Below are 56364 nucleotides of genomic sequence, written 5' to 3'. Positions count from 1 at the left end.
ATGGGCGACATCCGCGCTGGCCAGGTGATGTCACGCGACCTGGTCTGCGCCACGCCGGGCACCAGCATCAAACAGGGCCTGCACCTGCTGCGCCACCATCATCTCAAGGCGCTGCCAATCCTTGACCACAACCAGCAACTGGTCGGCATCGTCAGCCTCAGCGACCTGATCGCGCCTCTGCATCACCGCCCGGCGAGGCGCTTGGGCCTGTTCAAGCGGCGCCCTCGCCCGCGCCTGGGCGAGCTGATGAGCAGCCCGGTACGCTGCACCGATGTCGATACGCACGTCGTCGACCTGATCGGCGTATTGTCCGACCGCGGCCTGCATTGCCTACCGGTACTGGAGAACGAAAAGCTGGTGGGGATCATCACCCAGACCGACGTGATAGCGGCGCTGCAACGAGACCTGTTGGCCCACTTCGATTGAGGTTTCGACCCTCTGCGATTGCAGCTCAGGATGCCGTAACGGTGCTGCTCATCGAAAAGTGCCGTAGCAGCCCTTACACTGCCTGCCTGCCCTTGCTGAGCCCGCCACGACATGGACATCGATCTGACCCGCACCTTTCTGGAAATCGTTCGCAGCGGCAGCTTCATCGCCGCCGCCGAACGCCTGCACGTCACCCAGACGGCCGTCACGGCGCGTATCCAGAAGCTCGAAGGTCACCTCAACTGCACGCTGTTCGTACGCAACCGAGCCGGGGCCAAGCTGACGGCAGACGGTGAAGCCTTCGTCGCCTATGCCAACCAGATACTGCAAACCTGGGAGGCGGCGCAGCGCGACCTGCCCCTGCCGGACGGCTACCACAACGTCATCCACGTCGGCGGCGAGGTCAGCCTGTGCAACCCACTGATGCTGCGCTGGGTCAGCCGCATCCGCGCCCGCATCGACCACTACGCCGTGCACACCCATATCGGCGACGGCCAGGAGTTGCTGCGTCAACTGGAACTGGGGGTGCTGGACGCCGCCCTGGTGTATCAGCCCAACTACTGGCCGGGCATGCAGGTGGAGCAATTGCTGGAAGAAAAGCTGATTCTGGTGCGCGCGAAGAATCCCGAACCCTACGTGTACGTCGACTGGGGCGAGGCCTTTCGCCTGCAGCACGACAGCGCGCTACCGGATCGGGCCAAGGCGCCGGTGTCGTTCAACCTCGGGCCGCTGGCCCTGCAGTACATCCTCGAACACGGCGGCTCCGGCTACTTCCGCACGCGGGTGGTACAGAGCTACCTGGACAAGAAGGTGCTCAAACGCGTGCCGCGCGCGCCGGAGTTCAGCTACCCGACCTACCTGGTGTATTCCCGCGAGCGCGACTCGGCAGTGCTGCAGCAGTCGTTCGATCTGCTGCGCGAGATCATTGCCGAGGACACCGACTGGTCGCAGCGCTGGGACCCGATGATCTGAGCCGCGAGCGAAACGAAACCGCCCCTCATATAGAGGGGCGGTTTGGTTGTAACACTGTCGCTGGAGGCTTAGAAGCTCATGCGGTAATGCACGGTGTAGGCTTCGGCGCCATCGTTGGGCTTCTTGATACCCGCGTTGGAATAGTGGATCGCACGCAGGCCGATTTCCTGGCCGGCGAAACGCAGACCTACGCCGATGCGGTCTTCGAACTGGAAGGAAGAGCCCAGCTCGTTGCTTTCCAGCTCGGTGCTGGAGAACGCAGCAACGCCGATACCGGCTTCGATATAGGGGCGCACGTTCTGCCCGGCGAACTCGTAAACGAACACCGGAGCGAAGGAAAGGCTGTGGTTGCTCGCCGTGTCGTCACCGTCCCAGTAGGTGTAGCCCAGGTCCCAGTAACCGGTCAGACGGCCGTAGCTGCTTTCCAGCCAGCTATGGTTCCAGTCCCACTGCGCGCCCAAGCGGTAAACCATGGTGGAATCGCCACTCTGACCAATAGCCGCGGTTACATCCGCAGCCTGCGCAGCACCGAGGATCCCGAACGAGAAAGCCGTAGCTGCGGCAAAGGCACACAACTTCTTCATGAGTCATTCCTTTTGTTAGCGAGAGGTTTTTATCAGGCCGTGACAAAAATATAGAAGTATCCGATAGGAGGGATAGCCCAATCGAAAAAAAATTCACTATATCGAAAGAACTTCGGCTTTTTCACCTAACAAAATCGGCAATACTCGGCAAAGTTGCGAAATTTCACCGCTACTCCAATATCGAGTCGCCTGGGCCGGCGCGGTCGCCAGCAGATCATGCCGAGCGAGCAGACGCTGCAACTGACGCGCTACTGCCGCACCGGTATCGATCAAGGTCACCGACGCCGGCACCAGCTCACCCAGCAGCGGGCGCAGGAAGGGATAGTGGGTGCAGCCGAGAATCAGCGTGTCGCAGCCCTCGGCCAGCAGCGGCGCCACGTATACCTGCAGCAATTCACGCGTGGCCGGCGCCTGCAGCTCGCCGGCCTCGATGCATTCCACCAGCCCCGGGCAAGGCTGGGTGATCACCCGCAAGTCATTGGCGAAACGATCGAGCAGCGCAGCGAACCGTGCGCTCTTGAGCGTACCGGTGGTCGCCAGCACGCCGACCACGCCACTGCGGGTCGCTGCTGCCGCCGGTTTCACCGCAGGCTCCATACCGACGATGGGCAAATCAGGATAACGTTCGCGCAGTTCTCCAGCGGCTGCCGCCGTCGCCGTATTGCACGCCAGCACCAGGGCCTTGGCACCCTGCGCCAGCAGATGCTCGGTGATCACTACGCAGCGCTCGCGAATGTACTCCGGGCTTTTTTCGCCATAGGGCACGTGGCCGCTGTCGGCAACGTAGAGCAGCGTCTCGTTGGGCAGCAGCTGGCGAATTTCGCGCAGCACCGACAGGCCGCCAACACCCGAGTCGAAAACGCCGATCGGCGCGTTACTGGGCATCGCCGCAAACACCGCAGGCGGGGTCACGCCTGACCCGCAACTCGCGAAAACGCGTACCCAGCGCATCGATCAGCAGCAGGCGACCCACCAGCGGTTCACCGAAACCGGCCAGCAGCTTGAGCGCCTCCAGCGCCTGCAGGCTGCCGACCAGGCCGACCAGCGGGCCGACTACACCGGCCTCGCTGCAGGTCAGCTCGGCCTCGCTGCCGTGGCCGTACAGGCAGTGATAGCAGGGGCTGGCCGCATTGCGCGGATCGAACACCGACAACTGGCCTTCCAGGCGGATCGCCGCACCGGACACCAGCGGCTTGCCGGCTGCAACGCAAGCGGCATTGACCGCCTCGCGCGTAGTGAAATTGTCCGAGCAGTCCAGCACCACGTCGACGGCGCTTACGGCAGCGGCCAAGGAATCGGCATCCAGCGCCTGGCGATGCGGCACCAGGCTGATCTGCGGGTTGAGCGCGGCCAGGCGCGCCATGGCCGAGTCGACCTTGGCCTGGCCAATGCTGGCGGTGTCGTGGGCGATCTGCCGTTGCAGGTTGGTCAGGTCCACCGTGTCGAAGTCGGCCAGGTGCAATTCACCGACCCCGGCGGCGGCCAGGTACAGCGCGACCGGCGAGCCAAGCCCGCCCATGCCGACGATCAGCACGCGGCCCTGTTTCAAGCGCAGCTGGCCTTCCACATCGATCTGTTTCAGCAGAATCTGCCGGCTATAGCGCAGCAGCTCGTCATCGCTCAGCATCTGATCACTCACGGTCGAAACGTCCCAAACTGATGCGCTCGAGGCCTGCCAGGTCACGCCGGCTGTGTACCTCGACGAAACCGCCATCGGCGAGCAGGCCGCGCACGTCCTCGGCCTGGTCGAAACCGTGCTCCAGCAACAACCAGCCGCCCGCTAGCAGGTACTCGGGCGCGGCCTGGATGATCGCACGAATATCGTCCAGCCCATCGCGACCGGCCACCAGCGCGCTACTTGGCTCGAAGCGCACGTCGCCCTGCGCGAGGTGCTGGTCGTCGGCGCGGATATAGGGCGGGTTGCTCAGGATCAGACCATAACGCCGCCCGGCCAGCGCGGAAAACCAGTGGCTGAGCAGGAAACCGGCATTGCCCAGCCCGAGGCGCTGACGATTGCGTTCGGCCAGCGCCACGGCCTCCTCGATGCGATCCACGCCGGTCACCTGCCAGGCCGGACGCTCGCGGGCCAGGGCCAGAGCAATGGCGCCGGTGCCGGTGCCGAGGTCCAGCACCAGCAGTGGCGTGGCCGGCAGCAGATCGAGCGCGGTTTCCACCAGCAGCTCGGTGTCCGGGCGTGGGATCAGGGTGTGCGGCGCCACTTCCAGGTCCAGGCTCCAGAAGCCCTGATGACCGAGAATATAGGCCACCGGCTCGCCCTGGCGACGGCGCTGCAGATTCGCGTGGAACAGCGCCAGTTGATCGGCCTCCAGCTCGCGCTCCGGCCAGGTACGCAGGTAGCTGCGCGGCTTGTTTAGCGCGGCGGCCAGCAGCAGCTCGGCGTCCAGCCGCGGCGTGGGCGAGTCGGGCAGGTCAGCGGTGTCGAGCAGGGTTTCGATGGTGGCCATCACTTTTAAGCCTCAAGCTGCCAGCTTCAAGCTACAAGATGGCCCGCATTCAACTTGCGGCTTGTGGCTTGCAGCTTGCCGCTGTGGTTAGTCGCCCAGCGCCGCCAGCTGGTCAGCCTGGTACTCGGCCAGCAAGGGCTCGATCACCGCCTCCACGCCGCCGGCGATCACCTCGTTCAGCGAATACAGGGTCAGGTTGATGCGGTGGTCGGTCACCCGTCCCTGCGGGAAGTTGTAGGTGCGGATGCGCTCGGAGCGATCGCCCGAGCCGACCAGCAGCTTGCGCGTCTCGGAGATTTCCTTGTGCGCCGCCGCTTCCTGCTGGTCCTGCAGCTTGGCCGCCAGCCAGGCCATAGCCTTGGCGCGGTTCTTGTGCTGCGAGCGCTCCTCCTGGCATTCGACCACAGTGCCGGTGGGAATGTGGGTGATGCGGATCGCCGAGTCGGTGGTGTTGACGTGCTGACCACCGGCACCGGAACTGCGGTAGGTATCCACGCGCAGGTCGGCCGGGTTGATCTCGATGGCGGCCTGCTCATCCGGCTCCGGCAGCACCGCCACGGTGCAGGCGGAGGTATGGATGCGGCCCTGCGATTCGGTTTCCGGCACGCGCTGCACGCGATGGGCGCCGGACTCGAACTTGAGCTTGGCGTAGACATTCTCGCCCTCGACGCGGGCGATCACTTCCTTGAAGCCACCGTGCTCGCCCTCGTTGGCCGACAGCACCTCGACGCGCCAGCCCTGCTTCTCGGCGTAGCGCGAGTACATGCGGAACAGATCGCCGGAGAAGATCGCCGCCTCGTCGCCGCCAGTGCCGGCGCGCACCTCCAGGTAGACGTTGCGGCTGTCGTTGGGGTCCTTGGGCAGCAGCATGCGCTGCAGCTTGTCTTCCAGGCCGACCAGCGCCTCCTTGGCCTGATCCACTTCCAGCTCAGCCATCTCACGCAGATCCGGATCGCTGTCCTTGAGCAGCGCCTGGGCGCCTTCGAGGTCGCTCTGCACTTTGCGCAGCTCGCGGAAGGTGGCGATCACCGGCTCGATCTCTGCGTATTCCTTGGAATAGGCGCGAAATTGCGTTTGCTTGGAAATCACCTCGGCATCGCCGAGCAGCGCCGTCAGTTCCTCGAAGCGGTCGCTGAGGTTGTCCAGCTTGTTCAACAGTGACGCTTTCATTGCAGACCTTTGTCCTGCGGCGCGCTCTCGTCGAGGGCGAACAATTCCTGAGCCAGGCTGAGCGCGTCGACGCGCCCCTCGGCGGTAAGTTTCTTCATGCGCACGCTGGGCGCGTGCAGCAGCTTGTTGGTCAGGCCGCGCGCCAGTTGCGCCAGCACGTCCTCGGGATTGCTGCCGTTGACCAGCATGCGCTGGGCCTTGGCCAGTTCCTCGTCACGCAGGCGCTCGGCCTGCTGACGGTAGGCCTTGAGCACGTCGACCGCGGCCAGTTCACGCAGGCGCTGCATGAAATCGTCGGTGCCGGCAGCGACCAGTTCCTCGGCGGCCTGGGCCGCGCCCTGGCGGCTCTTGAGGTTTTCCTCGATGACCTCGTGCAGGTCATCGACGGTATAGAGGTAGACGTCATCCAGCTCGCCCACCTGCGGTTCGATATCGCGCGGCACGGCGATGTCGACCATGAAGATCGGCTTGTGCTTGCGCTTTTTCAGCGCACTTTCCACCGCGCCCTTGCCGAGGATCGGCAACTGGCTGGCCGTGGAACTGATGACGATGTCGCTGTGCGCCAATTCGTCGGGAATGTCCGAGAGCAGCACGGCGTGGGCGCCGAACTGCTCGGCCAACTGGCTGGCACGTTCCAGGGTGCGGTTGGCGACGACGATACGCTTGATGCCCTGATCGTGCAGGTGGCGCGCGACCAGGCTGATGGTCTCGCCAGCGCCGATCAGCAGCGCCTGGCTTCGGTGCAGGTCGGCGAAGATCTGCTTGGCCAGGCTCACCGCAGCGAAGGCCACGGAAACCGGGTTCTCGCCGATGGCGGTGTCGGTGCGTACGGTCTTGGCGGTGCTGAAGGTGGCCTGGAACAGACGCCCGAGCAGCGGGCCGACGGTGCCGGCCTCGCGCGCTACGGCGTAGGCCGACTTGAGCTGGCCGAGAATCTGCGGCTCGCCGAGCACCATCGAGTCCAGCCCGCAGGCCACGCGCATCATGTGGCGCACTGCGTCGTCATCGCTGTGCACATAGGCGCAGGCGCGAAGTTCGTCGATGCTCAGACGGTGGTAATCGGCCAGCCACTGCAGCACTTCGTCGCCGCTGAGCTGGTCCTGCTCCAGGTACAGCTCGCTGCGGTTGCAGGTAGAGAGGATCGCCGCCTCGCGGCTGGGCGTCAGCCGGCACAGCTGCTGCAGCGCCTCGACCAGTTGCTCAGGGGTGAAGGCAACGCGCTCGCGCACCTCTACCGAGGCGGTCTTGTGGTTGATACCGAGGGCGATAAAGGCCATGCAGGGTCGCTGAGGGGCAATACGGGAGCCGGCAATTGTCCTACTTCGCCCCCGAGAGAACAACTCCTGCGACCTATTGTCCCAATAGACGGTTCGCCGCATCGTCCTGGCCAGTGGGCTTGCTCCAAGGCTTGTGTCATGATGCCCCGAACGTCGCAGGGCACGAGCCGGTACGGCCCTCGCCCCGGAATAACGCACGACAAGGCACTATGAACAGACCCCTCGCGTTGCTCACCGCATTCGCCTTCCTCAGCGGCTGCCAAACCTTCGCCCCCAGCGAGCCGGACGGCACGCCACCGGTGCAGGAAGCCGACCAGGCCACCCAACTGGAACCCAGCGAGTACGGCTCGTTCAGCCAGGAAAGCCTGCTCGCCCTGCTCACCGCCGAGCTGGCCGGGCAGCGCAACCGCTTCGACATCGCCCTTGGCAACTACGTGCAGCAGGCGCAGATCACCGGCGATGCCGGCGTTGCCGAGCGCGCCTTCCGCATCGCCGAATACCTCGGCGCCGAACAAGCCGCGCTGGACAGCGCGCTGATCTGGGCCGGCAACGCACCAGGCAACATCGATGCGCAGCGCGCCGCCGCCGTGCAGCTGGCCCGCGCCGGCCGCTACGACGAATCCATGACCTATATGGAGCAGGTGCTGCAGCGCCAGGGCGATACCCATTTCGACTTCCTCGCGCTGTCCGCCGCAGAAACCGACCCGGATACCCGCGCCGGCCTGCTGCAAGGCTTCGACCGCCTGCTGAGCAAGAACCCGGACAACAGCCAGCTGCTGTTCGGCAAGGCCATCCTCCTGCAACAGGACGGCCGCGCCGAAGAAGCTCTGGAGCTGCTCGAGGACAGCGCAGCGAGCACCAATGAGGTCTCGCCGATCCTGCTGCGCGCACGCCTGCTGCAAAGCCTCGGCCGGGGCGACGAAGCCCTGCCGCTGCTGCAAAAAGGCATTCGCAAGAACCCCGACGACAAGCGCCTGCGCCTGACCTACGCGCGCCTGCTGGTCGAACAGGACCGCCTCGATGACGCCAAGGGCGAGTTCGCCAAACTGGTGCAGGAAAATCCCAACGACGACGACCTGCGCTTCTCCATGGCACTGGTGTGCCTGGAGGCCGAAGCCTGGGAAGAGGCCATCGTCTACCTGGAAGAGCTGGTCGAGCGCCGCAGCCATGTCGATGCCGCGCACTACAACCTCGGCCGCGCCTACGAGGCGCTGGACGACGCCGACAGCGCGCTGCAGGAATACAGCCTGGTCGGCCCGAGCAATGACTACCTGCCGGCCCAGCAACGCCAGGCCGAGCTGCTGTTCACCCAACAGCGCGGCGAAGAAGCCAGCGCACGTCTGGCCCAGGCCCGCGATGCCCAGCCGGACTACGCCATTCAGCTGTACCTGATCGAGGCCGAAGGCCTGAGCAACAGCGGCCAGGTCGAGCCGGCCTGGAAGGTCATCAACGATGGGCTGGAGCAATACCCCAACGACCTCAACCTGCTTTACACCCGCGCCATGCTGGCGGAAAAACGCGATGACCTAGGCCAGCTGGAAACCGATCTGCGCTACATCATCCAGCGCGAGCCGGAGCATGCCATGGCCCTCAACGCCCTTGGCTACACCCTGGCCGACCGCACCACGCGCTACGAAGAAGCGCGCGAGCTGATCGCCAAGGCCCACCAGCTCAACCCGGACGACCCGGCGATTCTCGACAGCCTCGGCTGGGTCAACTATCGCCTGGGCAATCTCGACGAGGCCGAACGTCTGCTGCGCCAGGCCCTGGAGAAATTCCCCGACCACGAAGTCGCTGCCCACCTCGGCGAAGTCCTCTGGGCCCAGGGCAAGCAGCGTGAAGCCCGCAGCGTCTGGCGCGATGCACTGAGTGCAGCGCCGGACAGTCCCATCCTGCGTGACACCCTGTTGCGCCTGACCGGCTCCGAGACTCTTTGATGATTCGTCACCTACTCGTATTCAGCCTCCTCGCCCTGCTCGCCGGTTGCGCCGGCCTCACCTCGCACGAAGCGCTGCAAGGCCAGGGCGACCCGGCCCAGTGGAAGGCTCACAAGCAGCAGATCGCCCAGCTCGATGGCTGGCAGATCAACGGCAAGATCGGCATCCGCGCCCCGCAGGATTCCGGCAGCGCCACGCTGTTCTGGTTGCAGCGCCAGGATTACTACGACATTCGCCTGTCCGGCCCGCTGGGCGGTGGCGCCGCGCGCCTGACCGGGCGCCCGGGCGACATCCTGCTGGAAGTGTCCAACCGTGGCCGCTTCCGCGCCGAATCGCCGGAAGCTCTGCTGCGCGAGCAACTGCGTCTGGATCTGCCAGTGTCCAACCTGCTCTGGTGGATTCGCGGCCTGCCCGCCCCGGAGAGCCGCAGCCGCATCACCCTCGATGGCGCAAGCCACCTGGCGCAACTGGAGCAGGACGGCTGGCGTGTGGAATACCAGCGCTATACCGAGCAGAACGGCTACGCCCTGCCGGAGCGCATGAAACTCTACGGCCAGGACCTGGAAGTGACTCTGGTGATCAAGGATTGGCAGCCGCGCCAGCTCGGCCAGTAAGCCAGCGGTACATACTGTGGGAGGGGCTTCAGCCGCGACGGCTTGTCCAGCGCCTCCCATAGCACGCAGCCGGTGGATAGGCCACGCGGCCAACTACTTCCGCGGACCACTCCCTCTCCCATTTATGGGAGAGCGCCGGGGAGAGGGTGATTTGCCGCCCCTCTCCCCCGGCCCCTCTCCCGCAAGCGGGATAGGGGAGACAAGCACCTAAGACGACTCTTCAGCGCACCCCATGACCAGCACCTCCATCCCCACCCACGCCGAACTGATCCTGCCCGCCCCGGCCAAGCTCAACCTGATGCTGCACATCCTCGGCCGCCGCGCCGACGGCTATCACGAGCTGCAGACCCTGTTCCAGTTTCTCGACCACGGCGACGAGCTCGGCTTCAGCGTGCGCCAGGATGGCGAAATCCACCTGCACACCCCCATCGAAGGCGTGCCGCATGACAGCAACCTGATCGTGCGTGCCGCCAGGCGCCTGCAGGAAGCTTCAGGCACCGCACTCGGCGCCGATATCTGGCTGGACAAGCGCCTGCCCCTGGGCGGCGGTATCGGCGGCGGCAGTTCGGATGCCGCGACCACCCTGGTCGGCCTCGACTACCTGTGGCGCACCGAACTGGGCGAAGATCGCCTGGCCGAAATCGGCCTGGCGCTGGGCGCCGACGTACCGGTTTTCGTGCGCGGCCGCGCCGCCTTCGCCGAAGGCGTTGGCGAACGTCTGACGCCAGTGGAACTCGAGGAACCCTGGTTCCTCGTCGCCGCGCCGCAAGTCTTTGTAAGCACAGCAGAAGTTTTCGGCTCGCCCGAGTTGACACGGGATACGCCGCCCATTAAAGTTCGCAGCCTTCTTGCGGGGGGTGGTCGAAACGACTGCCAGCCGGTTGTAGAGAAGCGTTACCCTGAAGTTCGTAACGCTTTGATCTTGTTGAACAAATTTGTTTCAGCTAGATTGACCGGCACTGGAGCTTGCGTATTTGGGAGCTTCCCAAATCGGGACGATGCTGATAAAGTCGCCCGCCAACTTCCAGGCACTCTGCCGAGCTTTGTCGCTCAAGGTCGCAACATCTCGATGTTGCACCGCAAGCTCCAAGCATTGGCCAAGAAGTGAATGCTCAGCATTCGGTTATACGATACAGGGGCGTCGCCAAGCGGTAAGGCACCAGGTTTTGATCCTGGCATGCGTTGGTTCGAATCCAGCCGCCCCTGCCATAACCTCCCTCGGGAGGCATCGCAAACCGATTCAAGCAGCATTCGACACAGAATATAGGGGCGTCGCCAAGCGGTAAGGCACCAGGTTTTGATCCTGGCATGCGTTGGTTCGAATCCAGCCGCCCCTGCCATTTTCCATACCCATCCAGGTATACCCCAGCCGGCAGGTACTGCGCGTGTCCAAGATGATGGTCTTCACGGGGAACGCAAACCCCGATCTGGCGCGACGGATCGTTCGTCAGCTGCACATTCCCCTCGGCGATGCTTCGGTCGGTAAATTCTCCGACGGCGAAGTCATGATCGAAATCAACGAGAACGTCCGCGGTAAGGACGTCTTCCTGATTCAGCCGACCTGTGCACCCACCAACGATAACCTGATGGAACTGGTAGTGATGGCCGACGCCTTCCGTCGTTCCTCGGCCACCCGCATCACTGCGGTTATCCCCTACTTCGGTTACGCCCGCCAGGATCGCCGTCCGCGTTCCGCTCGCGTGGCGATCAGCGCCAAAGTGGTTGCCGACATGCTCACCGTGGTCGGTATCGACCGCGTGCTGACCGTCGACCTGCACGCTGACCAGATCCAGGGCTTCTTCGACATTCCGGTAGACAACATCTACGGTTCCCCGGTCCTGGTCGACGACATTGAAGACCAGCGCTTCGACAACCTGATGATCGTCTCCCCCGATATCGGCGGCGTCGTTCGTGCCCGCGCCGTGGCCAAGAGCCTGGGCGTCGACCTGGCGATCATCGACAAGCGTCGCGAGAAGGCCAACCAGTCCGAAGTGATGCACATCATCGGTGACGTCGACGGCCGTACCTGCATCCTGGTCGACGACATGGTCGACACCGCCGGTACCCTGTGCCATGCCGCCAAGGCGCTGAAAGAGCGCGGCGCCGCCAAGGTCTACGCCTACTGCACCCACCCGGTGCTGTCCGGCCGCGCCATCGAGAACATCGAGAATTCCGTCCTGGACGAGCTGGTGGTCACCAACACCATTCCGCTGTCCGCTGCGGCGCAGTCCTGCTCGCGTATTCGCCAGCTCGACATCGCCCCGGTCGTCGCCGAAGCGGTCCGCCGCATCAGCAACGAAGAATCGATCAGCGCCATGTTCCGCTAAGCGGAACTGGCCAGATCACACTGCCCCGCCTCGTGCGGGGCTTTTTGCCCTACCGCCCGAGGCTGGTCGCAAGCCACAAGGCGGTTTGGTTATTTTGGAGAAGTGAAATGACTGTTGAATTTGCCCTGAATGCCGAAGTGCGTTCCGACCTGGGGAAAGGTGCGAGCCGCCGCCTGCGTCGTAACGTGTCCATGGTGCCTGCCGTGATCTACGGCGGCGACAAAGCCCCCGCCTCCATCAGCCTGCTGGCCAAAGACCTGGCCAAGCTGCTGGAAAACGAAGCTGCCTTCAGCCACGTTCTGACCCTGGACGTTGCCGGCACCAAAGAAAGCGTCCTGATCAAAGCCCTGCAGCGCCACCCGGCCAAAGGCTTCGTTCTGCACGCTGACTTCGTTCGCGTGGTTGCCGGCCAGAAACTGACCGCCCACGTACCGCTGCACTTCATCAACGAAGCCACCTCCGTTGGCGTCAAGCAAGGCGGCGGCGAAGTCCTGCACGCCCTGAACGAAGTCGAAGTTTCCTGCCTGCCGAAAGACCTGCCGGAATTTATCGAAGTCGACATGGCCAAGGTCGCTGTTGACCAGACCGTTCACCTGTCCGACATCAAGCTGCCGAAAGGCGTTGAGCTGGTTGCTCTGGCCCACGGCAGCGACCTGCCGGTAGCCAGCATCCACCTGCCGCGCGTTCGTGAAGAAGCTGCCGGCGAAGGCGCTGCCGAGTAATCGTCAGTAGCTGGCCCGGCATGCGATCACGCCGGGCCATGTTCTCGAAAGGGCTCCTGTATGACTGCCGTACAACTGATCGTTGGCCTGGGTAACCCCGGCCCCGAATACGACCAGACCCGGCACAATGCAGGGGCCCTTTTCGTTGAGCGCGTGGCCGAGAGCCAGCGCGTCAACCTCTCCGTAGATCGCAAATATTTCGGCCTGGTGGGCAAATTCAATCACCAGGGGCGCGAAGTTCGTCTGCTCATCCCCACCACCTACATGAACCGCAGCGGCCAGTCCGTGGCGGCATTGGCCAATTTCTTCAAGCTCAAGCCCGAAGAGATCCTGGTGGCCCACGACGAACTCGACATGCCACCCGGCGTCGCCAAGCTCAAACAGGGCGGCGGCCACGGCGGGCACAACGGGTTGCGCGACATCATCGCCCAGCTCGGCAACCAGAATAACTTCCATCGCCTGCGGCTCGGCATCGGCCACCCGGGGCACGCCAGCCTGGTTTCCGGCTACGTGCTCGGACGCGCCCCACGCAGCGAACAGGAACTGCTCGACAAGAGCATCGACTTCGCCTTGGACGTCCTGCCGGAAATACTCGCCGGCGACTGGACCGTGGCCATGCGCAAACTGCATAGCCAGAAGGCCACTAAGTAACCACCTTTCCCCGAGGGACACACCATGGGATTCAATTGCGGCATCGTCGGCCTGCCCAACGTCGGCAAGTCCACCCTGTTCAACGCCCTCACCAAATCCGGCATCGCCGCAGAGAACTTCCCCTTCTGCACCATCGAGCCGAACAGCGGCATCGTGCCGATGCCCGACCCGCGCCTGGATGCCCTGGCCGAGATCGTCAAGCCCGAGAAGGTCATCCCCACCACCATGGAATTCGTCGACATCGCCGGCCTGGTTGCGGGCGCGTCGAAAGGTGAAGGCCTGGGCAACAAGTTCCTCGCCAACATCCGCGAGACCGACGCCATCGCCCACGTCGTGCGCTGCTTCGAAGACGAGAACGTCATTCACGTCGCCAACAGCGTCGACCCTAAACGCGATATCGAGATCATCGACCTCGAACTGATCATGGCCGACCTCGACAGCTGCGAGAAGCAACTGCAGCGCGTTGCCCGTACCGCCAAGGGTGGCGACAAGGAATCCGTGGCGCAGAAAGCCCTGCTGGAAAAGCTCATCCCCCACCTCACCGAAGGCAAGCCGGCGCGCAGCCTGCTGAAAGACCTGGGTGACGACGAGAAGCGCCTGGCCAGGACCTTCCACCTGCTCACCACCAAGCCGGTGATGTACATCGCCAACGTCGCCGAAGACGGCTTCGAGAACAACCCGCACCTCGACGTGGTCAACGCCATCGCCAAGGAAGAAGGCGCCATCGTCGTGCCGGTGTGCAACAAGATCGAAGCCGAGATCGCCGAGCTGGACGATCTGGAAGAGATGCAGATGTTCCTCGAAACCATGGGCATGGAAGAACCGGGCCTGAACCGCGTGATCCGCGCCGGTTACTCGCTGCTCAACCTGCAGACCTACTTCACCGCTGGCGTGAAGGAAGTACGCGCCTGGACCGTGCGCATAGGCGCCACCGCCCCGCAGGCTGCCGCCGTGATCCACACCGACTTCGAGAAAGGCTTTATCCGCGCCGAAGTGGTCGCCTACGACGACTTCATCGCCTACAAGGGCGAAGCCGGCGCCAAGGAAGCCGGCAAATGGCGCCTGGAAGGCAAGGACTACATCGTCAAGGACGGCGACGTGATGCACTTCCGCTTTAACGTTTGATCGTTGTAGGTAGCGCATAAACAGAACCCCGCGAAAGCGGGGTTTTGTTGTTTTTGGGGTGGGGAATTATCGGATTACTTCGCTATCACACTCTGGTTTTGCTTGAGACGTCTTGAGACTGTTGAACCAGTTCGTAACGATCTTCTCCGCTTTTTTCCATGGGCGGATTCTTGCGGTTAGTCGGAAAGCACGACAGAGTTAAGCCTTCTTTGAACTGCAATGTTGATTACGTCATGACTGAACGCTCCACCAGCTCGTCTGGTCAGCCGGAGGAGAATTTCGCTAATAGTGAAGGCTGGATTTCATGGCGAAACCTCACCACTGAAGCCATGGAGCGCTTTTACGAGCAGCTTATTGCGAATGTTTCCTGGTTCCCGAGCTTGGTGGGCTACGAGGCAGCGGAGCGTGCAAGGGCAGCTAATGGGAACCTTGCCTGGTCTTGGGGGGCAGCTGCTGAGATTCAGGAAACTATCAATACGGTAAATTCGTGGGGGATGCATCTGCATGATTGGTGCGCTTGGAATGCCGTTGTGGAGTCATATGAGACAGATGAAGATAGAGGGCAGCTGCTGCATCACTTCGTTGAGCCACTAGCTTTCTTCTGCATGCATCAACCTAGCGCAGTCAGTGATCGCCTGATGCTTCTTACCGAGACACTGTTACATCAGGCCAACCGTCTTGTAGAGCCAGGCTATGTTGATCGCCTTGACCAAGATCGCTTGAGGCCCGGACAAGGGCTTCGGCGCTCTGATCGTAGAAAACAGGTCATTCACCTTGGTCAGCGCTGGACACGATTTAATGTGTTTCTGGCTGCTCTGGATACGATGAATGATTCGGCTTATCGAAAGCTTAGTCGCAATTTCCGCGACCTATCTGTTCACTCATTTGCGCCTAGACTTATGGTCGGGCAAATCATGCGTGCAGTTCGTTCAATTGAGCCCTGGCAAGAGACCGTGAAACAACCGTGCGGCGGGTACCTACTTGTAGATCATCCGACCAAGAAAGGTGTGAGCTATACGATGGGGGTGCTGGAACCGTTTCCTCTCAGCGATGCATGCTCAGCTAGCCTTTCTGAGTACCAAAAAGTGGTGACCGCTATGAGTGCATTCTCTGAGCTTCTTGAGGAGATATGCGACAGCATGGATGCAATACCAGATCGCTTATCAGGACAGTCGTAGGCTGGGACAAGAAAGGGACAGTTCGGGGACACCGGCCCAAATAAAAAGGGGCTAGCTTGCGCTAACCCCTTGAAATATATGGTGGCTACACCGGGACTTGAACCTGGGACATCAGCATTATGAATGCTGCGCTCTAACCGACTGAGCTATGTAGCCAACGGCGCGCATTGTCCGCGTCTCGCCCACTGCTGTCAACCCCAGATCAACGATAAATTTACGTTTTATCAAGCGGTTAGGCTTCGCCGCTGGCGACGCGCCCAATCACTCGCTTCCGAGCCTGCGGTTCACCGCTCAATCGCTCGGACGGTGCTTGCGGGGCTGTCGAACGATCCCGGAAAATCCACCTCCAGCAGGCTGCAGCGCCGCCGCGCGCTGGCCCATGAACCAGGAGAAGACCTTGAGAGCGAGAGACGACTTCGACGATCTGCGGGCGGAGCGTGATATGCCGACGCATTATCGCAACGAACCCAACCGCTTCGCCGGGCTGTGGAAGCAGATCGCGATAGGCATCGTTGTCGGCTACAGCGTGCTGGGCATCATCAGCGCGGTTGTCTGGATGCTTATCGCCCAGGTCGCGCTTAGTAGCCTGTCGATCACCCTGCCGTAACGGTCACATCCCTGCATCACTGGAGGTGCCGACGGTGGGGTTGGCACTTGCCATCCCCTGCCCACCTCTTCATCCTGCCCCACTTGTTGACCAAACGAGCCCTGTCATGACGCCCATCCAGAATATCGGCCTGGCGCTATTCGTTGTGCTTTCCATCAGTATCGCCATCGGCCACAAGACCGACTGCGGCGATGGCCGCGTGGTGGAGACCTACCTTGCCAAGGGCCTGGCCTCGAAGCTGCTGGGGCATGATCTTTGCCAGCAACCCTGAACGACTCTTCATTAAGGAAGATGTGATGAAAAAGTTCGCCTTGCTTGTCAGCTTTGGCCTTCTCGGCGCTTGCGCCAACCTGGGTTCGCAGCCACCGGTGCCGGTTACCTCGCCGGTGGTGCAGGCCTTTCGCGACATCTGCCTGCAGACGGCGCCGAGCTTTGCCGAGGCGCATCGCGTGGCGCGGGAGTATGGCATCACCGAAATGACCGACATGGGCTTCGCCACCATCGGCTTCAACGCGGACAAGAGCCTGAGCATGCAGGTGAAGGTCAGCCATGAATGCGTGGTGACCAGCGAGACGCAGCAGGACGACACGCTGACCCGCCAGCTGCTGACCGCCGCCGCGGTCAACGCCGGTACCACAGTGCCGCGTAGGGTACCGGTGAAGATGATGATCGCAGGGCAGGCGTTCATCCTGATGCACGATCGCAAGGGCGGCGAAGCCTTGGTGATGATGAAGCCGGAGTGAAAGAACTAGCATTCCTCAACCCCGAGCCACGTTCGACGGGGGTGGCCGGCAGACCAGACTTACGGCGTTTTTCCGCCCTCTCCCCCAACCCCTCTCCCATAAATGGGAGAGGGGAGCTAAGCGCGCGCGACCTTATGAGAACGGCGTTACGCTAATCGGCGGGTATTTTCAGGCGCTTTTGCCTGGCCGCGTGGCCAGCAGCAGGCCACCGAAGATCATCGTGGCGCCCAGCCAGTGGTAGAGCTGCAGGCTCTCATTCAACAGCACCCAGCCCAGCAACGCGGTGAAAACCGGCATCACGTAGTTGGTCAGCGCCGCCCTGGCCGCGCCGATCACGCGGATGCCATGGTTCCACGCCAGGTAGGCCACCAGCGAGGCGAACACCGCCGTGTAGACGATGGCCGAGAGATTGGCGGTATTGAGCGTCAGGTGTGCGCCCTGGCTCAGTTCATAGAGATAGAAAGGCAGGATCAGCGGCACGCCGAGCAGAATGAACACGCCGAGCAAGGCCAGCGGCGGAATCGGCTGCAGATATGCCGACCAGCGCCGCAGCAGCAGCGAGTACAGCGCCCAGTCGACCACGGCCAGCAGCATGATCAGGTCGCCCTGGTTGAACGACAGGCTGGCCAGGCGGCTCCATTGCCCCTGGCTGATCAGCACGGCCAAGCCCGCCACGGCCACCAGCATGCCCCACCAGGCACGGCGCGCCGGCCATTCATTGAGCAACAGCCCCGCACCGATGAAGGTCACCAGCGGCAGGCAGGTGTTGACCAGCGAGATATTGATCGCCGCCGTGGTCTGCGCGGCGCTGTAGAGCAGCGAGTTGTAGCCGGCGATGCCCAGGCCGCCAAGCACCAGCAGGCGCCAGCCGGCATTGCCCACGGCCACGCGGTGACGCCATAGCGGCATGGCGACGAAAGGCAGCAGCAGCGCCAGAGCCAGGCACCAGCGCCAGAACGACAGGGTGAACGGCGCGATTTCACCGGCGAAGGCACGCGCCACCAGCGCATTACCGGACCAGCAGAGGTTGGCCAGCAACAGGCCGAACAGCGCCAGCGGGCGCGAGTGTTGGAGTGCGTTCATAAGGCGATTGCGGCGCCAGTGTTATCCGAACGGGAACGGCCCGGTTGAGCACGGTCAGCGTGCGGGCAGTGCTGAGCGATCATTGCATAGCTTCCGAAGCAGGCGGCTATGCACCATACGGAGGCAGGCCAGGCTTGGCAAGATCGCGGCGGATGAGCAAAGGCGCGCTGCGTACCGGAGTCGGCACGCAGCACGCGCTGGACACTCAATACCGTCGCCGCAGCGGGCGACTCAGCAGCCAGAGAATCAGCAAGCCGCAAACCAGGATCACCGTACTGGTGCCCCACTGCAGCGGCCCGGCGAGGCGGAACATCTCGGCCGGATGCAGGCTCGGCACGCGAATCATGCGTACTTCGGCAGCGATGCCGGTGGTAGGAATGTCGGCTAGGCCGTCGCCGTCGAGATCCGGCAGGCTGCGGATATGGTCGAGCAGCGCCTGCCATTCCTTGAGTTCCTGCACACCTTCGGTTTCCGGGTCCTGGTCGACGATGGCATCTTCGATACGCGGTAGCGGCTTGCCCTCGGCATCCTTGGGGACCACGTCGAGCAGGCCCTTGGTCAGGTCCGGCACCAGCCAGGTGAAGCTGCCGACGTAGCTGGTGGCGCCGATGCTGTAGAGGCGCGTGTCGTTCAGATCCAGGTCGCGGTAACCCCTGACCGGGTCACCAATCTCGATCCGGCTGACGCGGTCGAACGGCACGCGCCAGGGGTTGTAGGTAAAGCGCACGCCGGAGACCCGCGGGTAATAGCTCTGGCTGTCGCGCAACTGATAGGCGAGCAGCAGCACCTCCAGCAGCGACTTGATTTCACGGGCGCTGACGTAGGCCTTGATCATCGGGTAGCCGGGTTCGTCGCCGAAATGGCCGATGCCCAGCGGCGCGATGCGGAACAGGTCGGAGACATCCTGCACACCGTTGCGGCCCTTTATCAGATCATCGCGGATGGTGCCGTTGCCGGTGAAGGCCAGGTCGGCGTCCACCGCTTGACGCAGGGCATCGGTCACCAGGTTGGCCAGGGTATGGTCGCTGAAATCGCGGCCCAGGCTCTGGTCGACCTTGGCCAGCGCCTGGTCGAACCGATAGCCCTTGGGCGCCAGCATGCGCTCGCTGACCACCTGCTTGAAGTCCTCCACCTTGGCGGTGATGGTCGCATCGCCGACGATGCTGTCGTTGACCGGATGCAGGCGGTAGTCGCGCACACGCGGCACGCCATCATCGCCGATGGTCATGCGCAGTTCGCCGAGGTACTGGATTTCCGAACCGGCCTGCACCACCGGGGTATGTCCGTTGACCAATACCGGCTGCGGCAGCGCCACATGGGAGTGGCCGCCGACGACGATATCGATGCCCGGCACCTGCTCGACCAGCTCCACCTCCTCGCCGCGCCAACTGGCATCGGCCTGCTGGGTGACGCCCATGTGCGAGAGCAGGATGACCACTTCGGCGCCCTCCTCGCGAAGCTTGGCCACGGTTTCCCGGGCGGTGGCCACCGGGTCGGCGAAGGTCACCGGCTTGATCATCGGACTGACCGCCACGGCGTCGGTACCGAGCAGACCGAACAGGCCGAAGCGGATGCCACCACGCTCGATCAGCGTGTAAGGCAGGATGCGCCCGGCCTCGGCATGCGCCTCGAGGCTGTCGTCGGCCTTGCTCGCCGGATCGAAGCGCATGTTGCTCGACAGCAGCGGCAGCAGCGCATCGCCCTTGGCCTTGTGCGCGGAGCTGATCATCGCGGCGAGGCCTGCCGGACGGAAATCGAATTCGTGGTTGCCGATCACCGCGGCGTCGTAGCCCAGATCGGTCATCAGGCGCAGTTCGCTGCCCATCTCGCGAGCGATGGTGTGAAACAGCGTGCCCATGGTGAAGTCGCCGCCATCGAGCAGCAGCAGAGGTTCATCCCCGGCTGCCGCGCGGCGCTCGTTCAACAAGGTGGCCAGGCGCGCGACACCGCCAACGGTACCGTCATCGTTCACCGTCGCCGGGCTGTATTCGTTGTTCGGGCCGAAACCGAGCAGGCGCGACTGCCAGTCATTGCTGTGCAGGATGGTGAAACTTCGCTCGGCAGCGGCCAGCGGCGCGGCAGCCAGCAGACCGGCGAGCAGAAGGGAGGGAAACAGGCGCATGGACGATCCTTGACGATGACTGCGCACAGTATGGAGCAGGCCATGACGCCAGACAGCGACCGATCGAGACGTCTTTTGTCGCCAATCGAGTCAGCCATTCATTGCCTCAGGTCAGCCCCAAGCCAGACGAAGGGGCTAGGCTGTATACAGGACGGCAAAGCGGAGAAGAACGATGGACCACTACGACCTGATGCTGGTGCTGCTGATCGGCGGATTCCTGATGCTGGGGGTCGGCTTCAACTTTCGCGAACACGAATGGGGCGTGCTGGTACTAGGCCTGGGTGTGCTGGTGATGCTGGTGCCGATTGCGTTGCGGGTGCATCTGGCGTTGGCGTAGGCGTGCAGCGCTCGGGGGGACGTTCGATGCAGATGCTGCTCGCGCGCCGCGCAACCCTACCAGACAGTAGATGGCGTTGCGCCAATGGTGGGTTACGCCGCAGCAGGCATTGCGATTCGCTCAACAGACCTACCAGGCGGCCAACCCACCCTACGGTTCAGCGCGCGGTCACTCGTAGGGTGGGTTAGCGGCGCTGAATGACGGTCTTCAAGACACAGATGAAGGCCGTGCGCCGCGTAACCCACCGGGCGGTTGAAGGCGTTGCGCAATGGTGGGTTACGCCGCAGCAGACACTGCGATTCGCTCAACAGACTTACCAAGCGGCTAACCCACCCTACGGTTCAGCGCGCGGTCACTCGTAGGGTGGGTCAGCGGCGCTGAATGATGGTCTTCAAGACACAGATGAAGGCCGTGCGCCGCGTAACCCACCGGGCGGTTGATGGCGCCACGCCGAAGGCGGCTCAGGTAACAGCCCCATGACTCCCTAATGCTTCCAGCGCTCGGCGGCGCTCTGGTCGCTGCAGCGGCCTTCGACCCAGCGCGGGCCTTCGCTGGTGTCTTCCTTCTTCCAGAACGGGGCGCGGGTCTTCAGGTAATCCATGACGAAATTGCAGGCGTCGAACGCGGCCTGGCGATGGGCGCTGCTGGTGCCGACGAAGACGATGGGCTCGCCCGGCTCCAGCCGACCGACGCGGTGGATGATCTCGATGCCCAGCAGCGGCCAGCGCTCATGCGCTTCATCGGCGATCTTGGCCAGGGCCTTTTCGGTCATGCCGGGAAAATGCTCGAGGAACATGCCGCCCACTTCGCGCCCATCATTGAAGTCACGCACGTAGCCGACGAAGGTGACCACCGCTCCGATGCCGAGGTTGGCAGCATGCAGGGCGTTGAGCTCGGTACCGGGGTCGAAGGGCTGGGCTTGGACGCGGATGGTCATGCGGGGTCTCGTTTGATGAGGCGTTTTCAGAGTCGGTTTGGTGGGCTGAAGCCCACCCTACGCGGAGCGGTTCATCATCGCGGCTGAAGCGGAACGCCGCCCGGCCGCTCCTACAGCCGTATCAACCGCCGGTGACGGTGGGGAAGAAGGCCACCTCATCGCCTTCGGCCAGCGGCTCGTCGAGGCTGCACAGCTCCTGATTACGTGCACACATCAGGTTCTGCTCACCTAGCACCTCCCATTCGCCGCCGCGGGCGACCAAGTGCAGACGCAAATCGTCGAGGGTGGCGAAGTCGCCGCTGAGTTGTTCGTCGTCACGGCCCAGGGCCTCACGGTAGCGGGCGAAATACTGCACGCGGATCATGCTTGCTCCTCCAGCTTGTAGTGACCGCTCTTGCCGCCGAGCTTTTCCAGCAGGCGTACCTGCTCGATGACCATGCCGCGATCCACGGCCTTGCACATGTCATAGAGGGTCAGCGCGGCGACGCTGGCGGCAGTCAGTGCTTCCATCTCGACACCGGTTTGCCCGGACAGTTTGCAGCGTGCGGTGATATGGACGCAGTCATCGCCTTCGGCGCTCAGCTCGACCTTGACGCCAGTGAGCATCAGCGGGTGACACAACGGAATCAGATCGCTGGTTTTCTTCGCCGCCTGGATGCCGGCGATACGCGCTACGGCGAACACATCGCCCTTGGGATGCTCACCGGCAACGATCATCTGCAGGGTGGCGGGGAGCATGCGCACGCGTGCTTCGGCGGTGGCTTCACGGAAGGTAGTCGCCTTGTCGGTGACGTCGACCATATGCGCGCGGCCTTGGGAATCGAGGTGGGTCAGCACGGGAAAGCTCCTGGCGGGAATCGGCCGATTGTAAACCTGCAGGTCAGGAATTCGTAGCCCGGATGAAATCCGGGGCCAAGGCGGCAAAAATCCCCGGATTTCAGCCGGGCTACTGACTACATTCGGCGACACAACTGTAGGAGCGGATTCATCCGCGATCATCGCGGCTGAAGCCGCTTCCACAGGATTACCGCGTTGATACCGACAAAAAAACGCCCCGGCTCTTGCGAGCAGGGGCGTCGAGATATTGGTGCACTATCGCCCCTCTCCCCCAACCCCCACCCTGCGCCCCAGCCCTTCGCAGAGCTAAGGGCGCTTCAGCGGGCGAAGCAGTGCTTCGCTATTTCCGCTTACGCCCCGCAAGCGGGAGAGGGGAGCCAGGAGCACTACATATGACTTTCCGCGTATTCCGCGAGAACCGAGCGCGGTACGCCTTGCAGGGTGATATGAACGCCGTGCGGGAAGTCCTTGAAGCGTTCGGTGAGGTAGGTCAGGCCCGAGCTGGGCGCTGACAGATACGGTGTGTCGATCTGCGCCAGGTTCCCCAGACAGACCACCTTCGAGCCGCTGCCGGCACGGGTGATGATGGTCTTCATCTGGTGCGGGGTGAGGTTCTGACACTCGTCAATGAGTATCAGGCTCTGCTGGAAGCTGCGCCCACGGATGTAGTTGAGCGACTTAAATTGCAGCGGCACCTTCTGCAGGATGTAGTCGACGCTGCCGTGGGTGCTCTCGTCCTCCATGTGCAGCGCTTCGAGGTTGTCGGTAATGGCGCCGAGCCAGGGCTCCATCTTCTCCGCCTCGGTGCCGGGCAGAAAACCGATTTCCTGATCCAGCCCCTGCACGCTACGGGTGGCGATGATCCTCCGGTAGCGCTTGCTGACCATGGTCTGCTCGATGGCCGCAGCCAGCGCCAGGATGGTCTTGCCGGAACCGGCAGCGCCGGACAGGTTGACCAGGTGAATGTCCGGGTCGAGCAGGGCGAACAGCGCCAGCGCCTGGTGGATGTCGCGCGGTTTCAGGCCCCAGGCTTCCTGGTGCAGAAGCGGCTCCTGGTGCATGTCGAGGATCACCAGCTCGTCGCCCTTGATCGCCTTAATCCAGCCCACGAAGCCCTGCTCATCGAGGATGAACTCGTTGATGTGCACGGCCGGCAGGTTGTCGGTGAGCTGCACGCGATGCCAGGTGCGGCCGTGGTCCTGACGGGTGTCGACCTTGCTCACGCGGTCCCAGAACGAGCCGGGCATGTCGTGATACCCCTTCGACAGCAGCGAGACGTCATCAACCAATTGGTCGGTGTGGTAGTCCTCGGCGTCGATGCCGCAGGCGCGCGCCTTCAGACGCATGTTGATGTCCTTGGTCACCAGCACCACGGACAGGCCCGGGTTGCGTGACTTCAGCTCCACCAACTGGTTGATGATCTTGTTGTCGTTGAGGGTTTCCGGCAGCCAAGTGACCGGCGCCGCGCTCTTGCTCATAAGGATGGAAAGGCGCCCGCAGGGGCCGCTCTTGCCGCGCTGGATCGGTACGCCATATTCGACGTCTTCGGGTTCGGCGCCGGCGAGAATCTGGTCGATCAGGCGGATGGCCTGGCGACATTCGGCGGCGACGCCGTGTTTGCCGGACTTCAGTTTGTCGAGTTCCTCCAACACCGTCATCGGGATGGCGACGTGGTGTTCTTCGAAGTTGAGCAAGGCGTTGGGATCGTGGATCAGAACATTGGTGTCGAGGGCGTAGAGGGTTGGAGCGGTGGGCTTGGAGCGTCCGTGGTCATCCATACTCGGTCACCTTCTTGTAGTAGCCAGGCGACGCAATACCAGGGCGGTGCTGCGCCGGACAGAGACCGCCGATTTTTCAGATCGGGGCCGAAAGGTGGCAAGCAAGGTGAGGGCCAATGGCCGCCACCTGTCTGCAGGTTTCGGCGGTCTTGCTTTTTTATTACTCCAATTCACATGACAGAAAAACGTTTTTTTCTCGGCATGCGGGTTTATTTGCACACGCGACAGATAACGCTTGGCGTGCCGCCAGCGCCCCGTTACAGTCGGAAGTCCTACCGGCTGTCGCCCGCTTCGCTTACCCGCCCTCTCTTGCAGCACGCCGCGCCATTCAGGTGTAGCGCCCTTTCGCTTAGCCATGAATGTTCTGCCTTCCCAGGGGCGGTATCGGTTCATTCGCGAGCAGAGCTCGCTCCAACCAAAGCAGTGATCGGCTCTTCTCAATCGCCCCGATAGGTGGCCTTGCCGATCCCTGCCCTCTAGAATCGCCGTCACGCTTTCTGGAGACCTAGCTCATGCTGATGGTGATTTCACCGGCCAAGACCCTCGATTACGAGACACCGCCCGCCACACCGCACTTCACCCAACCCGAACACCTTGACCACGCCCAGGAACTGATTGAGCAGCTGCGCGACTTCAGCCCGGCGCAAATCGCCGAACTGATGGGCCTGTCGGACAAGCTCGCGGGCCTCAACGCCGCGCGTTTCGGCAGTTGGGAGCGGCCATTCAACCCCTCCAACGCCAAGCAGGCGCTGCTCGCATTCAAGGGCGACGTCTATACCGGGCTCAATGCCGAGGATTTTTCCGAGGACGATTTCGCCTTCGCCCAGACTCACCTGCGCATGCTCTCCGGCCTGTACGGCGTGCTGCGCCCGCTGGATCTGATGCAGGCCTATCGCCTGGAGATGGGCACCAAGTTGGTCAACGGCCGCGGCAAGGATCTGTATGCCTTCTGGGGCGAGCGCATCGGCGGCTGGCTCAACGAAGCGCTGGCCGCCCAGGGCGACGACGTGCTGCTCAACCTGGCGTCCAACGAATACTTCGGCGCGGTCAAGCGCAAGGCCTTGAACGCTCGCATCATCGACACCGAGTTCAAGGACCTGAAGAACGGTCAGTACAAGATCATCAGCTTCTATGCCAAGAAGGCCCGCGGCATGATGGCCCGCTACGTGATCAAGGAACGCCTGACCAACCCCGAAGGCCTGAAGGACTTCGACTATCAGGGCTACCGTTACTCGGCCGAACATTCCAAGGCCGACAGCCTGGTTTTCCTGCGCGACCAGCCGCAGGACTGATCACCGAACGGCACAAACCCATGCGCCGCTCATCGGTTGCTGCATGGGTTTGGCCGCTGCGCTGGGCAATTCCCTCCTTCCCGCTTGTTCCCCGTGGGGCGGCCGCCTCGCTGGGCGCCGAGCGCAGCGCCCAAGAAAAATTCCTTAGTCGCTGCGTTTACCTCTGAAAAAACTCTTTGGCATCACAGTTTCAGCGCGGCCGCACTTCGCGCAGAACTTATTGCGTCGCTTAGTTATCGGATAGTTTCGCGTTAGTTAACTCGCTGCTTGCCATCGTGCATTTTGCAAGTTGCCACTATATTGCGATCAAAAAATTCGTTCAGCTCCTGTTCAGGTTCAGGACGAACGGTAGGAACTATCCCAAAGAGCCGCCACTCATACAGCCCGTAACACATTTCAATACATAACTTTTCAACAACCGAGACTGCCAGATAGCGGATTGATTTTCGCCGGAGCGTTTCACCCCGAGAAAAGTTTATGCAGTTCCAAGGGAGATAGCACAACCCGCCACAGCACTGAACTAGAGGCCTCACGCGAGGCAGAGACAACAATACCAAAGGGCCACTGTTATATATAACGGCCCGCACTTGGTGCCAACTCCGGCGCCACCCTCTACTTATGCCTGAATGAACTTGCTCGCCATTAAAAGCAAGTTCACGGACTAGTTTTGGCCAAAAGGCCAGTATTTGAAACTGCATCGAACGGACGAGGTGAATACCATGCGAATCAGTATCTTCGGTTTGGGTTATGTAGGTGCCGTTTGTGCCGGCTGTTTGTCGGCACGGGGTCACGACGTGATTGGCGTGGACATCTCCGCGCACAAGATCGACCTGATCAACAACGGCAAATCTCCCATCGTCGAACCAGGTCTGGAAGAACTGCTGCAACAGGGTCTGCGCCAAGGCCGCCTGCGTGGCACCACCGATGTTGCCACTGCCGTTCTGGAGAGCGATGTATCGTTCATCTGCGTCGGCACGCCGAGCAAGAAGAACGGCGACCTGGAGCTGAACTACATCGAAGGCGTGTGCCGCGAGATCGGCATGGCCATGCGCGACAAGAACGAGCGCCACACCGTGGTGGTGCGCAGCACCGTGCTGCCGGGCACGGCCAAGAACGTGGTGCTGCCGATTCTCGAGGATTGCTCGGGCAAGAAGGCAGGGGTCGACTTCGGCCTGGCGGTGAACCCCGAGTTCCTGCGTGAGAGCACCGCAATCAAGGACTACGACTTCCCGCCGATGACCGTCATCGGTGAGCTGGACAAGGCCTCCGGCGATCTGCTGGAAAGCATCTACAGCGAACTCGACGCCCCGATCATCCGCAAGGACATCGAAGTCGCCGAGATGATCAAGTACACCTGCAACGTCTGGCATGCGGCCAAGGTCACCTTCGCCAACGAGATCGGCAACATCGCCAAGGCAGTCGGCGTCGACGGTCGCGAGGTGATGGACGTGGTCTGCCAGGATCACAAGCTGAACCTCTCCAAGTACTACATGAAGCCCGGCTTCGCCTTCGGCGGCTCCTGCCTGCCCAAGGATGTGCGCGCGCTGAACTACCGCGCCAGCAGCCTGGACGTGGAAGCCCCGCTGATCGGCTCGCTGATGCGCAGCAACGCTGCCCAGGTGCAGAAAGCCTTCGACATCATCGCCAGCCAGGACTCGCGCAAGGTCGCCCTGCTCGGCCTGAGCTTCAAGGCCGGCACCGATGACCTGCGTGAGAGCCCGCAGGTGGAGCTGGCGGAAATGCTCATCGGCAAGGGCTTCGACCTGAGCATCTACGACCGCAACGTCGAGTACGCCCGCGTACACGGCGCCAACAAGGACTACATCGAGTCGAAGATCCCGCACGTGTCCTCGCTGCTCAACAGTGACCTGGACGACGTGGTGGCGAAGGCCGACATCATCGTCCTGGGCAACAGCGACGAGCGTTTCGCCAAGCTGGCGGAGCAGGCGCCGAGCGGCAAGCGGGTGATCGACCTGGTCGGTTTCATGCCCAACGCCAGCAACGGCGTGGCCGAAGGCATCTGCTGGTAAAGGCCGAGCGTACCTGCACGCCCCGAGCGTGCAGGTACTCGGAGACGCATATGGACAAGCTCAAGAACGGCCTCAACCAAGCCAGCGGCTGGATGCTCTATCTCAGCCTGCTGATGCTCCTGGCACTGGCTCTGCCACGCACGGTGTTCGACCCCGAGTCGCGGGACTTCCTCCTGCTCATTGGTATCGTCGGCATCTGGCGCTATTCCATGGGCGCCATGCACTTCGTGCGCGGCTGCCTGTTCCTCTACCTGGTCTACCCCTGGTATCGCCGCAAGGTTACAAAACTCGGCAAGGACGCCGACCCCTCTCATGTGTTCCTGCTGGTCACCAGTTTCCGCATCGAGGCGCTGACCACCGCCATGGTCTACCGCTCGGTGATTCGCGAAGCCATCGACTGCGGCTACCCGACCACCGTGGTGTGTTCGATCGTCGAGCTCTCCGACGAGTTGCTGATCAAGAACCTCTGGGCCCAGGCCGAGCCGCCGGCACATGTCACCTTGGACATCGTGCGCATTCCCGGCACCGGCAAGCGTGATGGCCTTGCTCATGGCTTCCGCGCCATTTCCCGACAGATGCCGGACCGCGATGCGGTGGTGGCGGTGATTGACGGCGACACCGTGCTCGAACCTGAAGTGGTCCGTAAATGCGTGCCCTGGTTCAAGCTCTTCCCCAATGTCGGCGGGCTGACCACCAACGAGTTCTGCGAGGTACGCGGCAGCTACCTGATGAGCGAATGGCACAAGCTGCGCTTCGCCCAGCGCCACCTCAACATGTGCTCGATGGCGCTTAGCAAGCGCGTGCTGACCATGACCGGGCGCATGTCGGTGTTCCGCGCCAGCGTGGTGACCGACCCAGAGTTCATCCGCGATGTCGAAGCCGACCACCTGGAGCACTGGCGCCTGGGCCGCTTCCAGTTCCTCACCGGTGACGACAAGTCGAGCTGGTACAGCCTGATGCGCCTGGGCTACGACACCTTCTACGTGCCGGACGCCGCCATCAACACGGTCGAGCATCCGCCAGAGAAGAGCTTCATCAAGGCCAGCCGCAAGCTGATGTTCCGCTGGTACGGCAACAACCTGCGGCAGAACTCGCGCGCCCTGCGTCTGGGCATGAGCCGCCTCGGCGCCTTCACCACCCTGGTGCTGTTCGACCAGCGCGTGTCGATGTGGACCTGCCTGCTGGGGCTGTGCGTGGCGATCATCGCCAGCATCAAGTACAGCGTGATGTACCTGCTGATCTACCTGCTGTGGATCGGTACTACGCGGCTGATCCTGACCCTGCTGCTGATGCTCTCCGGGCACCGCATCGGCCCGGCCTACCCGGCGCTGCTCTATTACAACCAGATCGTCGGGGCCATGGTGAAGATCTACGTGTTCTTCCGCCTCGACCAACAGTCCTGGACGCGCCAGAACACCAAGCTCAACCGCGGCTTGTCCAGCTTCGCCAACTGGTTCAACAGCTGGTCGTCGCGTGCCATGACTTTTTCTGCTGCCTCTGTCTTTATCGCCGCGCTGCTGGCGCTGGTATGACCCTACTCGAATAGGAATTAGCCACCATGAACTCCGTCGCCAATCTCAACGTCGTCCATGAGTCCGAGGCCCAGCGCCAGCACGCCCGCGTCAAGCTGCCAGGGCGCCTGCGCTACACCAATGCCCAGCGCGAACGCATCGATGCACGCCTGCAGGATGTCTCTGCCGGCGGCTTCAGCTTCACCAGCGAAAACGCCACGCACAAGGTCGGGGACTTCCACCGCGGCCAGCTGCAGTTCCAGCTCGACAGCCTGGTGCTAGGTCTGGACGTCGAGTTTCAGGTCAGCTCGGTACAACCGGAACATAACCGCGTAGGCTGCCATTTCCAGGGCCTCGGTGCGCGTGAAGCCGCAGCGTTGCGCCACCTGATCAGCAGCCACCTGGCCGGTGAACTGGTCAACGTCGGCGAGGTGCTGCACATCCTCCAGCGCGACAATTTCACCAAAGCACGCAAGAACGGTTCCGGCGGTGGCATGGGCATGTTCGGTCGCCTGCGCGCCGTGACCTTCAGCGCCGCGATCTTCGTCATCGGCCTGGCCGCGTTCGGCTACATCGGCAAGTCGATCTACGGTCTGTACTTCGTCACCCACGCGAAGTCGGCGCAGATCAGCCTGCCGGCGCTGCAGGTCACCATGCCGCGTGAAGGCAGCGTGCAGAGCCTGGCGCAACCCGACGGCATCGTGGAAAAGGGCGCACCGATCGCCACCTTCACCACCAGCATGCTGGAAATGCTCAAGGGCCACCTGGGCGAAGACCAGCTCGAACCGAGCCAGATCGAAGCGCTGTTCGCCCGCGAGATGCAGGGCACCCTGACCAGCCCGTGCAACTGCAAGATCTCCCGCCAACTGGTGGCCGACGGCCAGTTCGCCAGCAAGGGCGACGTGATCTTCGAGCTGGTGCCGCAGGATGGTGTGGCCACCGTCGCGGCCAGCTTCTCCTACCGCAACCTGGAGCAGGCGCGCCCCGGCACACCAGTGACCTTCAAGGTGGCGGGCGAAGACCAGGCGCGCCATGGCGAGATCGTCAGCAGCGCGCTGCACGACGGTGGCCTGAGTTCGGACATCCGCGTGGTGATCAAGCCGCAGGAAACCCTGCCGGCCAGCCTCGCCGGCCAGCCGGTGGACGTGGTCATCGACCGTGGCCCGTCCTTCGGCGGCCTGGTCGACCGCGCCGTAGCCGCCGGGCGCTGAGGAGGTTCAGCCGTGAGCATGCCCCTTCTTCGCCCTGCCGCCCTGCTCGGCCTCGCCGTCAGCGCCACGCTGGCCGGCTGCGCCGGTCTGCCGGATGAGCGCCTGGCCCGCGAAGCCCTGCAGAGCGGCGATCAGCAGACTGCCGAATGGCATTTCCGCCAGCTCGCCGAGATGGGCTACAGCGACTCGCAGATCGGCCTGGCCGACATCTACGCGGCGAACGGCCAGACCCAGGACCTGGACGAGGCCGAGCGCATCTACCGCCAGGCCCTGGACGGCTCGCCGCGTGCCAAGGCGCGCCTTGGCAAGCTGCTGGCGCGCAAGCCCGGCAGCACTCTGGCCGAGCGCCAGGAGGCCGCCGAACTGCTGGAGAGCGCAGCCCAAGCCCACGAGCCAAGCGCGCTGCTGCCTCTGACCGAACTCTACCTGTTCTACCCACAGGACTTTCCCGCCATGAACCTCGCGCAACGTATCCAAGACTGGCGCCAGCAGGGCCTGCCACAGGCAGAGCTGGCGCAGATTCTTCTGTATCGCACCGATGGCACCTACGACCAGCACCTGGGCGAGATCGAGCGTATCTGCCAGGCGCGCCTGGCCAGCAACGACGCCTGCTACGCCGAGCTGGCCACCGTGTACCAGAAGCAGAACCGCGAAGACGACCGCCAGGTGCTGATCGACCAACTGCTGGCGGGCTACCGCGCCGGCAGCGTGTCACCCAATCAGGTCGAGTCCGTGGCGCAGGTACTTAGCGACCCCGAGCTGGGCCAGCCGCAACCGCAGCAGGCGCAGGACCTGCTCGAGGCCATCGCGCCGAACTACCCGGCCGCCTGGGTCAGCCTGGCGCGTCTGCTCTACGACTACCCGGGACAAGGCGATATCGACACCCTGCTCGGCTATCTGGAAAAGGGTCGCGAAGCCGCCCTGCCACGCGCCGAACTGTTGCTCGGACGCCTGTACTACGAAGGCAAGCTGCTCCCGCAGCAGCCGAAGAAGGCCGAGGAACACCTGCGCAAGGCCGCGCCCAGCGAACCCAGCGCCAGCTACTACCTGGGGCAGATCTACCTGCGCGGCTACCTCGGCGAGGTCTACGCCCAGCAGGCGCTCGACCACCTGCTCAGCGCCGCCCGCGCCGGTCAGCTCAGTGCCGACTTCGCCCTGGCACAGATGTACAGCCAGGGTCGCGGGGTCAAGCCCAACCCGGTCAACGCCTATGTCTTCAGCCAACTGGCCCTGCCGCGCAACACGCCGCCGACCTTCGAGCTGGCGCACACGGTGGCCGAGAGCCTGACCCCGGCGCAGCTCGCCGAAGGCCAGCGCCTGCTGCGTGAAGAGCGCGATGCCCGCGGCATCGTCCTGCAGCAGCAGGCCGCCTTGCAGGTCAGCCAGCCATGAACAGGGATGCACGCATGCAGCTAAACCGTATCGTCAGCCAGCTTGGGCTGAGTACTTGCCTACTGGCCGCCAGCACTGCCTGGGCAGCGGATGCGCCGAAGAATTTCGGCCTGGATGTGAAGATCACCGCGCAATCGGAAGACGACCGCGACCTCGGCACCCGAAGCGGCGGGGATGTCAGCGGTATCGGTCTGGACGTACGCCCCTGGGCCTACGGCGAGCGCGGCGAATGGAGCGCGTTCGCCATGGGCCAGGCGGTCACCGCCACCGACACCATCGAAACCGACCCATTGCAGGACGACGGCGAAGACAGCACGCAGCGCAGCGACGCCCGCCAGCCGGACAAGAGCTACCTGGCCATGCGCGAGTTCTGGGTCGACTACAGCGGCCTCACAGCGTATCCCGGCGAGCACCTGCGCGTTGGACGCCAGCGCCTGCGTAGCGACGAAGGCAGCTGGTGGGACACCAACATCGAAGCGGTCAACTGGCGCTTCGACACCACCCTGCTGCAAGCCACCGTCGGCGTTGCCGAGCGTTTCTCCGACTACCGCACCGACCTCGATGACCTGGCGCCCGAAGACGAAGATCGCCAGCACTTCTTCGCTGGCCTCGACTACCAGTGGACGCCCGGCCATCGTATCGGTGCCAAGCTGCATCACAGCCGTGACGACGGCCGCCTGGCCAATCCAGGCGAGCGCGTCGACGAGCTGAGCAAGCGCTACACCGGCGACCTGACCTGGTTCGGCCTGCATGCCGACGGTGGCTTCTTCGAACGCAATTCGCGCAACCGCCTCAACTACTGGGCGCAGTTGACCTGGCTGCAGGGCGATACCGATCAGTTGCAGCAGGAAGTGGTCGGCAACGAGCGCATCGCCACCGGCTCGCGCAGCCAGGATGTCGACGCCTGGGCGATGGACCTTGGCCTGCGCTACAGCCTCGACGACAACTGGAAGATCGGCGCCGCCTATGCCCGCGGCAGCGGCGGTGGCGATGAAGGCGAGTCGCGCCAGTTCATGCAGACCGGCCTGCACAGCAACCGCGCCAACTTCACCGGCGTCGAATCGCGCCTGCACCGCTACGGCGAGGCCTTCCGCGGCGAACTCTCCAACCTGCAAGTAGCCAGCGCGTTCAGCTCCTGGCAACTGGGCGAGGACTACGACGCCAGCGTCGTCTACCACCGTTTCTGGCGCGTCGATGGCGATCAGGACGTCGGCGACAGCGGCATCACCGCGCCGCTGGTGGCGGGTGAGAAAGACATCGGCCAGGAAGTCGACCTGGTGCTGACCCGCTACTTCAAGCAGGGCCTGCTGCCCGCCACCGTCGCCGAACAGCTGGATGATCGTTCGGCCCTGGTGCGCCTGCGCGCCGGCGTGTTCCTGCCGGGCGACGCCTACGGCAGCGGCACCGACTCGGTGATGCACCGCGCCTTCGTCGACTTCATCTGGCGTTTCTGAGGGATCGGACCATGCAACCCAACGGCTTAGCCCTACCCATTCTGCTCGGCGCGCTGTATCTCGCAGCGCCCCTGGCCCAGGCCAACCCGGAGCAGCACCAGTTCGACTACCGCGTACGCAGCGCCCCGGCGCAAGAGCTGCACATGGAGGCGCCCGAACTGCCGGACCTGTCCGGCTACACCAAGGAGGCGGTGCTGGCCAAGATTCCCCAGGCCAAAGGCCAGGTGGTGGTGCGGCGCATGTTGCGCCAGGACGCATTGAAGGACTTCACCGGCGGCAACGAACGCCTGCGCGAGTGGATCAAGCGCCAGCAGGGCATGCCCCAGGCGATCTTCATCGAAGGTGGCACGGTCACCGCCGAGGACCTCGCCAAGGCGCTGCCCGACAGCCAGTTCGCCGAACAGGAGCCGGGCGTGTACATCGCTCGCCTGCCCATCGTCGTCGCCGAAGGTGCGGCACTGCATGTCGGCAAGGCGACCCGCGAATTGCGTCTGTCGCAGGAGCGCGGCTCGTTCCTGGTCAACGACGGCCTGATGTTTCTCACCGACACCCGCGTCACTGCCTGGCGCGAGGCCGATAACGGCCCGGCCACCCTGCGCGACGATGGCAAGGAGTTCCGCCCGTTCCTGGTCTCATGGGGTGGCAGCGAGCTGTATATCGCCAACAGCGTGCTGACCAGCCTGGGCTACGACAACTCCAAGTCCTATGGCGTATCGATCACCCAGTACACGCCGAACATGCACGCGCGTCTGCAGCGCGACGAGCCGACCGGCTGGCTGATCGATTCCGAGTTCGTCGACCACTGGTACGGCTTCTACTGCTATGAAGCGCAGAACGTGGTGATCAAGGGCAACACCTACCGCGACAACATCGTCTACGGCATCGACCCGCATGACCGCTCGCACGGCCTGATTATCGCCGAGAACACCGTGTTCGGTACCAAGAAGAAGCACGGCATCATCATTTCACGCGAGGTCAACGACAGCTGGATCATCAATAACGAGAGCTACGACAACAAGCTCTCCGGCGTGGTCATCGACCGCAGCAGCGAGAACAACCTGATCGCTTACAACCGCGTGCACGGCAACCATGCCGACGGCATCACCCTGTACGAGAGCGGCGACAACCTGCTGTGGGGCAATCAGGTCATGCGCAACCAGCGCCATGGCATCCGCATTCGAAACAGCGAGAACATCCGCCTCTACGAAAACCTCTCGGCGATGAACCAGCTGACCGGCGTGTACGGCCATATCAAGGATCTGTCCGACACCGACCGCGACCTGGACCTCGACCCGTTCGATACCAAGATCTCGATGATCATCGTCGGCGGCACCCTGGCCGGCAACGGCTCCAGCCCGATCAACATCGACTCGCCGCTGTCGGTCGAGCTGTACCGCGTGAAGATGCTCGCGCCGCGCAAGAGCAGCGGCATCCAGCTCGCCGGCATCCTCGGCGAGAAACAGGACGAAATCCTCGACCTCATGGTGCGCCAGCGCCAGCCCGTGCTGATCGACCCGATCGATCCCGAGCAGATGACCAACTGACGAGGCCCCAGAATGCGCGTATCCAAACTCAACACCCTGGCCCTGGCAGTGACCTGCACCGCCTTCGCCGGCAGCCTGCAGGCCGAAGAGCGCCAGGCGCCGCAGTACCAGGTGGAAGACTGCTGCTCGCTGTGCCCGGCTGCGCACGATGCCAGCCGCTACACCACCAACTACATGAAGAACTTCGTCACCCTGATGGATGCCGACGAGGGCTGGCTGTTCCGCAGCGTCGAGGACCTGCGCACCGAATTCGGCACCAGCGAAGTCGGCTACCAGCGCCTCAAGGAGCTGCGCGACGGCCTCAAGCAGCGCGGCGTGGAGCTGGTGGTGGTGTATCAACCGACCCGCGGCCTGGTCAATCGCAGCAAGCTGCGCCCGGCCGACTACCAGCGTTTCGACTACGACAAGGCGCTGCAAAACTACCGCCAGGCGCTGACCCGCTTCGAACAGCTGGGCATCTGGGTACCGGACCTGACCCCGCTGACCGACGAAGACAGCGACAAGGAGTTCTACTTCCGCCGCGACCAGCACTGGACGCCCTACGGCGCCGAGCGCACCGCGCGCCTGGTGGCCGAGACGGTCAAGCGCATCCCCGGCTTCGAGGACATTGCGCAGAAGGAATTCGTCACCGAGCGCGTCGGCCTGATGGGCAAGACCGGCACCATGCAGAACGTCGCCAGCCAGCTGTGCGGCACCGGCTATGCGGTGCAGTACGTCGATCAGTTCGTCACCGAGCCGAAGGACGCCAGCGATGGCGACGCGCTGTTCGGCGACGACAGCAGCCCGCAGATCACCCTGATCGGCACCAGCCACAGCGGCAAGAACTACAACTTCGGCGGCTTCCTCGAACAGTACCTGGGCACCGACGTGCTCAACGCTGCCTTCCCCGGCGGCGGCCTGGAAGGTGCGATGCTCGAATACCTGGCCAGCGAGTCGTTCCAGAACGACCCGCCGAAGATCCTCATCTGGGAATTTTCGCCGCTCTACGACCTGGCCTCGGACAAGATCCACCGCCAGCTGATGGCCACCCTGAACAACGGCTGCAGTGGCCAGACCGAGCTGCTCGCCAGCGAGAAGCGCCTGCGCCCGGGCAGCAACGAGGTGCTGGTCAACGGCGAGAACAAGCTGCTGACCCTGCGCGGCAACCGCCACCAACTCGACCTGCGCTTCAGCGATCCATCGGTCAAGCGCGTCGACGCCACCATCTGGTACCTCAATGGCCGCCGCGAGCAGATCAAGCTGGAGAAACCCAACACCGTCGATACCGACGGCCGCTTCGCCGTGGAACTGCGCGACGAACCGGGCTGGGGCGATCAGAACTTCTTCGCCCTGGAAATCCAGAAGCCCGAGGACAGTGCCGACGACCTGAAGGTCCAGGCCAGCCTGTGCCAGCGCCCCAGCGGCGCCAGCCAGCAAGTCGCGGGCAATTGAGGAGGCCACCATGCCCAAACGACTCGCTCCCCTCACCCTCATGGCGCTGCTGCTCAGCGGCCCGGCCTTCGCCGCCTTGCAGCCGCCAGCCGGCTACTACGCGCCCGTGGGCCAACGCGAGGGCAAGGCGCCGGCCTGCCCGACAGTGCCGCAGCCGTACACCGGCGAGCTGCAGTTCACCAGCAAGTACCAGGGCTCAGACAGCGCGCGCGCCACGCTCAACCGCAAGGCCGAGAAGAACTTCCGCGAGCAGACCGCGCACATCACCCGCCTGGAGAAGGAAGCCGGGCGGATGATCACCGGCTACATGCGCACCGGCCAGCCGGAGCGGCTGGAATGCGCCATCGAATGGCTGGACAAATGGGCCAGCGCCGATGCGCTGGAGTCCGAGCAGTTCAACCACACCGGCAAGTCGATGCGCAAATGGGCGCTAGGCAGTCTGGCCGGCGCCTGGCTGCGCCTGAAGTTCTCCGAGTCGCAGCCGCTGGCGGCCTACCCGCAGCAGAGCGCACGCATCGAAGCCTGGTTCACCCGCCTGGCCGACCACACGGTGCGCGAGTGGAGCGACCTGCCGCTGCGCAAGATCAACAACCACAGCTACTGGGCTGCCTGGTCGGTGATGGCGGTGGCGGTGATCAATGATCGCCGCGATCTGTTCGACTGGTCCGTGGATCAATTCCGCATCGCCGCCAATCAGGTCGATGACCAAGGCTACCTGGCCAACGAGATGCGCCGCAGCCAGCGCGCCCTTGCCTACCACAACTACGCCCTGCCGCCGCTGGCGATGATCGCCGCGTTCGCCGAGGCCAACGAAGTCGACCTGCGCGGCGAGAACCATGGTGCCCTGCAGCGCCTGGCCGAACGCGTGCTGCAAGGCGCGCGCGACCCGTCCGCCTTCGCCCAGCGCACCGGCGCCAAGCAGGACATGAGCGAGTTGCGTAAGGATTTCAAGTACGCCTGGCTCGCGCCCTACTGCAGCCTCTATGCCTGCAGCGAACAGACGCGCGAGATGAACCAGGAGATGGGGCCGTTCAACAGCTTCCGTCTGGGTGGCGAGGTGACGCAGGTGTTCGAAAAACCGCAGGAGCGGCTTTAGCCGCGATTTTCGCGGATGAATCCGCTCCTACGGGTTTGCGGTGACATGAAAAAACAAACCCTCCGCTCGCGGGGGGGAAAGGGGGGCGCTGCCCCGGCTGTTCACGGAGAAGCACGGATGGTCTTTTCATCCAACGTCTTTTTGTTCCTGTTCCTGCCGATCTTCCTCGGCCTGTACTACCTGTGCCCGAATCGCGGGCGCAACCTGCTGATCCTGATCGGCAGCTACACCTTCTATGCCTGGTGGCGGGTGGACTTCCTCCTGCTGTTCGCCGCCGTGACGCTGTGGAATTACGTCTTCGGCCTGCGCATTCAGGCCTATGCCGGCACCCAGGCGGCGCGCCGCTGGGTGGTGGCCGGGGTGGTCGGCAACCTGGCCACACTGGGTTATTTCAAGTACGCCAACTTCGGCGTGGCCAACATCAACGCCATGCTCGAATCGATGGGGATGGAGCCCTTCGTGCTCACCTCGGTGATCCTGCCGATCGGTATTTCCTTCTATATCTTCCAGTCGATCAGCTACCTGATCGACGTGTACCGCCGCGACACCGAGCCGACACGCAACCTGATCAACTTCGCCGCCTTCATCGCCCTGTTCCCGCAGCTGATCGCCGGCCCCGTGCTGCGCTACAAGGACCTGGCCGACCAGTTCACCGACCGTACCCACAGCCTCGACAAGTTCAGCGAAGGCGCCACGCGCTTTATGCAGGGTTTCGTCAAGAAGGTGTTCATCGCCGACAGCCTGGCGCCGCTGGTGGACCACTGCTTCGCCCTGGAAAATCCCAGTACTGGCGACGCCTGGCTGGGCATGATCGCCTACACCGCGCAGCTGTACTTCGACTTCTCCGGCTACAGCGACATGGCCATTGGCCTGGGCCTGATGATGGGCTTCCGCTTCATGGAGAACTTCAACCAGCCGTATATCAGCCAGTCGATCACCGAGTTCTGGCGGCGCTGGCACATCAGCCTGTCCACCTGGCTGCGCGACTACCTTTACGTGCCCCTGGGCGGCAACCGCCACGGCACCTTCAACACCTACCGCAACCTGTTCCTGACCATGCTGCTGGGCGGTTTCTGGCACGGCGCCAACTGGACATTCCTGATCTGGGGCGCCTGGCACGGCATGTGGCTGGCCATCGAACGGGCCATGGGCGTGAAGGCTGCGCCGACCCTGTTCAACCCGCTGAAATGGGCCTTCACCCTGCTGCTGGTGATGCTCGGCTGGGTGATCTTCCGCGCCGAGAACCTGGAGGTGGCCGGGCGCATGTACGCCGCCCTGTTCGCCTTCGGCGACTGGCACCTGAGCGAGTTGACGCAGGCGCGCATCACCGGGCTGCAAATGGCGACTCTGGCGCTGGCGTGGGTGGTGATCGCGGTCAACGGCGCGCGCCAGTTCCTCGCCAGCCGCGGCCATGAGCCGGGCCTGACCCTGGCCAGTGCCGGCGTCGCCCTGCAGGCCATCGACCTGCGCATGGTGGCCCTGCGCGGCGCCCTGCTGGTGCTGTTCTGCGTGTCGCTGCTCAAGCTCTCGGCGCAGAGCTACTCCCCCTTCCTCTACTTCCAGTTCTGAGCGGAGGCCAAGCATGAATCGCCCCATCAAGACCCTCTATGTCGTGCTGTTCGCCCTGCTGCTGTTGCCGGTCAGCCTGCTCGCCCTGAGCAAGCTCGCCGATTACCACCTGCCGGCGCAGCCGAGCGTGCTCGACGGCGGCCTGGCCAAGAGCGTCGAGCGCCACTACGACGAAAACTTCCCGCTCAAGCAGGCCGGCATCAACCTCTGGGCAGCCGCGGAATACCTGCTCTTCGGGGAAGGCCGCAGCGGCCTGGTGATCGGCGAGGACGGCTGGCTGTATTCGGACGAAGAGTTCGACCCGGTGGCCGACGGCCAGCGCCAGATGCGCGACAACCTGGCCCTGATTCGTGGCGTGCAGCGCCAGCTGGAAGAGCGCGATATCCAGCTGCTGCTGGCCATTGTCCCGGCCAAGACCCGACTGTACCCCGAGCACACCGGCAGCCATCGTCCCAGCGCCCTTCAGCGCAGCCTGTACCCGCGCTTCCACCGTGCGGTGCGCAATGCCGGGATCGCCGCGCCGGATTTGCTCGAACCGCTGCAGGCGGCCAAGGACGAGGCGCCGGTGTTCCTGCGCACCGATACCCACTGGACCCCGGAAGGCGCCGACGTCACTGCCAAGGCGCTGAGCGAAGTGGTGCGCAGCGCCATCCAGCTGCGTGGTGAACCGCAACAGTTCGTCACCGAGACCGTGGAAACCCGCGCGCACCAGGGCGACCTGACCCGCTTCCTGCCGCTGGCCCCCTTGTTCGAAAGCCTGATGCCGCAGGCCGATCACCTGCAGCAGCGCGAAACCCATGCCGCCGAAGGTGGCGGCGACGACCTGTTCGGCGACAACGACCTGCCGGTGACGCTGGTCGGCACCAGCTACAGCGCCAACCCGGCCTGGAACTTCGCCGGCGCTCTGCGCCAGCACCTGCAGCGCGACCTGGCCAACCACGCCGAGGAAGGCGGCGGCCCGCTGGTGCCGATGCTCAAGTACCTGCAGAGCGAGGAGTTCGAGAACAACCCACCGCAGTTGGTGATCTGGGAATTCCCCGAGCGCTACCTGCCGATGGCCAGCGACTTCACCGATTTCGACCCGCAATGGCTCGCCACTCTTAAAGACGGCGGCGAGCGCCAGGGGCTGGCTGCCGCCAGTCACTGATTCATCCCCCAAGGAGGACTATCCGATGACCAATAAAACCACTCTACGCCGCTTCACTCTGGGCGCCTGCGCCCTGGCTCTGGGCCTCGGCATGATCCAGGCACAGGCCGATGACGGCGCCCTCTATGGGCCCAAAGCGCCCAAGGGCTCGGCCTTCGTCCGCGCCTACAACGCCAGCAGCGCCGAGCTCGACGTCAGCGTCGGCCAGACCCAGCTCAAGCAAATCTCGCCGCTGGGTTCGAGTGACTTCAAGTTCCTCCCGGCCGGCAGCTATCAGGCCCAGGTCGGCAACTCGCAGATGCCGGTGGACCTGGAACCCGAGCACTACTACACCCTGGTCAGCCAGACCGGCGACAAGCCGCGCCTGGTCGAGGAGCCGCCCTTCACCAGCCGCCAGAAAGCCCTGCTGCGCGTACAGAACCTGACCGACAGCACCCTGAGCGTGAAGACCGCTGACGGCAAGACTGCCGTGGTCGCCGACGTGAAGCCGGACGGTCGTGGCGACCGCGAGATCAACCCGGTCAAGGTTGGCCTGGCGCTGTTCGACGGCGAGCGCAAGGTCGCCGACCTGAAGCCGGTCACCCTGGAACGCGGCGAAGTGGTCAGCCTGTTCGTCACCGGTGGCCAGGGCAAGTTTTCGCCGGTGTGGGTCAAGCGCCCCATCGACGGTTGATGCAGTGAATGGATTTCTAGAACAAGGAAAACGGCGGGTACACGTCGCACCGACACGACACGGGCAAACCACTTGATCAATCGTTCAGGAGAGACACAACCATGACCCCCATCATCCTTTCCGGTGGCAGCGGCTCGCGACTCTGGCCTCTTTCGCGCAAGCTGTATCCCAAGCAGTTTCTCGCCCTGACCGGTGAGCGGACGCTGTTCCAGCAGACCCTGCAACGCCTTTCCATCGAGGGCATGCGGCCGCCGGTGCTGGTGTCCAACCAGGAGCACCGTTTCATCGTGCTCGAACAGCTGGAACAGATCGACCAGCAGGCGCAGATGCTGCTGCTCGAACCCTTCGGCCGCAATACCGCGCCGGCCGTGGCCATGGCCGCCCTGCAGCTGATCGCCGAGGGCCGTGACGAGCTGATGCTGGTGCTGCCGGCCGACCACGTGCTGGACGATCAGCAGGCCTTCCGCCAGGCCCTGGCGCTGGCCACCGTGGCCGCGGAAAAAGGCGAGATGGTGCTGTTCGGCGTACCGGCCAACCGCCCGGAAACCGGCTACGGCTACATCCGCGGCCAGGCCGACGGCAGCCTGCCCGATGGCGTGGCACGCGTTGCCAATTTCGTCGAGAAACCCGATGCCAAACGTGCCACCGAGTACGTGAAGAGCGGCGACTACTACTGGAACAGCGGCATGTTCCTGTTCCGCGCCAGCCGCTTCCTCGAAGAGCTCAAGCATCACGACGTGGACATCTACGACACCTGCCTGCTGGCGCTGGAACGCAGCCAGCGCGAGGGCACGCAGATCGTCATCGACCCGGCCACCTTCGCTTGCTGCCCGGACAACTCCATCGACTACGCGGTGATGGAAAAGACCAGCCGCGCCTGCGTGGTACCGCTGGCCGCCGGCTGGAACGATGTCGGCAGTTGGTCGTCGATCTGGGAAGTGCACGACAAGGACGAGGCCGGCAACGTCACCAAGGGCGACGTGGTGGTCGAGGACAGCCGCAACTGCCTGATCCACGGTAACGGCAAGCTGGTCTCGGTACTCGGCCTGGACGACATCGTCGTCGTGGAAACCAAGGACGCCATGATGGTGGCGCACAAGGACCGCGTGCAGGACGTCAAGAAACTGGTCGGCAAGCTCGACGAGCAGGGCCGCTGCGAGACCCAGAACCACTGCGAGGTCTACCGCCCGTGGGGTTCGTACGACTCGGTGGACATGGGCGGCCGTTTCCAGGTTAAGCACATCACCGTCAAGCCCGGCGCGCAGCTCTCCTTGCAGATGCACCACCACCGTGCCGAGCACTGGATCGTGGTGTCCGGCACCGCCAAGGTGACCTGCGACGACCAGGAGTTCCTGCTCACCGAGAACCAGTCCACCTACATCCCGATGACCTCGGTGCACCGCCTCTCCAACCCGGGCAAGATCCCGCTGGAGATCATCGAAGTGCAGTCCGGCACTTACCTGGGCGAGGACGATATCGAGCGCCTGGAGGACGTCTATGGTCGCAGCGATGCCGTGACCGTGCGCGCCGCGAGCTAGCCACTCTCGTTCGCGGACAAGTCCGCTCCCACGGGTGCCAGGACCTACACAGGTGGCTGACAGCACTCAGGTAGTGGGAGCGGACTTGTCCGCGAAGCTCTCAAAGCGCCTGACGACCTGCTCAAGCGCAAGTTCATCCGGGGCATACGCAGTGAGCTCCCCTCTCCCATTTATGGGAGAGGGATTGGGGGAGAGGGCAGAAGACGCCCACGGCATTGAAAGCTCTGTTTTCCCCGCCTCCCCTTCCCGCCAGGCGAAGGCAGCTGTCACACCCTGCGACAGCCCACGCGGTTACCCTGACCTGACACCTTGTGTAGGATGAGCGCAGACTTTGCAAAGGGCTGCCCTCATGCTGTTCGGTGTCGTACTCGTCATCACCTGGTTGATCCTGCTGATCCGCTACCCGACCAAGGCTCTGCCGGTGTCCATGGCCGCGCTGGTCGGTCTCGGCCTGGTGGCCACCTGGGTGATCTGGCAGGAAAGTCGCGACGAACGCTACCTCGCCCATCTCGAACTGCGCCTGAGCTACGACCCGCAGCGCTGCCCAGGCGACCGCCCGCTGGCCATCGACCTGAAGAACGGCAGCGATGCCGCCCTGCTGGAACTGCGCTGGGAAGTCGCCGCCTACCGCCCCGGCAATGCCACCAACCTGGCCCAGCGCCTGTATGAATCGCCGCGCTACAGCGGCCCCGGTGAACTGCTGCCGGACGCCAGCTGGAGCGACTGCATGCCGCTGCCTGACCTACGCAGCGGCTATCGCCCGGCTACGCTGGAGTTTCGCGCCGAGCGCCTGCAGGGCAAGTTCGTCCGATGATCCGTAGGAGCGAGCTCTGCTCGCGAAGCTTCTCGCGTTAACCGCGTTCGCGAGCAGAGCTCGCTCCTACAATCCCATGTACAACCTGACCTCCATCGCCAAACCAGGAACCCCGCCATGTCCCAGCCCAGCGTCCTGATCACCGGTTGTTCCAGCGGCATCGGCCGCGCCCTGGCCGATGTATTCAAGGCCGCCGGCTACGCCGTATGGGCCACCGCGCGCAAGGACGGCGACCTCGCAGCGCTGGCCGAGGCCGGTTTTCACTCCGTGGCGCTCGACGTCAACGACGCCGATGCGGCGCAGCGCCTGGCCGAGCGTCTGGAGAGCGAGATCGGCGGCCTCGACGTGCTGATCAACAACGCCGGCTACGGCGCCATGGGCCCGCTGCTCGACGGCGGCGTGGAGGCCATGCGCAAGCAGTTTGAAACCAATGTCTTTTCCATCGTCGGCGTCACCCGTGCATTCTTCCCGCTGCTGCGCCGCAGCCGCGGCCTGGTGGTCAATATCGGCAGCGTGTCGGCGCTGCTGGTCACGCCTTTCGCCGGTGCCTATTGCGCCTCCAAGGCCGCAGTACACGCCCTGAGCGATGCCCTGCGCATGGAGCTGGCGCCCTTCTCCATCGAGGTGATGGAGGTGCAGCCGGGCGCCATCGCTTCCAGTTTCGGCGCCAGCGCCAGCCAGCAGGCCGAGTCGCTGATCCGCCAGGACTCGCCCTGGTGGCCGCTGCGTGAGGGCATCCGCGCTCGCGCCAAAGCCTCGCAGGACAACCCGACGCCAGCCAGCGACTTCGCCGCACAACTGCTGGCCGCCGTACAGCGCGACAAACGCCCGCGCCTGCTACGCCTGGGCAATGGCAGCCGCGCCCTGCCGCTGCTCGCCACCCTGCTGCCCAAGGCGCTGCTCGAACGCGTGCTGCGCAAACGCTTTGGCCTGGTGCAAAACCTGTGAACCAGGGCCTGTACCTGCGCTACTACGCGGCTGCCGGGGTGGTCGCGGCCATCGTGCTGAACCTGCTGCTGCGTACCTTTGTGCGTCTGGGCGGCGTGTTCACCACCCTGCTGATCGCCGCGGCCATCGCAGCCGGCCTGGCGCTGGTGTTTCACTGGAGAACCGGGCGCGCGCCGAGCAACGCCGAACGCTGGCGCTTCACCCTGCTCTATGGCGGCGTACTTGGGCTGCTCTATCTGGGTTTACTGGGCATGATATACCTGCAGGACACGCCCAGCCCCATGGGCCTGTTTCTATTCAGCCTGCATTACCTGTGCTACCCCGTGCTGGCCTGGCTGGCCTTTTCGCCACGCCATGGCCGCTGATCTTCTCGTCAGGATGACTTCGCCGTGCTGCATACCCTCGCCGTCGCCAATTACCGCTCGATCAACAGCCTGATCCTGCCGCTGGGCCGGCTCAACCTGATCACCGGGGCCAACGGCAGCGGCAAATCCAATCTCTACCGCGCTCTGCGCCTGCTGGCGGAAACCGCCCAGGGCGGCGTGGTCAACGCACTGGCCCGCGAAAGGTGGGCTGGAGTCGAGTTTCTGGGCCGGGCCGGAGAAAATTTCCCGACGCATGCTCAAAGGAGATGTTCCGGTGCAGGGCGGCCCACGGCAGAACGCCATGGGTCTGCGCCTGGGTTTTGCCGGTGATGATTTCGGCTATGCCATTGCCCTCGGCCTGCCCGAGCCGAGCACCTCGGCCTTTTCCCTCGATCCGGAAATCAAGCGCGAGTGCATCTGGGCCGGCGCCAGTTATCGACCGGCCTCGCTGCTGGTGGACCGCGCCGGACCCATGGTCAGGCTGCGTGAGGGGCGCGACTGGCAGGTCCTGGCCCAGCACGTGCCGAACTACGACAGCCTGTTCGACCAGATCGGCAACGATCCGAACTGCCCGGAGGTGTTCCAGCTGCGTGAAACCATCCGCCGCTGGCGCTTCTACGATCACTTTCGCAGCGATGCCGAGGCCCCGGCGCGCCAGCCGCAGCTCGGCACGCGCACACCGGTGCTGCACCACGACGGCCGCGATCTCGCCGCCGCGCTGCAGACCATCCGCGAAAACGGCGACCGCGCCGCGCTGGATGCCGCCATCGAAGACGCCTTTCCCGGCAGCCGCCTGCATATCGACTTCCAGCTCGGCGGACGCTTCGTCGTCGAGCTGCATCAGCAGGGGCTGTTGCGCCCCCTGAGCGCCGCCGAGCTGTCCGACGGCACGTTGCGCTACCTGCTGCTGGTGGCCGCCCTGCTCACGCCGCGACCACCGTCATTGATGGTGCTCAACGAACCGGAAACCAGCCTGCACCCGGACCTGCTGCCTGCACTCGGTCGCCTGATCATCGCTGCCTCTCGGAATACTCAGGTGTGGGTCGTGTCCCACGCCAGCCGGCTGATCGCCACGCTCAGGGAAAGCCCCGAATGCAACACCCTGGAGCTGGACAAGCAGCTCGGCCAGACCTGCATCCGCGGCCAGGGCATCCTGGACGAGCCGGCCTGGCATTGGCCGGATTGAATCACCGATAGTGGGAGGCGCTTTAGCGGCGAGCTTTAGCAGTCGCGGCTACGGCTGCATAGGTGCAGGAGTTCGATCGATGCTGGGAAACTCCTTCCCACGCCCACTGCCACGTAGCCCGGATGAAATCCGGAACGTTTATCAGCGCTTTCGCGGCTGAAGCGGAATACAGCCCAGCCGCTCCTACAGCCGCAATCGGACTCAGAGCCCTTCTAGATAGCGCTCTACATCCAGCGCCGCCATGCAGCCGGCACCGGCCGAGGTGATCGCCTGGCGATAGATCGAGTCGGCCACATCGCCAGCAGCGAACACGCCGGGGATGCTGGTCGCGGTGGCATTACCCTCGCGCCCGCCATTGACCACCAGGTAGCCATCCTTCAGCGCCAGCTGACCTTCGAACAGGCTGGTATTGGGCGTATGGCCGATGGCGACGAACAGGCCGTCCACCTTCAGCTCGCGATAAGCCCCACCGTACTGCTTCAGGCGCACGCCGGTGACGCCGCTGGCATCGCCCAGCACTTCGTCGACCTCGGCTTCGAGCTGCAACTCGATCCTGCCCTCGGCCACGCGCTGCTGCAGCTTGTTCTGCAGGATCTTCTCGGCGCGAAAGGCGTTGCGCCGATGGATCAACGTGACCTTGCTGGCGATATTGGCAAGGTACAGCGCCTCCTCCACCGCAGTATTGCCGCCGCCGACCACCGCCACCTCGCGGCCACGATAGAAGAAACCATCGCAGGTCGCACACGCCGAAACGCCACGGCCCATGAACGCCTCCTCGCTGGGCAGGCCCAGGTAACGGGCACTGGCGCCGGTGGCGATGATCAGCGCGTCGCAAGTGTAGGTGGCGCTGTCGCCGACCAGGGTGAACGGTTTTCCGGCCAGGTCCACGGCATTGACGTGGTCGAAGACGATCTCGGTCTCGAAACGCTCGGCATGCTCCTGCATGCGCTGCATCAGCGCCGGCCCGGTCAGCCCATGCGGGTCGCCCGGCCAGTTGTCCACCTCGGTGGTGGTGGTCAGCTGACCGCCAGCCTGGATGCCGGTGATCAGCAGCGGCTTCAGGTTGGCCCGCGCGGCATAGACCGCAGCGCTGTAACCGGCGGGGCCGGAACCCAGGATGATGACGCGGGCGTGACGAACGACAGACATCGCTAACTCCTCGCCGGCCAGGGCCGGCAGGCCAGATAAAAAGGGACTCTCGAAGCACTAGGGGAAGGCTTGAAGGGTGAGAGCCCCACGAAACAGGAACTGCGTGCAAGGCTATCCAGGCCGCCCAGGAAGCGGAAATATCCATTGCCAATTTGACGGATAGAATCCGCCTATTGCCGTCAGAATCGCAGCGACCTGGCCGCTGAACTTTCGCCGCGCCAGCGAAGTCGGTATGGTCGCGCGCATCCACCACTCAGGAGACCTTCATGCCCGCCGCCCCCGTCCTCTCCGGCCCGCAATACCTGCGCGAAGGCCTGAAGCTGGTCCTCAGCCCCGGCCTGCGCCTGTTCGTGCTGCTGCCGCTGATGGTCAATCTGATCCTGTTCGCCACCATGATCGGCTTCGCCGTGCAGCAGTTCAGCGGCTGGGTCGACACCTTTATGCCCACGCTGCCGAGCTGGCTGAGCTTCCTGCAGTACATCCTCTGGCCGCTGTTCGTGGTGCTGGTGCTGCTGATGGTGTTCTTCACCTTCACCCTGCTGGCCAACATCATCGCCGCGCCGTTCAACGGCTTTCTCGCGGAAAAGGTCGAGGTGGTGGCGCGCGGCGAGGATCACTTCCCGCCGTTCAGCTGGGGCGAGCTGGCGGCGATGGTGCCACGCACCATGGGCCGCGAGATGCGCAAGCTGGCCTACTTCCTGCCGCGCGCCATCGGCCTGCTGATCCTCAGTTTCATCCCGGTGGTGAACCTGGTCGCTGCACCGCTGTGGTTGCTGTTCGGCGTTTGGATGATGGCCGTGCAGTACATCGACTATCCGGCGGACAACAACAAGATGAGCTGGCAGGACATGCTCGCCTGGCTGCGCGAGAAGCGCTGGCAGAGCCTGAGCTTCGGTGGCATCACTTACGCCGCGCTGCTGGTGCCGGGGTTGAATATCCTGATGATGCCGGCCGCCGTGGCCGGTGCGACGCTGTTCTGGGTACGCGAGCGCGGCTAGCCGCGCCCCATCACAAAATCGCAATCCAACCGTCACAGTTGTTACATCGCACAGGCGGAGACTGCGTACATGAACGCACAGTCTCTGCATGTCGCCCTGATCAGCGAAACCTTCCCCCCTGAAATCAATGGCGTGGCCAATACCCTCGGCCGCCTGGTCGACGGCCTGCGCAATCGCGGCCATCGCGTGCAACTGATACGGCCGCGCCAGGACACCGATCAGCAATCTACGGCCGATGCTGACCTGCTGCTGACCCGTGGCTGGCCGCTGCCCGGTTATCCTGGCCTGCAATGGGGCCAGTCGTCGCTGCACAAGCTGCTCAGGCGCTGGCAGCGGCAACGCCCCGACGTGCTCTATATCGCCACCGAAGGTCCTCTGGGCTTCTCTGCCCTGCGCGCCGCCAGGCGCCTGGCAATTCCGGTGGTCAGCGGCTTTCACACCAACTTCCAACAGTACACCGGGCACTACGGCTTCGGCCTGCTGACGCGGGCGATGACCAACTACCTGCGCTGGTTCCACAACCGCACGCAGTTGACCCTGGTGCCGAGCATCGGCCAGCAGGTGGATCTCGAGCGCCGTGATTTCGAACGCCTGGCCCTGCTCGCGCGCGGCGTCGACAGCCAGCTATTCCACCCTCGCAGGCGCAGCGACGAACTGCGCGCTAGCTGGGGCCTGGCGCCGGATGACCTGGCGGTGCTGCATGTCGGCCGCCTGGCAGCGGAGAAGAACCTCGGCCTGCTGGTCAAGGCCTTTCACGCCTTGCAGCAGGCGCACCCACAACGGCGCATGCGCCTGATTCTGGTCGGCGACGGGCCGCTGCGCGCCAGCCTCCAGACGCAGTTGCCGGACGCACTGTTCTGCGGGCTGCAACGTGGTGAGACGCTGGCCACACACTATGCGTCGGGCGACCTGTTCCTGTTTCCCAGCCTCTCGGAAACCTTCGGTAACGTGGTGCTCGAAGCCCTGGCCTCGAGCCTCGGCGTGGTGGCCTACGATCAGGCGGCAGCTGCCCAGCATATCCACCACGGGCACAATGGCATGCTCGCCCGCCCGGGCGACGAAGTCGGTTTCTGCGAAGCGGCCTGTGGCCTGCTGGAAGATGCAGAAGTGCTGCGGCACATCCGCCTCAATGCCCGCCGCCACGCCGGCCACCTCAGCTGGGACGGCATCGTGGAGCAGTTCGAGCAGCATCTGCACAGCGTGATCCAGCCCGCGCCGCAACGTGCAGGGCCGGCCGGGATGGTCGATGCAGCAGTGCGCAGCAAGCCCTGACCCTGAGCCTATCGACTGAATCCAGCCGCGTGTTGCAAAGCAGAAAAGCATTCGCGGTCAAGACCGCTCCCACTGCGCCCCCTACAGACCTGACATCTCTGGAAACAGGCTTCGTGGGAGCGGACTTGTCCGCGAAAAATCATAAAAAAGCCCCGATGTGCCGGGGCTGGAAACGGGGCGTCGGATCACAACGCCCGGCAGAAACCAACTCAGACCAGTGACGTCAGCGCCTCGCGGCTGAACGGCAGGATGTCCTGCTCGCGGCCTTCGCGTACCTTCAGTGCCCAGTCCGGGTCGACCAGCAGCGCGCGGCCCACGGCGACCAGGTCGAACTCTTCGTTGTTGAGGCGCTCGAGCAGGTTCTCGATGCTGGCAGGCTCGGCCACCTTGTCGGTCTTGACCATGAATTGCAGGAACTCGCCATCCAGGCCGACGCTGCCGACGGTGATGGTCGGCTTGCCGGTGAGCTTGCGCGTCCACCCTGCCAGGTTGAGGTCGCTGCCTTCGAACTCCGGCTCCCAGAAGCGGCGGGTCGAGCAATGGAAAATGTCCACACCGGCATCGGACAGCGGCTTGAGGAAGGCTTCCAGTTGTTCCGGGGTCTGCACCAAGCGCGCAGTGTAGTCCTGCTGCTTCCACTGCGAGTAACGCAGGATGATCGGGAAGTCCGGGCCGACCGCCGCGCGCACGGCCTGGATCAGCTCGATGGCGAAACGCGAACGCGCCGCCAGATCGCCACCGTACTGGTCAGTGCGCTGGTTGCTGCCGTCCCAGAAAAACTGGTCGATCAGATAGCCGTGGGCGCCGTGGATCTCCACACCGTCCATGCCGATGGCCTTAGCGTCGCGCGCGGCCTGGGCGAAAGCGGCGATCACCTCGTCGATATCGGCCTGGGTCATGCCATGCACCACCACCTTGTCGTCCTTGACCTTCTCCATCGGGCCATAGCCCGGCACGCTGGCGTCCGGCTCGGTGCCCAGACGACGCACGTTACCCACGTGCCAGAGCTGCGGGACGATCTTGCCGCCTTCGGCATGCACCGCATCGACCACCTGCTTCCAGCCGGCCAGGGCGTCTTCGCCGTAGAAACGCGGCACGTTCGGGTAGCCATTGGCCGCCTTGTGGCCGACCGTGGTGCCCTCGGTGACGATCAGGCCCACGCCTGCGGCAGCGCGGCGACGGTAGTACTCGACAACCTTGGCATTGGGCACGCCACCGGGCGAGAAGGAGCGAGTCATCGGCGCCATGACCACACGGGTCGGCAGCTCCAGGTTACCGAGGCGGAACGGGGCGAACAGGGCTTGAACGGGAGCGCTCATCATCTTTCCTCTGAGGTTGAAGGGTAATCAGGCCTGCAGCAAACGCTCCAGGCGGGTGACGAAAGCTTCCAGCGGCTGCAGGTTGCGGCCCACCTTGAGGCGGGCGAGCACGCCCTGCCAGGCGTCGCTGATAAAGGTGGCGAGGTTCTCGCAGTCCTCGTCGGCCGGCAGTTCACCGGCGGCCTGCGCCTGTTCCAGACAGTCGCGCAGGATATCCACCGATGCCTGCTGGATAGCCGCGACCTCGGCGCCGATCGCCGGGAGCATCTCGCTCATCTCGAAACTCAGACTGCCGATGAAGCAGTGGTACTGCGGCGTCTCCTGCCGGGCGAAGTGCGCCAGCAGGTCGCGGTAATAGCCGAGGATGCGCGTACGCGGGCTCAGCGCCGGGTCGTTCAAGGCCTGGGCGTAACGCGCCAGGCGCGGCCCGTAGATGAAGGTCAGTGCCTGCAGGGCAAAGTCTTCCTTGCTGGCGAAATAGTGATAGAAGCTGCCCTTGGGAATCCCGGCCGCCTGGACGATTTCCAGCACGCCGGTACCGTGATAACCGCGCCGGGTCATCACCGCGGAGCCTTTGCTGAGGATCAGGTCGCGCTTGTCGAGTCGAATACTGTTCATGGCGCCGAGCATATGACCGGTCGTCTCGCTCGGCACAGCACTATTGATATTGGTGATTAACACCTAGAACAGCTAAGTAATGTGGGAGCGGACTTGTTTGCGAGTTTTTTAACCTTGCGCACAAGTCCGCTTCAACTATCAGGGCTGCAGCCAGATCAGCGAAGCGAAACGCCCGGTACGAGCGCTGCGGCGATAGGAATAGAAACGCGGGTCAGTGTAGGTACACAGCCCGCCACCGCTGACGGCGGTCACACCGATGGCAGCCAGGCGAATACGCGCCAGCTGGTAGATATCGGCCATGAACTTGCCGGCATTGACGCTGGGCATGAATGCACCGGCAGCCTCGGCATGCTGCCTCACGAATGCCTCACGCACCTCGCCGCCCACCTCGAATGCAGCCGGCCCAATAGCCGGGCCGAGCCAGACCAGCAGCTCCTGCGGTGCAACGTCCAGTGCCTTGACGGTCGCCTCCAGCACACCACCGGCCAGCCCGCGCCAGCCGGCATGGGCCGCCGCCACGCGAGTACCGGCGCGGTCGCAGAACAATGCCGGCAGGCAATCCGCGGTCATTGCCGTGCAGGCGATGCCGGGTTTGTCGGTCCAGTTACCATCGGCCTCGATGACCACGGCAGGATCGGCTGGCGCCACGACGATGCCATGCACCTGACGCAGCCAGGCTGGCTGGCAACCGAGCACATCGACCAGATGGGCACGGTTGCTCGCCACCGCAGCCGGATCGCCCTCGACATGATCGCCGAGGTTGAAGGTATCGAACGGCGCGACGCTGACACCGCCGCTACGCGTGGTCACGCAGGCACGCACGTTGACCGGGGCTGGCCAGTCGGGCGTCAACCAGTCGTGCGCGTTCACCCGACGAAGGCCTCGCGATCCTGACGCAACAGGGTCAGCAGCCAGACCAGATCATCCGGCAGCGCCGACTCCCATTTCATACGCTTGCCGGTGGCCGGGTGGTCCAGCTCCAGGAAGCGCGCATGCAGGGCCTGGCGCGGAAACTCCTTGAGGCTCTGCACCAGGCTCTGGCTGGCCGCCGGCGGAATGCGAAAGCGCCCGGCATACACCGGGTCGCCCACCAGCGGATAACCCACGTGGCTCATATGTACGCGAATCTGGTGGGTACGCCCGGTTTCCAGCTTGACCCGCACATGGGTGTGCGAACGGTAGCGCTCCAGCACGCGGTAGTGACTGATCGCCGGCTTGCCGCCATCGGTCACCGCCATGCGCTGGCGCTGGCTGGAGCTGCGGCCGATCGGCGCATCGATGGTGCCGCCGGCGGTGATCACGCCGATGCAGATGCATTCATAGATGCGGCTGACGCTGCGTTTCTGCAGCTGCTCGACCAGGTTGGTCTGCGCCTGCAGGGTCTTGGCCACCACCATCAGGCCGGTGGTGTCCTTGTCCAGACGGTGGACGATGCCGGCACGCGGCACGTTGACGATGTCCGGCACATGATGCAGCAGCGCGTTGAGCAGAGTACCGTCGGCATGCCCGGCCGCCGGATGCACCACAAGGCCTGCGGGTTTGTCGATCACCAGCAGGTGTTCGTCTTCATAGACGATATTCAGCTCGATGTCCTGCGCCACCCACTCGCCCTGCGCTTCCTGCTCGGCGTCCAGCGCCAGGGTCGAGCCGGCGTGCACGGTGTCGCGCGGACGTGCCACGGCGCCATCGACGGTCAGCCGACCTTCCTTGATCCAGGTGGAAAGACGCGAACGGGAGTACTCGCCAAACAGCTGCGCAGCCACCTGGTCGAGGCGTTGACCGCCCTGTTCGAAGGGGACGACGGCTTGAAGTTGAATAAGCTGTTTGTCTATAGAAGTCATGTTCGGCAACGGCGGGAGCCTGGCCTTTGGTTTCGGCGACAGGCTTGTGGTTAAATACGGCGTCTTTGCCCCAGGGTTTTCCGGGGGCGCTCATCATAACAGGACGGCCGCGCGGCCGTCACAGGGACGCAAGCCGCCATGCAAGTGAAACACCTGCTGCTGATCGCCATCCTCGCCCTTACCGCCGCCTGCTCTTCCAAGCAGCCGGAGGTCGATGAAAACCTCAGCGAGGTGGAGCTGTACCAGCAGGCCCAGGCCGACCTGGACAACCGCAGCTACACCCAGGCCATTTCCAAGCTCAAGGCGCTGGAATCGCGCTACCCGTTCGGTCGTTATGCCGAGCAGGCGCAGCTGGAGCTGATCTACGCCTACTACAAGAATGCTGAACCGGAAGCTGCCAAGTCTTCCGCCGAGCGTTTCATCCGCCTGCACCCGCAGCACGCCAACGTCGACTACGCCTACTACCTCAAGGGCCTGGCCTCGTTCGACCAGGACCGCGGCCTGCTGGCGCGCTTCCTGCCGCTGGACATGACCAAGCGTGACCCAGGCGCCGCGCGCGACTCCTACAACGAGTTCGCCCAGCTCACCAGCCGCTACCCGACCAGCCGCTACGCCCCGGACGCCAAGCAGCGCATGATCTACCTGCGCAACCTGCTGGCTGCCTACGAAGTACACGTTGGCCACTACTATCTGACCCGTCAGGCCTATGTCGCCGCCGCCAACCGTGGCCGCTACGTGGTGGAGAACTTCCAGGAAACCCCGGCGGTCGGTGACGGACTGGCGATCATGACCGAGGCCTACCAGCGTCTGTCCATGGACGACCTGGCTGCCACCAGCCTGGAAACCCTCAAGCTCAATTACCCTGACCACCCGTCGCTGGAAAGCGGCGAATTCGTCCCGCGTGAAGAAGAAGCCGACAACCGTTCCTGGCTGGCCAAGGCCACCCTGGGCCTGATCGAAACCGACACGCCGCTGCCGCCGGGCGAAACCCGCGCCAGCCAGGACGTGATCCGCCAGTACGAAGACGCGGAGCAACAGATTCCAGCCGAACTGCAGCAGGACGCCAAAACCGGCGAAACCGCGAAGAAGCGTTCGATCTGGAGCTACCTGACCTTCGGTCTGTTCGACTGATCGCAGCGTTATTGATAAGGGAGGCCACGGCCTCCCTTTTTATTGCCTGGCGTTTCTGTCGCCCGTTCCCGGCATGGGGCGCCCTTGAGGCCAGCCATCCAGCTCGGAAACAGCGCACAGGCTGCCACGCCGATACTGTGCCGATGCACTCGGCTTGGCTAAACTGCCGGCTTTGAACGAACAAAAGAGCACGATATGGGTCTTTTTCGCCTGCTGTTCTGGGTCGCCGTCATCTTCGCCGCGATCTGGATCTGGCGCCGCTACATCAGCAAACCTGAACGCACTCGTCCCACCGAAGGCGCCGCCGCCCCAATGGTGCGCTGCGCTCACTGCGGCGTGCATGTGCCCAAGCCTCAGGCCCTGAGCCATGATCAGCAGTGGTATTGCAGCCAGGCCCATCTGCAACAAGGCCCGCACGCCGGTGACCGCTGAGTTCAGCCTGCAAGGCGGAATTCAGGGGCGGCGCATCCTCAGGCTCTATCATTTCTATCGTCTGAGCATCGGTCTGGCGCTGATCCTGCTGATCTCCAGCAACCTCGATGAACAGTTTCTGGATGTCGTGCATATCGAGCTGTTTCGGACCGGCAGCTGGGTCTACCTGATCCTCAATATCTTCATCGCCGTGCTGGTGCAAAAGCCCAAGCACCTGATGCAGCTGTTCAGCCTGGCGCTGGTGGACGTGATTTTCCTCTCCGCGCTGTTCTACGCGGCCGGCGGCACGCCCAGCGGCATCGGCAACCTGCTGGTGGTGGCGGTGGCCATCGCCAACATCCTGCTGCGCGGCCGCGTCGGCCTGCTGATCGCCGCCATCGCCGCCATCGCACTGATCTACCTGACCTTCTATCTCAGCCTCAGCCGCCCCGCCGCTGCCGCCCAATACGTGCAGGCCGGTGCCCTCGGCGCGCTGTGCTTCGCCGGCGCGCTATTCATCCAAGGCATCACCCGCCGCCTGCAGGTCAGCGAAAGCCTAGCCGAGCAGCGCGCGGCCGACGTCGCCAACCTGGAAGAACTCAACGAGCAGATCCTGCAGCGCATGCGCACCGGCATCCTGGTGCTCGACACCCAGCATCGGGTGCTGCTGGCCAACCAGGGCGCCACGCAATTGCTGGGGCGCGGCGAGCTCAGCGGCAAGATCATCGACCCGCACTGCCCCGAGCTGGTCAAGCGCCTGCAACAATGGCTGCACAACCCGACCCTGCGTCCGGACAGCCTGCAGGCGCAGGTCGATGGCCCGATGCTGCAACCCAGCTTCATTTCCCTGCAGCGCGGCGAGCAGCAGCACATCCTGGTGTTTCTCGACGACATCTCGCAGATCGCCCAGCAGGCGCAACAGCTCAAACTGGCGTCATTGGGCCGCCTGACCGCCGGCATCGCCCACGAGATCCGCAACCCGCTCGGCGCGATCAGCCATGCCGCGCAGTTGCTGCAGGAGTCGGAAGACCTGCAGGGGCCGGACCAGCGTCTGGCGCAGATCATTCAGGATCACTCCAAGCGCATGAACCTGGTGATCGAGAACGTCTTGCAGCTGTCGCGTCGGCGCCAGGCCGAGCCACAACTGCTGGACCTGAAGTACTGGCTGCACCGTTTTGCCAGCGAGTTCCGCAGTTCGGCACCGACTGACCGGCAGATCCACCTGGAAACCCAGGGTGGCAGCCTGCAAACGCGCATGGACCCGCACCAGCTGACTCAGGTGCTGACCAACCTGGTGCAGAACGGCTTGCGCTACAGCGCGCAGAAACACCGACTCGGGCAGGTCTGGCTGCGCCTGTTCCGTGACGAGGCCAGCGACCTGCCGGTGCTGGAGATTCTCGACGACGGGCCCGGCGTGCCGCCCGAGCAGGAACAGCACATCTTCGAGCCCTTCTACACCACCGAGAACAAGGGCACCGGCCTCGGCCTGTATATCTCCCGCGAGCTGTGCCAGAGCAACCAGGCCCGCCTCGACTATAAAACTCGTGAAGGCGGCGGCAGCTGCTTCCGCATCACCTTCGCCCATCCGCGCAAACTGAGCTGAACATGAACCGTCAGAGAGCCCTGATCGTCGACGACGAACCCGATATCCGCGAGCTGCTGGAAATCACCCTCGGACGCATGAAGCTGGACACGCGTAGTGCCCGCAACGTCAAGGAAGCGCGCGAGTGGCTGGCGCGCGAGCCCTTCGACCTGTGCCTGACCGACATGCGCCTGCCCGACGGCACCGGCCTGGATCTGGTGCAGCACATCCAGCAGCGCCACCCGCAGGTGCCGGTGGCGATGATCACCGCCTACGGCAGCCTGGATACCGCGATCAACTCGCTCAAGGCCGGCGCCTTCGACTTCCTCACCAAACCGGTGGACCTCGGCCGTCTGCGCGAGCTGGTCGCCACCGCTTTGCGCATTCGCTCCCCGGAGGGCGAGGAAACCCCGGTCGACAGCCGCCTGCTCGGTGACTCGCCGCCGATGAAGTCGCTGCGCAAACAGATCCAGAAGCTTTCGCGCAGCCAGGCGCCGGTCTACATCAGCGGCGAATCGGGCAGCGGCAAGGAATTGGTGGCCCGCCTGATCCATGAACAGGGCCCACGCATCGAACAGCCATTCGTGCCGGTTAACTGCGGCGCCATTCCCTCGGAACTGATGGAAAGCGAGTTCTTCGGCCACAAGAAAGGCAGCTTCACCGGCGCCATCGAAGACAAGCAGGGCCTGTTCCAGGCCGCCAATGGCGGCACGCTGTTCCTCGACGAAGTGGCCGACCTGCCGCTGCCGATGCAGGTCAAACTTCTGCGCGCGATTCAGGAAAAGGCAGTGCGCGCCGTTGGTGGCCAGCAGGAAGTGGTGGTCGATGTGCGCATCCTCTGCGCCACTCACAAGGATCTGGCTGCCGAAGTCGCCGCCGGGCGTTTCCGCCAGGACCTCTACTACCGCCTCAACGTCATCGAACTGCGCGTGCCGCCGCTGCGCGAGCGC

The 56364-nt window shown here is 63.9% G+C and carries 53 protein-coding genes, 3 tRNA genes and 1 pseudogene (1 of these 57 only partly in view); 39 read left to right on the top strand and 18 right to left on the bottom strand.

Annotation, left to right across the window (positions count from 1 at the left end; genetic code table 11):
* Positions 1-426 carry the final stretch of an HPP family protein gene (locus B3P22_RS21825; RefSeq protein ID WP_296272512.1) on the top strand. Its footprint begins 708 nt before the window's first position, so only the last 426 of its 1134 coding nucleotides appear in the window; its start codon lies off the left edge, out of view; it ends in the stop codon at positions 424-426.
* Positions 427-537: 111 nt separating this feature from the next.
* Entirely contained in the window at positions 538-1398 is an 861-nt protein-coding gene (locus B3P22_RS21820; protein ID WP_197854855.1) for a LysR family transcriptional regulator, read from the top strand.
* A 68-nt stretch (positions 1399-1466) separates the two neighbouring features.
* Here B3P22_RS21820 and B3P22_RS21815 read toward each other — a convergent pair whose 3' ends face one another.
* The 6 genes from B3P22_RS21815 to hemA form a co-directional block, all read right to left on the bottom strand.
* A complete protein-coding gene (locus B3P22_RS21815) occupies positions 1467-1982 on the bottom strand; it encodes an acyloxyacyl hydrolase (protein WP_296272511.1) in 516 nt (171 codons plus the stop codon).
* 96 nt (positions 1983-2078) lie between these two features.
* Positions 2079-2867, bottom strand: a complete 789-nt coding sequence (gene murI, locus B3P22_RS21810; protein WP_296272510.1) for a glutamate racemase — start codon at positions 2865-2867, stop codon at positions 2079-2081.
* A complete protein-coding gene (locus B3P22_RS21805) occupies positions 2857-3609 on the bottom strand; it encodes a molybdopterin-synthase adenylyltransferase MoeB (RefSeq protein WP_296272541.1) in 753 nt (250 codons plus the stop codon). The genes murI and B3P22_RS21805 overlap by 11 nt, the downstream gene beginning before the upstream one ends.
* Before the next feature lie 4 nt (positions 3610-3613).
* Positions 3614-4447 carry a peptide chain release factor N(5)-glutamine methyltransferase gene (prmC, locus tag B3P22_RS21800; protein ID WP_296272509.1) on the bottom strand — a complete coding sequence of 278 codons (834 nt, stop codon included), beginning with the start codon at positions 4445-4447 and terminating at the stop codon, positions 3614-3616.
* 87 nt (positions 4448-4534) lie between these two features.
* The gene (gene prfA, locus B3P22_RS21795; protein WP_296272508.1) at positions 4535-5617 is read right to left on the bottom strand and encodes a peptide chain release factor 1; all 1083 of its coding nucleotides are present in this window, start codon (positions 5615-5617) and stop codon (positions 4535-4537) included.
* The gene (hemA, locus tag B3P22_RS21790; RefSeq protein WP_197854844.1) at positions 5614-6894 is read right to left on the bottom strand and encodes a glutamyl-tRNA reductase; all 1281 of its coding nucleotides are present in this window, start codon (positions 6892-6894) and stop codon (positions 5614-5616) included. The genes prfA and hemA overlap by 4 nt, the downstream gene beginning before the upstream one ends.
* A 209-nt stretch (positions 6895-7103) precedes the next feature.
* Between hemA and B3P22_RS21785 the strand changes: the two genes are divergently transcribed.
* From B3P22_RS21785 to B3P22_RS21740, 10 genes are all read left to right on the top strand, one after another.
* Complete coding sequence (locus B3P22_RS21785; RefSeq protein ID WP_296272507.1) at positions 7104-8831, top strand: tetratricopeptide repeat protein; 1728 nt, start codon at positions 7104-7106, stop codon at positions 8829-8831.
* Positions 8831-9445 carry a lipoprotein insertase outer membrane protein LolB gene (lolB, locus tag B3P22_RS21780; protein ID WP_419096456.1) on the top strand — a complete coding sequence of 205 codons (615 nt, stop codon included), beginning with the start codon at positions 8831-8833 and terminating at the stop codon, positions 9443-9445. The genes B3P22_RS21785 and lolB overlap by 1 nt, the downstream gene beginning before the upstream one ends.
* Positions 9446-9677: 232 nt before the next feature.
* Positions 9678-10553 (top strand): 4-(cytidine 5'-diphospho)-2-C-methyl-D-erythritol kinase, encoded by an 876-nt coding sequence (gene ispE / locus B3P22_RS21775; RefSeq protein WP_296272505.1) that lies wholly within the window; start codon positions 9678-9680, stop codon positions 10551-10553.
* Positions 10554-10579: 26 nt separating this feature from the next.
* Positions 10580-10654 (top strand) — tRNA-Gln (locus tag B3P22_RS21770).
* 56 nt (positions 10655-10710) lie between these two features.
* Positions 10711-10785: transfer RNA gene (locus B3P22_RS21765), tRNA-Gln, on the top strand.
* Positions 10786-10830: 45 nt separating this feature from the next.
* Positions 10831-11772, top strand: a complete 942-nt coding sequence (locus tag B3P22_RS21760) for a ribose-phosphate pyrophosphokinase (protein WP_197854836.1) — start codon at positions 10831-10833, stop codon at positions 11770-11772.
* A gap of 107 nt (positions 11773-11879) precedes the next feature.
* Positions 11880-12494, top strand: a complete 615-nt coding sequence (locus tag B3P22_RS21755) for a 50S ribosomal protein L25/general stress protein Ctc (RefSeq protein WP_197854835.1) — start codon at positions 11880-11882, stop codon at positions 12492-12494.
* 60 nt (positions 12495-12554) lie between these two features.
* Positions 12555-13145: an aminoacyl-tRNA hydrolase gene (gene pth / locus B3P22_RS21750; protein ID WP_296272504.1), complete on the top strand. Its 591-nt coding sequence runs from the start codon at positions 12555-12557 to the stop codon at positions 13143-13145.
* Positions 13146-13169: 24 nt separating this feature from the next.
* On the top strand, positions 13170-14270 hold the full coding sequence (ychF, locus tag B3P22_RS21745) for a redox-regulated ATPase YchF (protein WP_296272503.1): 1101 nt from the start codon (positions 13170-13172) through the stop codon (positions 14268-14270).
* Between the two features lie 233 nt (positions 14271-14503).
* Positions 14504-15448 carry a hypothetical protein gene (locus B3P22_RS21740; RefSeq protein WP_296272502.1) on the top strand — a complete coding sequence of 315 codons (945 nt, stop codon included), beginning with the start codon at positions 14504-14506 and terminating at the stop codon, positions 15446-15448.
* A gap of 79 nt (positions 15449-15527) precedes the next feature.
* Here B3P22_RS21740 and B3P22_RS21735 read toward each other — a convergent pair.
* Positions 15528-15604: transfer RNA gene (locus B3P22_RS21735), tRNA-Met, on the bottom strand.
* Positions 15605-15827: 223 nt separating this feature from the next.
* On the opposite strand from B3P22_RS21735, the gene B3P22_RS21730 reads away from it, so the two are divergent.
* From B3P22_RS21730 to B3P22_RS21720, 3 genes are all read left to right on the top strand, one after another.
* Positions 15828-16055: a hypothetical protein gene (locus tag B3P22_RS21730; RefSeq protein WP_296272501.1), complete on the top strand. Its 228-nt coding sequence runs from the start codon at positions 15828-15830 to the stop codon at positions 16053-16055.
* 106 nt (positions 16056-16161) lie between these two features.
* A complete protein-coding gene (locus tag B3P22_RS21725; protein WP_296272500.1) occupies positions 16162-16326 on the top strand; it encodes a hypothetical protein in 165 nt (54 codons plus the stop codon).
* Between the two features lie 25 nt (positions 16327-16351).
* Entirely contained in the window at positions 16352-16798 is a 447-nt protein-coding gene (locus tag B3P22_RS21720) for a hypothetical protein (RefSeq protein WP_296272499.1), read from the top strand.
* 168 nt (positions 16799-16966) lie between these two features.
* On the opposite strand, the gene B3P22_RS21715 is transcribed toward B3P22_RS21720, so the two are convergent.
* The gene (locus B3P22_RS21715; RefSeq protein WP_296272498.1) at positions 16967-17881 is read right to left on the bottom strand and encodes a DMT family transporter; all 915 of its coding nucleotides are present in this window, start codon (positions 17879-17881) and stop codon (positions 16967-16969) included.
* A gap of 205 nt (positions 17882-18086) precedes the next feature.
* On the bottom strand, positions 18087-20003 hold the full coding sequence (locus B3P22_RS21710; protein ID WP_296272497.1) for a bifunctional metallophosphatase/5'-nucleotidase: 1917 nt from the start codon (positions 20001-20003) through the stop codon (positions 18087-18089).
* Positions 20004-20175: 172 nt separating this feature from the next.
* Here B3P22_RS21710 and B3P22_RS21705 point away from each other — a divergent pair, with 172 nt between their 5' ends.
* Positions 20176-20340 carry a hypothetical protein gene (locus tag B3P22_RS21705; protein WP_197854790.1) on the top strand — a complete coding sequence of 55 codons (165 nt, stop codon included), beginning with the start codon at positions 20176-20178 and terminating at the stop codon, positions 20338-20340.
* 484 nt (positions 20341-20824) lie between these two features.
* Here B3P22_RS21705 and moaE read toward each other — a convergent pair whose 3' ends face one another.
* The 4 genes from moaE to B3P22_RS21685 all read right to left on the bottom strand — a co-directional run bounded on the left by moaE (position 20825) and on the right by B3P22_RS21685 (position 23892).
* Entirely contained in the window at positions 20825-21277 is a 453-nt protein-coding gene (gene moaE, locus B3P22_RS21700; RefSeq protein WP_296272496.1) for a molybdopterin synthase catalytic subunit MoaE, read from the bottom strand.
* A gap of 121 nt (positions 21278-21398) precedes the next feature.
* Positions 21399-21641, bottom strand: coding sequence for a MoaD/ThiS family protein (locus B3P22_RS21695; protein ID WP_003459467.1), 243 nt, complete (start codon positions 21639-21641; stop codon positions 21399-21401).
* On the bottom strand, positions 21638-22114 hold the full coding sequence (gene moaC / locus B3P22_RS21690; protein ID WP_074675771.1) for a cyclic pyranopterin monophosphate synthase MoaC: 477 nt from the start codon (positions 22112-22114) through the stop codon (positions 21638-21640). Before moaC ends, B3P22_RS21695 begins: the two co-directional genes overlap by 4 nt.
* Positions 22115-22500: 386 nt before the next feature.
* Positions 22501-23892 carry a PhoH family protein gene (locus B3P22_RS21685; protein WP_275547101.1) on the bottom strand — a complete coding sequence of 464 codons (1392 nt, stop codon included), beginning with the start codon at positions 23890-23892 and terminating at the stop codon, positions 22501-22503.
* A gap of 512 nt (positions 23893-24404) precedes the next feature.
* On the opposite strand from B3P22_RS21685, the gene yaaA reads away from it, so the two are divergent.
* From yaaA to B3P22_RS21600, 17 genes and pseudogenes are all read left to right on the top strand, one after another.
* Positions 24405-25184: a peroxide stress protein YaaA gene (gene yaaA / locus B3P22_RS21680; RefSeq protein WP_296272495.1), complete on the top strand. Its 780-nt coding sequence runs from the start codon at positions 24405-24407 to the stop codon at positions 25182-25184.
* 719 nt (positions 25185-25903) lie between these two features.
* Positions 25904-27214, top strand: coding sequence for a GDP-mannose 6-dehydrogenase (gene algD, locus B3P22_RS21675; RefSeq protein WP_296272494.1), 1311 nt, complete (start codon positions 25904-25906; stop codon positions 27212-27214).
* A gap of 50 nt (positions 27215-27264) precedes the next feature.
* Positions 27265-28746, top strand: a complete 1482-nt coding sequence (gene alg8, locus B3P22_RS21670) for a mannuronan synthase (protein ID WP_296272493.1) — start codon at positions 27265-27267, stop codon at positions 28744-28746.
* A 26-nt stretch (positions 28747-28772) separates the two neighbouring features.
* On the top strand, positions 28773-29936 hold the full coding sequence (locus B3P22_RS21665; protein WP_275547097.1) for an alginate biosynthesis protein Alg44: 1164 nt from the start codon (positions 28773-28775) through the stop codon (positions 29934-29936).
* Positions 29937-29948: 12 nt separating this feature from the next.
* The gene (algK, locus tag B3P22_RS21660; protein ID WP_296272492.1) at positions 29949-31328 is read left to right on the top strand and encodes an alginate biosynthesis TPR repeat lipoprotein AlgK; all 1380 of its coding nucleotides are present in this window, start codon (positions 29949-29951) and stop codon (positions 31326-31328) included.
* A gap of 14 nt (positions 31329-31342) precedes the next feature.
* Positions 31343-32782 carry an alginate export family protein gene (locus tag B3P22_RS21655; RefSeq protein ID WP_275547096.1) on the top strand — a complete coding sequence of 480 codons (1440 nt, stop codon included), beginning with the start codon at positions 31343-31345 and terminating at the stop codon, positions 32780-32782.
* An 11-nt stretch (positions 32783-32793) separates the two neighbouring features.
* Positions 32794-34326, top strand: a complete 1533-nt coding sequence (gene algG, locus B3P22_RS21650) for a mannuronan 5-epimerase AlgG (protein WP_296272491.1) — start codon at positions 32794-32796, stop codon at positions 34324-34326.
* A 12-nt stretch (positions 34327-34338) separates the two neighbouring features.
* Positions 34339-35757: an alginate O-acetyltransferase gene (locus tag B3P22_RS21645; RefSeq protein ID WP_296272490.1), complete on the top strand. Its 1419-nt coding sequence runs from the start codon at positions 34339-34341 to the stop codon at positions 35755-35757.
* Positions 35758-35767: 10 nt separating this feature from the next.
* A complete protein-coding gene (locus B3P22_RS21640; protein ID WP_296272489.1) occupies positions 35768-36853 on the top strand; it encodes a mannuronate-specific alginate lyase in 1086 nt (361 codons plus the stop codon).
* 117 nt (positions 36854-36970) lie between these two features.
* Positions 36971-38422: an MBOAT family O-acyltransferase gene (locus B3P22_RS21635; protein ID WP_296272488.1), complete on the top strand. Its 1452-nt coding sequence runs from the start codon at positions 36971-36973 to the stop codon at positions 38420-38422.
* Positions 38423-38435: 13 nt separating this feature from the next.
* A complete protein-coding gene (locus B3P22_RS21630; protein WP_296272487.1) occupies positions 38436-39569 on the top strand; it encodes an alginate O-acetyltransferase in 1134 nt (377 codons plus the stop codon).
* 25 nt (positions 39570-39594) lie between these two features.
* The gene (locus B3P22_RS21625; protein WP_296272486.1) at positions 39595-40242 is read left to right on the top strand and encodes an alginate O-acetyltransferase AlgF; all 648 of its coding nucleotides are present in this window, start codon (positions 39595-39597) and stop codon (positions 40240-40242) included.
* A 101-nt stretch (positions 40243-40343) separates the two neighbouring features.
* The gene (locus B3P22_RS21620) at positions 40344-41780 is read left to right on the top strand and encodes a mannose-1-phosphate guanylyltransferase/mannose-6-phosphate isomerase (protein WP_296272485.1); all 1437 of its coding nucleotides are present in this window, start codon (positions 40344-40346) and stop codon (positions 41778-41780) included.
* A 349-nt stretch (positions 41781-42129) separates the two neighbouring features.
* Complete coding sequence (locus tag B3P22_RS21615) at positions 42130-42594, top strand: multidrug transporter (RefSeq protein ID WP_296272484.1); 465 nt, start codon at positions 42130-42132, stop codon at positions 42592-42594.
* 117 nt (positions 42595-42711) lie between these two features.
* Positions 42712-43542 carry an SDR family oxidoreductase gene (locus B3P22_RS21610; protein ID WP_296272483.1) on the top strand — a complete coding sequence of 277 codons (831 nt, stop codon included), beginning with the start codon at positions 42712-42714 and terminating at the stop codon, positions 43540-43542.
* Positions 43539-43907, top strand: a complete 369-nt coding sequence (locus tag B3P22_RS21605) for a hypothetical protein (protein WP_296272482.1) — start codon at positions 43539-43541, stop codon at positions 43905-43907. The genes B3P22_RS21610 and B3P22_RS21605 overlap by 4 nt, the downstream gene beginning before the upstream one ends.
* 24 nt (positions 43908-43931) lie before the next feature.
* A pseudogene (locus B3P22_RS21600) lies at positions 43932-45093 on the top strand (AAA family ATPase).
* Positions 45094-45294: 201 nt separating this feature from the next.
* Here the strand turns inward: B3P22_RS21600 and trxB are convergent.
* Complete coding sequence (gene trxB, locus B3P22_RS21595) at positions 45295-46242, bottom strand: thioredoxin-disulfide reductase (RefSeq protein WP_296272481.1); 948 nt, start codon at positions 46240-46242, stop codon at positions 45295-45297.
* A 266-nt stretch (positions 46243-46508) separates the two neighbouring features.
* Here trxB and cysZ point away from each other — a divergent pair, with 266 nt between their 5' ends.
* Positions 46509-47240 (top strand): sulfate transporter CysZ, encoded by a 732-nt coding sequence (cysZ, locus tag B3P22_RS21590; RefSeq protein ID WP_197857387.1) that lies wholly within the window; start codon positions 46509-46511, stop codon positions 47238-47240.
* 69 nt (positions 47241-47309) lie between these two features.
* Positions 47310-48512, top strand: a complete 1203-nt coding sequence (locus B3P22_RS21585) for a glycosyltransferase family 4 protein (protein ID WP_296272480.1) — start codon at positions 47310-47312, stop codon at positions 48510-48512.
* 209 nt (positions 48513-48721) lie between these two features.
* Here B3P22_RS21585 and B3P22_RS21580 read toward each other — a convergent pair whose 3' ends face one another.
* From B3P22_RS21580 to rluD, 4 genes are all read right to left on the bottom strand, one after another.
* On the bottom strand, positions 48722-49831 hold the full coding sequence (locus tag B3P22_RS21580; protein WP_275547084.1) for an NADH:flavin oxidoreductase: 1110 nt from the start codon (positions 49829-49831) through the stop codon (positions 48722-48724).
* 27 nt (positions 49832-49858) lie between these two features.
* On the bottom strand, positions 49859-50449 hold the full coding sequence (locus B3P22_RS21575) for a TetR/AcrR family transcriptional regulator (RefSeq protein ID WP_275547083.1): 591 nt from the start codon (positions 50447-50449) through the stop codon (positions 49859-49861).
* Positions 50450-50587: 138 nt separating this feature from the next.
* Positions 50588-51319 (bottom strand): peptidoglycan editing factor PgeF, encoded by a 732-nt coding sequence (gene pgeF / locus B3P22_RS21570; RefSeq protein WP_275547082.1) that lies wholly within the window; start codon positions 51317-51319, stop codon positions 50588-50590.
* A complete protein-coding gene (gene rluD / locus B3P22_RS21565) occupies positions 51316-52290 on the bottom strand; it encodes a 23S rRNA pseudouridine(1911/1915/1917) synthase RluD (protein ID WP_275547081.1) in 975 nt (324 codons plus the stop codon). Before rluD ends, pgeF begins: the two co-directional genes overlap by 4 nt.
* A 138-nt stretch (positions 52291-52428) precedes the next feature.
* Between rluD and B3P22_RS21560 the strand changes: the two genes are divergently transcribed.
* The 4 genes from B3P22_RS21560 to B3P22_RS21545 form a co-directional block, all read left to right on the top strand.
* Positions 52429-53421 (top strand): outer membrane protein assembly factor BamD, encoded by a 993-nt coding sequence (locus tag B3P22_RS21560; RefSeq protein WP_197857397.1) that lies wholly within the window; start codon positions 52429-52431, stop codon positions 53419-53421.
* Between the two features lie 195 nt (positions 53422-53616).
* On the top strand, positions 53617-53853 hold the full coding sequence (locus B3P22_RS21555; protein ID WP_197857400.1) for a PP0621 family protein: 237 nt from the start codon (positions 53617-53619) through the stop codon (positions 53851-53853).
* Complete coding sequence (locus tag B3P22_RS21550; protein ID WP_419096455.1) at positions 53789-55435, top strand: two-component system sensor histidine kinase NtrB; 1647 nt, start codon at positions 53789-53791, stop codon at positions 55433-55435. Before B3P22_RS21555 ends, B3P22_RS21550 begins: the two co-directional genes overlap by 65 nt.
* A gap of 2 nt (positions 55436-55437) precedes the next feature.
* Positions 55438-56364: sigma-54-dependent transcriptional regulator (locus B3P22_RS21545; RefSeq protein ID WP_296272479.1), on the top strand; the 927-nt coding region annotated here is incomplete at its 3' end.

It is taken from the genome of Pseudomonas sp. UBA6323 (genome assembly GCF_002439135.1).
In the GTDB taxonomy this organism is placed as follows: domain Bacteria; phylum Pseudomonadota; class Gammaproteobacteria; order Pseudomonadales; family Pseudomonadaceae; genus Aquipseudomonas.
This window is presented reverse-complemented; position numbering and strand designations above follow the sequence as displayed.

Bases quoted from the DNA above. Each gene is read 5' to 3' on its own strand.
- B3P22_RS21740 (WP_296272502.1), top strand. From the start codon at position 14,504: ATGACTGAACGCTCCACCAGCTCGTCTGGTCAGCCGGAGGAGAATTTC.
- B3P22_RS21730 (WP_296272501.1), top strand. From the start codon at position 15,828: ATGAACCAGGAGAAGACCTTGAGAGCGAGAGACGACTTCGACGATCTG.
- murI (WP_296272510.1), bottom strand. From the start codon at position 2,867: ATGCCCAGTAACGCGCCGATCGGCGTTTTCGACTCGGGTGTTGGCGGC.
- alg8 (WP_296272493.1), top strand. From the start codon at position 27,265: ATGGACAAGCTCAAGAACGGCCTCAACCAAGCCAGCGGCTGGATGCTC.
- ispE (WP_296272505.1), top strand. From the start codon at position 9,678: ATGACCAGCACCTCCATCCCCACCCACGCCGAACTGATCCTGCCCGCC.
- B3P22_RS21695 (WP_003459467.1), bottom strand. From the start codon at position 21,641: ATGATCCGCGTGCAGTATTTCGCCCGCTACCGTGAGGCCCTGGGCCGT.
- yaaA (WP_296272495.1), top strand. From the start codon at position 24,405: ATGCTGATGGTGATTTCACCGGCCAAGACCCTCGATTACGAGACACCG.
- hemA (WP_197854844.1), bottom strand. From the start codon at position 6,894: ATGGCCTTTATCGCCCTCGGTATCAACCACAAGACCGCCTCGGTAGAG.
- B3P22_RS21655 (WP_275547096.1), top strand. From the start codon at position 31,343: ATGCAGCTAAACCGTATCGTCAGCCAGCTTGGGCTGAGTACTTGCCTA.
- B3P22_RS21550 (WP_419096455.1), top strand. From the start codon at position 53,789: ATGATCAGCAGTGGTATTGCAGCCAGGCCCATCTGCAACAAGGCCCGC.
- cysZ (WP_197857387.1), top strand. From the start codon at position 46,509: ATGCCCGCCGCCCCCGTCCTCTCCGGCCCGCAATACCTGCGCGAAGGC.
- rluD (WP_275547081.1), bottom strand. From the start codon at position 52,290: ATGACTTCTATAGACAAACAGCTTATTCAACTTCAAGCCGTCGTCCCC.
- B3P22_RS21615 (WP_296272484.1), top strand. From the start codon at position 42,130: ATGCTGTTCGGTGTCGTACTCGTCATCACCTGGTTGATCCTGCTGATC.
- B3P22_RS21815 (WP_296272511.1), bottom strand. From the start codon at position 1,982: ATGAAGAAGTTGTGTGCCTTTGCCGCAGCTACGGCTTTCTCGTTCGGG.
- algD (WP_296272494.1), top strand. From the start codon at position 25,904: ATGCGAATCAGTATCTTCGGTTTGGGTTATGTAGGTGCCGTTTGTGCC.
- B3P22_RS21705 (WP_197854790.1), top strand. From the start codon at position 20,176: ATGGACCACTACGACCTGATGCTGGTGCTGCTGATCGGCGGATTCCTG.
- B3P22_RS21755 (WP_197854835.1), top strand. From the start codon at position 11,880: ATGACTGTTGAATTTGCCCTGAATGCCGAAGTGCGTTCCGACCTGGGG.
- B3P22_RS21585 (WP_296272480.1), top strand. From the start codon at position 47,310: ATGAACGCACAGTCTCTGCATGTCGCCCTGATCAGCGAAACCTTCCCC.
- B3P22_RS21715 (WP_296272498.1), bottom strand. From the start codon at position 17,881: ATGAACGCACTCCAACACTCGCGCCCGCTGGCGCTGTTCGGCCTGTTG.
- algG (WP_296272491.1), top strand. From the start codon at position 32,794: ATGCAACCCAACGGCTTAGCCCTACCCATTCTGCTCGGCGCGCTGTAT.
- B3P22_RS21645 (WP_296272490.1), top strand. From the start codon at position 34,339: ATGCGCGTATCCAAACTCAACACCCTGGCCCTGGCAGTGACCTGCACC.
- B3P22_RS21555 (WP_197857400.1), top strand. From the start codon at position 53,617: ATGGGTCTTTTTCGCCTGCTGTTCTGGGTCGCCGTCATCTTCGCCGCG.
- B3P22_RS21820 (WP_197854855.1), top strand. From the start codon at position 538: ATGGACATCGATCTGACCCGCACCTTTCTGGAAATCGTTCGCAGCGGC.
- B3P22_RS21620 (WP_296272485.1), top strand. From the start codon at position 40,344: ATGACCCCCATCATCCTTTCCGGTGGCAGCGGCTCGCGACTCTGGCCT.
- trxB (WP_296272481.1), bottom strand. From the start codon at position 46,242: ATGTCTGTCGTTCGTCACGCCCGCGTCATCATCCTGGGTTCCGGCCCC.
- pth (WP_296272504.1), top strand. From the start codon at position 12,555: ATGACTGCCGTACAACTGATCGTTGGCCTGGGTAACCCCGGCCCCGAA.
- B3P22_RS21580 (WP_275547084.1), bottom strand. From the start codon at position 49,831: ATGAGCGCTCCCGTTCAAGCCCTGTTCGCCCCGTTCCGCCTCGGTAAC.
- B3P22_RS21560 (WP_197857397.1), top strand. From the start codon at position 52,429: ATGCAAGTGAAACACCTGCTGCTGATCGCCATCCTCGCCCTTACCGCC.
- moaE (WP_296272496.1), bottom strand. From the start codon at position 21,277: ATGACCATCCGCGTCCAAGCCCAGCCCTTCGACCCCGGTACCGAGCTC.
- B3P22_RS21625 (WP_296272486.1), top strand. From the start codon at position 39,595: ATGACCAATAAAACCACTCTACGCCGCTTCACTCTGGGCGCCTGCGCC.
- B3P22_RS21805 (WP_296272541.1), bottom strand. From the start codon at position 3,609: ATGCTGAGCGATGACGAGCTGCTGCGCTATAGCCGGCAGATTCTGCTG.
- lolB (WP_419096456.1), top strand. From the start codon at position 8,831: ATGATTCGTCACCTACTCGTATTCAGCCTCCTCGCCCTGCTCGCCGGT.
- B3P22_RS21575 (WP_275547083.1), bottom strand. From the start codon at position 50,449: ATGAACAGTATTCGACTCGACAAGCGCGACCTGATCCTCAGCAAAGGC.
- prfA (WP_296272508.1), bottom strand. From the start codon at position 5,617: ATGAAAGCGTCACTGTTGAACAAGCTGGACAACCTCAGCGACCGCTTC.
- B3P22_RS21640 (WP_296272489.1), top strand. From the start codon at position 35,768: ATGCCCAAACGACTCGCTCCCCTCACCCTCATGGCGCTGCTGCTCAGC.
- B3P22_RS21665 (WP_275547097.1), top strand. From the start codon at position 28,773: ATGAACTCCGTCGCCAATCTCAACGTCGTCCATGAGTCCGAGGCCCAG.
- B3P22_RS21720 (WP_296272499.1), top strand. From the start codon at position 16,352: ATGAAAAAGTTCGCCTTGCTTGTCAGCTTTGGCCTTCTCGGCGCTTGC.
- B3P22_RS21635 (WP_296272488.1), top strand. From the start codon at position 36,971: ATGGTCTTTTCATCCAACGTCTTTTTGTTCCTGTTCCTGCCGATCTTC.
- prmC (WP_296272509.1), bottom strand. From the start codon at position 4,447: ATGGCCACCATCGAAACCCTGCTCGACACCGCTGACCTGCCCGACTCG.
- B3P22_RS21685 (WP_275547101.1), bottom strand. From the start codon at position 23,892: ATGGATGACCACGGACGCTCCAAGCCCACCGCTCCAACCCTCTACGCC.
- B3P22_RS21725 (WP_296272500.1), top strand. From the start codon at position 16,162: ATGACGCCCATCCAGAATATCGGCCTGGCGCTATTCGTTGTGCTTTCC.
- B3P22_RS21785 (WP_296272507.1), top strand. From the start codon at position 7,104: ATGAACAGACCCCTCGCGTTGCTCACCGCATTCGCCTTCCTCAGCGGC.
- B3P22_RS21610 (WP_296272483.1), top strand. From the start codon at position 42,712: ATGTCCCAGCCCAGCGTCCTGATCACCGGTTGTTCCAGCGGCATCGGC.
- B3P22_RS21710 (WP_296272497.1), bottom strand. From the start codon at position 20,003: ATGCGCCTGTTTCCCTCCCTTCTGCTCGCCGGTCTGCTGGCTGCCGCG.
- B3P22_RS21630 (WP_296272487.1), top strand. From the start codon at position 38,436: ATGAATCGCCCCATCAAGACCCTCTATGTCGTGCTGTTCGCCCTGCTG.
- ychF (WP_296272503.1), top strand. From the start codon at position 13,170: ATGGGATTCAATTGCGGCATCGTCGGCCTGCCCAACGTCGGCAAGTCC.